The following is a 45,781-nucleotide window of genomic DNA, read 5'->3' as shown; positions in this document are numbered from 1 at the left end:
AATCCCGCACCCGAAGGCGCGGGCTCTATTTCCTTCATAGTCAGCCCTGTCTTTCCTCGCAAACGAACGTAGCTTTTCCTCTACTGTTCATCATTATTCCTCGAATTGACTGGGAAGCCCATTCTGCGGTCTTCCACTATTCCAATCTTTCTATTCTTCCCTAACGCTCATACTGTCAATAACCATTGAAAAACAGTTTTGAAACCGCACTATTTTTCACGCCCCTCATCAAGGGGGGTTCTTTAAGAGTACTCGATATATTCAATTTCCGTCAAGAGCCGAATGGCCTCATCGTTGTTGACTCGAAGTTCTCGTTGCCGAACGAGATGGGATATTACACCCAAAGATGGGTTTTGTCCAGCAGTTTTTGAAAAAATTTATCTCTAAAAGACTAACTATTGAATATAGAACAAGTTGTATTCTATAATTTTTCTGATTGAGAAATCAACAAAACAAGAGTATGGTACATAATGTAAGGAACAATACCCAATGCAGTACATACGACAAGCTCTCCCGCAAGACCTGCCCTACCTTTATTCCATCGCCTTGAAGACCGCTTTTGCCGGTCTTGACGGAACACCTTATTTTGATGATCCCTGGTGTGTCGGTCACTACTACGCTGCCCCTTACTTCTTCTTTGAGCCGGAGCTTTGTTTCATAGCCCTTGATGAGACCAATGTCCCCTCAGGATATATTGTAGGAACCAGCAACACCCATGCATTCAACGCCTGGATGCAGGAACATTGGTTGCCCATTCTGCAAACACAATACGCCGGTGTACAAAAATTCAAGAGCGAAGCGGAACAATCGGTCATCAAGACCCTGCTCAAAGGTCCGGGTGAAGGGGTATGGGCCAATCTTGGGTATCCAGCCCATCTGCATATTGATTTATTAATGCATCTGCAAGGCAAGGGAATCGGGAAAAGCTTGATGCTCACTTTTTTCGAAGCCGTCAAACAGAAGGGTGTTGCAGGAATCCACCTTGGAGTGGACGGCCGCAACACCCATGCCTACGGGTTCTATGAACGGATGGGGTTCTCCATTCTGGAACAACAAAAATGGGGTTCCATTTTCGGAAAACTGCTTAGTTAGTCGGCATCAGGACCCCATTTTATCTTCAGGTACTCCAAATCACTGGCCAAGCGGTTGATTGCATTGGTCAGGCGCACCGCACGCTTCTCATCCAGATTCTTCTCCCGTCCAGCCTGCTCCATCCGCTCAACCACGGACCGCAGCGTCGCTTCCTGCTTCGAGAGTTCAGCCAGCGATTCTGCAAGCTGCCTGAGATAGGGGACCAACGCCGCTTCCACAGGAAGAGCCACCGGCAGCGATGCCTCATCCAGCAGATCAAAGCGTTCCATCAAAGCCGGTGCATAGGCTTTGATACCCAGTGTTCTGGAAACATAGGATGCGAACCAAGGAGCAACCTCCTTGTCCCCATGGACGATGAAGGCTCTTCGCGGTTCCTTCTTGAACGAGGTCAGCCATTTTACCAGTCCTTTCTGGTCTGCGTGTCCGCTGATGCCATGCAACTCCGCAACCTCGCAACGGACATCGATCTGCTCGCCGAAGATGGTTACATGACGCGCTCCATCAAGAATGGACCTTCCCAGCGTGCCTCCTGCCTGGTAACCGCTGAACAATACCGTGCATTCACTGCGCCAGAGATTATGCTTTAGATGGTGCTTGATGCGTCCAGCTTCACACATGCCGCTGCTGCTGATGATGACGCAACTCTCCTTGCGTTGGTTGAGCGCTATGGAATCCTGTACATCAGTGATGGTAACCAAAGAAGGGAACAAGATCGGATTGATGCCCTTGTTCACCAATTCCATGGTTTCTGCATCCATGTATCCGAACAGGTTACCGGCAAACACATGGGTGGCTTTCACCGAAAGCGGACTATCAACGAATACGGGAATATCCCGGATGGTCGGACAGAGTTTCTGTTCGATGATCAGACGAAGCAGATACAGAATTTCCTGTGTCCTGCCGACAGCAAAGGAAGGAATTATGACATTGCCCTTTCTTGCGAACGTCCTCTCGATGATCTCGGCAAGCTCCTGGGCCCTTGCCAAGGAGGTAATATGCTGGCCTTTCGCTTCTTCAGGCCGATCATGGAGGCGGTTGCCGTATGTTGATTCCATGACTACGAAATCAGCTTCGTCAATGTAATCGGGATCCTTGATCAGAGGTTGGTCGAAATTCCCGATATCCCCGCTGAATACAATCTTTCTCTGTTCGCCACTCTCCTCGAGCCACATTTCAATGGAGGAAGACCCAAGCAAGTGACCGGCATCATCAAAGCGGACTTTGATGTGTTCATCGATCGAACATATCTGCTTGTATTCGCATCCATGAAAATACTGCATCGATTTTTGCGCATCCTCAACGGTATACAAGGGTTCCTCTCCCTTCTTTCCTGCACGTTTGGCCTTTCGGCTTTTCCATTCCGCTTCCATTTCCTGGATGTGACCGCTGTCGGCGAGCATTATCTCGCACAAGTCGATCGTAGCCGAAGTGGCGAAGATTTTGCCCTTGAACCCATTGCGGACCATCAACGGTATTCTTCCGCTGTGGTCAATATGGGCATGGGTGAGAAACAGGTAGTCGATGGCCGCTGCATCGAATGGTAGATCAATCCCCGATTCCCGCTCATCATTGCCTTGCGGAAGGCCGCAATCGACGAGCAGGTACTTTCCGCTGCATTCTACCAATGTACAACTTCCGGTAACCTGCTGAGCTGCTCCAAAGAATGTTATATGCATAATCGAGCTCCTTCTTCTTGTAAGATACGATTGTTGTGGTTCGGATGCAATTGTTTTCGAAATCCGAGACATCCTTGCTAAGCGCGCGAGGATTGGGTATTCTTCCCTATAGAAGGGGGAAATCGTTATGGATGACCATCTACGAGCAATCAAACATCTCCAAGTGGAAAGAACAATACGATCCTTGGAGAAAAACAATATTGAGGCTCGGTTCGTCGAAACCGCCAAAGATGTGGTTCCTACCGTTGCTTCACTGTTGAAAAACGGCGACCGCGTCGCGGTTGGAGGGTCGATGACACTTTTCGAAACCGGTGTCATTGATCTGCTACGGAATGGGAATTACACATTCTACGACCGATATGACAAAAGCCTGGGAAAGGAAGGAGTGGATGAAGTCTTTCTGAAAAGCTTCACCGCAGATGCATATCTCGCAAGCGCAAATGCACTTACCGAACATGGTGAAGTCTATTGCGTCGATGGAAGGTCGAACCGTACGGCAGCTATGCTGTATGGACCGAAACAAGTGATCCTGATCGTTTCCTGGGACAAGATCGTCCCCGATCTGGTAAGCGCCATCCTTCGGGTCAAGGATATTGCAGCCCCGGCAAACGCCACCCGGTTGAAAACGGGAACCTATTGCACAGGAAAAGGCAAATGCATGCAAGCACAGTGCGATGACCGGCATCTCATGGCCCTGCCCGCAGGTGCCTGCGAACATACCATATGCTCGAACTATGTAGTTTTTTCACAGCAACAAGTCGAAGGAAGAATGAAGGTACTCATCGTCGGTGAGAGCCTCGGATATTAAGGGAGATAACCATGACCGCTGATTTCAATTATTACACACCTACCCGTGTCGTCTTCGGAAAGGATGCAGAATCCCAGGCAGGAGTCTTGATCAAGCAACAGGAATGCAAAAAAGTATTGGTGCATTATGGATCGGAAAGTGCCAAACGCTCCGGATTGCTTGACCGGGTCACAGAATCCCTGAAAGCGGAAGGCATCAACTATGTCTTGCTCGGCGGCGTCGTTCCCAATCCTCGCCTGAGCAAAGTGCATGAAGGGATTGCATTGTGCCAGCAAGAAGGAGTCGACTTCATCCTTGCAGTCGGCGGAGGGTCCGTCATCGACTCGGCAAAAGCAATCGGATACGGACTATTCAACGGGGGGGAAGTCTGGGACTTCTACAGCCAGAAGCGACAGGTGAAGGGATGCTACCCGATCGGGGCAATCCTGACCATTGCCGCAGCCGGCAGCGAGATGAGCGATTCCTCGGTCATCACCAATGAGGAGGGAAATCTCAAACGCGGAGTCAACCACGAATCATCGCGGTGCAAATTTGCCATCATGAATCCCGAGTTGACCTATACCCTCCCCCATTATCAGACGATGAGCGGAGCAGTGGATATTATGATGCACACCATGGAACGTTATTTCATCCAAGGATCGACCATGTACTTGACGGATGAACTGGCACAGTCCTTGCTGCGTACCATCGTCCATTATGCCCCCGTACTGAAAACAAACCCCCGTGATTACGATGGGAGAGCCAACCTCATGTGGGCAAGCAGCCTTTCCCACAATGGCTTGATGGGAATGGGAAACAGCGCTCGCGGGGACTGGGCCCCACACCAGCTTGAGCATGAGATGGGGGGAATGTTCGATGTGGCCCACGGCGCCGGGCTTGCCGCTGTTTGGGGCAGCTGGGCCAGTTTCGTCTACAAGGAAAGACCGGATCGTTTTGCTCAGCTTGGGTCTGAAGTCTTCGGCTTGGAACGTTCCGACGATGAGGACCTGGACGCTCTCAGAGCCATCGATGCGATGAAGGCTTTCTTTCACAGCATCGACATGCCTACCAATTTCGCCGAATTGGGCATCCACCCGAGTGAAGCGCAAGTGGAGGAGATGTCAGAGAAGGCAACCTTCTTTGGGAAACGAACTCTGGGAAGCATCAAAGTCCTTGGCAAGGAAGAGATCAAGGCAATCTATCATCTGGCGAACAACAACTAGGATTTTCTGCTCCATAAATGGAGCAGAAATTGCTGTTCCAAGGTACGGTGGGGACCCGGGCGATCGGATTCCCTTCGTACCCGCGCCAATGTATTGCGATGCAAAAACGAGCGGTACATACGAACCACGGAAAGCTGCTCCTCAACCGGTCCTTCCAACATTTGGTCTGAACGCAATGCCAACAAGGACCCTGCTTCCTCCCTGCTTATGGATTGGCGTGAGGTTTCAGCCATTCGTTCCCGCAGAAAACACAACTGTTCATAGCTTAAGGAAAACAGGAATTCCTCCAACGCCCATACAACAGGCTGTTCCCCGCCTTTCTGCATCAAAAAGTCATGCCAGGGCTCAGGAAGCAAGAATGAGAGCTTGAGCAATTCCACCGTACCGAGCAACGTCCCAAGCGTAGGGATCAAACGATGCCGGGCGCTCCAGAGCTGTTCCACCAAGACACCGAATCCTTCGGAATATCCGGCAGTCCGGTGTTCCCACAAGTGAATCAATTCCTCAGTGGCATGGGAGACCCATTGCTCGTTGCCGTCGCTCTCAGAGATGATGGAAATATACAAGTCCTCCGCCATCAGGGAGAACAGTATACGCTGGTACATCACCAGAAGTCGGGTGTATTGCGCTGACAGGCAGGAGACTTTCATCAGGAAACCGAACAAGTGCAATTTGGCAAGTACGAATGAACGCCCCAGGGAAGCTTTCACGGGAAGATTCACTACTTCCTGAATGCCCGATTGAATCAGCTTGGCAGAAAGCGAGGCTATTGTCCGGGGATGAGGGGACAAGGAAAGGTCGCTGACCACCGACGATGCTCTCGCTACGATGGAGGACAGGCTTTCTATATCCTGGATACGGGTTTCCAAAGTTTGGAAAAGTTGCAAGTCATTCGTGGAGAGAATTTGCTTGCATGTTGCCAGCAACGAATACTCTGCCTCGGAGAACGGAATGAATACGTGCATGACGCATGCCACCTGAATACCTATGATGAAGCTACCATAGGACGAAACCCAAGATTTGTCCAGCAAATACAGGACAGGCACCATACATGACGTACGGTGCCCTGCAAAGGAACGTCTGAACGACCTTATTCCATAAACAAGCGGACTACTTCCTCACTATCCCTGGACTGTTCGAGCATCCGCCGGAAAACCTGGCTGGTGCAGCTGCGGGCTATCGAGGCAAGCAGCTCCACATGGGCCGACGCTTCCTGAGGAGGTGCAAGAACCAAGAAGAAAATCCTGCTTTTTTGGCCATCCGGGGAATCGAAATCAACAGGAAATCTGCTGATGCCGACAACCAGGCACACATGATCCATGACCTCGGTTTTGGCGTGTGGAATGGCAATCCCATTCCCAATAGCCGTCGATCCCAGGCTTTCGCGGTCAAACACCGCTTCCAAAATGTCATCAAACTGCTGTGTTGAATACCCCTTCGCCTTGGCGACCACCTCGACAAGTTCAGTGATGATTCCTTTCTTGTCGGTATGCAGGAGTGGGACCTTGACCAGGTTCTTGTCCAATACATCCAGTATGTTCATGCAAAGCTCCTTACGCTTCAAACTCCAGCCAGATATCGTCATCGTCCCGCACTACCAACACAGGGCAGGGAGAAGTACGCATCATCCTATCGGTCTCACTGGTCAGCTCTTCTCTCCGGGATCGGATGTCGGTCAGACCTCCAAGCACCAGCAAATCAGCCCTCTGCGATTTGAGAAGGTCTTTCATCACCACATGCACGGTCCCCTCGAGCTTGACCGTATCAATAACCACTTTCTTCTGTTCAGCCAAACGGGAAGCGTGTCTCAGGTATCGATCGGCATCCAGTTGCAAATCCCGTTGGTATTCATCTCGTTCAACTGCAACAAATATACCCGCCTTCACCAGTTCGCTCAACGCCCTGGTGTTGACGACATACACCGCGGTAAGTTTCGCATCGTGTTCCTTTGCCAGCTTGATCCCATACATGATGGCGGTCATCGAACTCTCTGAACCATCGAGATACACGACGATCTGCTTAAATGGAACTCCCATGCAAGCCTCCCTGTACTATCGTATCATTATCCCGGGAAGAGGTCAAAGCCTGAGCCTGTTCCTTGGCCTGTTCCATCCGCTCCTTCACCGTCTTGAGCAGGATGAAATTCTCCCGTTCCTGTTCCTCGATTCTTCCCCGCATCCAGGCAATGGTTTCCTCATTTTCAGGAATGACGATCTTTTCCAAGGCATTGACTTTTCTGATCGTCTTCTTCACTTCTCGGGCAAGACGCATGATGGAAACCTTCAGCTCGGCAAGCCTTCCCATCAACTGGAGGGTTGTCCGATACCGGTCAATCGAAAGTTCACTGAGAATACTGGTTTCCTCACTGCTGAAATAGGGACTGTGATCCGTAAAAGTGGTATCCACCTTCGGCACCGATACTCCCATGACCCTACGCTTGCCCAGATTGATCGAATATTCAATGTTTACCGCACCGGCGAGATTCCCCACCCGTAGTCGCCCCATCTGCATGATGGCGTCAGACAGAGAATTCTGGGCTTCCGTAAGGGCCTTGAACACCCTACCCTCGTAATCAACCGCCTGATCGACCAAAGTCAATAGCTCCACGACAAGAATGGAACGCTTCTGGTCAAGCAGTTCATGCCCGAGTTGTGCGAATTTGAGGTCTTCCGTCAGTTTGAGCAGGTTGCTCCTCGTAGGAGCAAGCGTGGTATTCACCCTTCCTCCTACTTGCCGTAATGTTCGGCAATTTCTTCGTCGGTCAAGCGCTGCAATTCCTCACTCGGCAACTTGCTCAGGGCTTCCCAGCCCAAGTCGAGCGTTTGTTCAATACTCCGGTCCTCATCAAATCCTTGGGTGACAAATTGCTTCTCGAAGAAGTTTCCAAATTCAAGATATTGCTGGTCGAGCGTGGTCAGCTCTTCCTCGCCGATGACCGAGGCAAGGTTCTGCACGTCCTTCACATGACTGTAGGAAGCGAACAGCTGGTTGGCCAAATGCGGATGGTCTTCTCGGGTCATGCCTTCACCGATACCGTCCTTCATCAATCGGGAGAGAGAGGGAAGACAGTTGATCGGCGGGTAGATGCCTCTTGCCTGCATGCCTCGGTCGAATACGATCTGACCTTCGGTGATATACCCGGTAAGGTCGGGAACCGGATGGCTGATATCATCATTGGGCATGGAAAGAATCGGCAGCTGAGTGATGGAACCACTCTTGCCGGTTATCTTCCCCGAGCGTTCATAGATTTCCGCAAGGTTTGAGTACAGATACCCGGGATATCCTTTTCGGGAGGGAATCTCACCACGCATGGTCCCGATTTCACGTAATGATTCACAATAGTTGGTCATGTCGGTCATGATCACCAGTACCTGCTTGCCTTTGTCGAAGGCAAGGTATTCGGCCAGCGTCAACGCAGTCTTGGGAGTGATGATGCGTTCTATGGAAGGATCATCAGCCAAAGAGAGGAAAAGCGCCACATTGTCCAGGACCCCGGTCTGTTCAAAACTGTCGATGAAAAACCGTGCGACGTCATATTTGACACCCATGGCTGCAAAGACGATGCAGAAGTCCCCTGCATTTCCCCTGACTTTCGCCTGTCGGGCGATCTGGGCCGCCAATTGATTATGGTCTAGTCCATTCCCACTGAAAATCGGAAGCTTCTGCCCTTGGATCAAAGTGGTCAGTCCATCGATGACCGAGATCCCGGTTTGGATGAAATCCCTCGGATACTCACGGGCAGTCGGATTGATCGGCTCTCCGTTGACATCCCGTTCGGCAAATCCGTGGACCGAACCCGAACCGTCGCGACTTTTTCCCAATCCGTTCATAACCCGACCGAGCATCTGCTCGGAAACAGGAAGCGTCAACGGCTCTCCCATGAACCGCATGCCGGTTCCCGGCAACGAAAGTCCATCGGTACCTTCGAACACCTGTACCACAACCGCCTCGTCACTGGTATCGAGGACCTGCCCGGAACGATGTGATCCATCCGGGGCCAGTACCTCGACCAACTCACCGTATCCGATCGGATGCGTATTCCGCATATATACCAAGGGACCGTCAATCTTGGATGCCCCGCGGTATTCCCTACCACTGAGCAATCTCCGATCGGTTTGGGCCAACAGTGCTTCCTTCTTAGTTTTCATAGACACCTCCGATCTGGTCAATGGCCCGTTCGAGGCGCACTTGGATCTTGTCGATGACGTCAAGTTCATCTCCCTTGACGGTGAAGCGCATTCTCGCCATCTCCTGGACAGCCTTCAGACGGCGGATTTTTACCATGGGTACTCCCTTGGCGATTGCCTCGCTGCCTTTGTCATAATAAGCAAGGATGGCACTGAGCATCTTCACCTGTTTTTCCACCGAACAGAACCGGTCGATATCATCGAAGGCATTCTGCTGAAGGAATGCAGTCTTGAAGAGGTTGCAGACTTCCAGTATGAAGTTTTGGGTATCCGGCAATGCATCAGGTCCAACCAATTTCACGATCTGCTGCAATCGTACTTCCTTTTGCAGCAAATCCATGATCTTCTGCCGACTCTTGTACCAGGAACCTTCGCTGTGGTCGTTCCACCATTGCTTCACTTCATCAAGGTATTCACTATAGGATTCCAACCAACTGATGGCAGGATAGTGACGACTGGAAGCCAGCTGTCGGTCCAATCCCCAGAAACAGCGGACGAAGCGCTTGGTATGCTGGGTGACCGGTTCGGAGAAATCCCCTCCAGGAGGGCTTACGGCTCCAATGACCGAAACCGAACCATCGCTGCCACCGAGGGCGCGTACGTAACCGGCACGTTCATAGAACTGGGCGATACGGGTTGGCAGATATGCAGGGAATCCTTCCTCAGCAGGCATTTCCTCCATACGGCCACTCAACTCACGCAGTGCTTCCGCCCAGCGGCTGGTGGAGTCGGCCATGATGGCAACATGATAGCCTTGGTCACGATAGTACTCGGCCATCGTGATTCCTGTATAAATGGAAGCTTCACGCGCGCTTACCGGCATGTTGGAAGTATTTGCAATCAAGATCGTCCGTTCCATCAGGGATTGTCCGGTACGAGGATCGATGAGAAGGGGAAACTCCCGCAGTACGTCAGTCATCTCATTGCCCCGTTCCCCACAACCGATGTAGACGATCAAATCAGCATCGCACCATTGTGCAATGGAGTGTTGCGTCATGGTCTTGCCCGTACCAAAACCGCCAGGGATGGCAACCGTTCCGCCCTTTGCCAACGGAAACAAGGTATCGATGACTCTGAGACCGGTTATCAACGGCTGCTTCAGCGGTAAACGCTGGTCTACCGGACGAGGCACTCTGATGGGCCATTTCTGGAGCATGCAAATCTTTTCCTGTCGCCCGTCAGGCAATACAATGGTGGCTATCGGGTCCTCGATCGTATAATCGCCCTGTTTTGCAACCTCGGAAAGGGTTCCATTAGTATATTGGGGAGGTACCATCACCCGATGTTCTATCCTGCTGGATTCCTGTACGGTACCCAATACCATACCGGCATGCACCGCCCCCCCCTCTGCAGCAGTCGGGGTGAAGGTCCATTTCTTCTGGTGGTCGACGGCGTCAAAACGCAAGCCACGGGAAATGAAAACACCGCTTGCTTCCATCAAGCGTTCCAAAGGACGCTGGATCCCATCATAGATGGTACCGATCAACCCCGGGGCAAGTTCAACCGACAGACTCATGCCGGTTCCATACACGTTGTCCCCCGGGCACAAACCGGTGGCATCCTCATAAACTTGCACGGTCGCCAACCCGTCGTTGAGTTTGACCACCTCGCCTACGAGCCCCTGCTCCCCAATACGGACCATTTCCATCATCATGGCATCCTTGATATCCTTGACAATGAGAATCGGACCGTTTACTCGCTTGATTCGTCCAATTATTCTTTCTTTCATGCGTGTTCCTGAATCAATGACCTGATGTCGCGGTCGAACCGTCGAAGGCGGATCTCAACCTGATTGTTGAATGAAATGGTATCATCCATGGAGGAAACAATTACCCCGAGCCCCCTGATCGGCTTGGGATCAAGGTGCAGGGTGATCTCACTGCCGGTGGCTTTCCGTACCAAGGCGGTGGCTTTGGCCAAATGCTCCTCGGTTACCGGGCATTGATGACTGGAAGCAACCTTGACTTCCACAAGATCCAAGCCTATTGCAGCCTCGGCAATCCATTGGCTCAAATATGCAGAAACCGTCTTTGCGTCAAGTGCGGACAGTACCCTGCTCATTACCTGCTGGTAGCTCTCATCCACCTTCCTCAGGCTCGCCTTCCGCTTGGCAGTTCCCATATTGGCCTGGAGGCGCAACTGTATCTGCTGCAGTTTCTGTTCCACCGTACGCTGTTCTGCAGCAACTTCCTTGTCGGCGCGTTTCTGTGCCTGCGCAAGAATGTTCGCCACTTGATCCTGAGCATCTTCCTGTGTCTTCTTTGCACTCAACTCTGCCTGCTCAAGAATTCCTGACAGCAAACGGTTGTCGGTTGTATCCATACGAACGCTTCCTACAATGATACCCCGATGGCTTGGTTGACCAGGGTACGCAAATCGGTACGATCCTCCTTCGAATGCGGGGAGGGTATCTCAACCACAAGGGGGAATGATTCGCTGAACAGGTAGCGATCTACCGTTTGTCTGATCATCGCCGCTACTTCATCGGTAATGATGATGATCCCATTCTGCGGATCTTCCAACGCCTTGTCCCATGCTCGCCGAGCTTGTTCGGCATTTGTCGCCTGCATGCCGAAGACACCGACCAAGGAAAACCCAAGGACGGTATCTTCGTCGCCGATGACAAAATATTTCATCGATCAAGCCTTTCCAAGAATCATCAGACTGGTGATGAAACCGAAAACGACCAAGCCTTCTGCAAGAGCAATGAAAATCAAAGCTTGGCTGGCGATTTCCGGTCGTTCACTGATGGCACCCATGGCTGCGCTTCCAACCTTGCCGATGGCCATACCTGCTCCCAGTGCACCCAACCCGAAGGCAACGGCAGCGCTCATGCAGACCAAGCCCAACCCAAGGCTGTCGGTTGCACCGGATTGCGTGGTTGCAGCGTATGCGCCTGGTGCGAAGATAAAGGCGGATGCAAGCAACATGAACGCCGTTGCAACAAAGGTCATCGAAACGTTTCTTCTGAATGCGATATTGGTCATAGTGTGACCCTCCTAAAAAAATGCGCTATTTTGTATTGGTAAAAGTAGACGAGAGTCGTACCGGCTCATACGCCACACCTTTGCCTGTAAAATACCGTGAGAAGAACTCATAATAGTTCAACCTGAGTGCCTGAATACCGGAACTCAAACCTTCCAACACAATGACGATGACATTTCCCACCACAAAGATCGCTATCCCGCCGACACTGTGCAAACCTCCGGACAGTTCCAAGAACGTTGACATCAAGGAAGCATGGGCAATACCCAATCCCGCCACCCGCATGAAGGAGAGCGTATTGGAGAGATATCCGATGAAAATCTCCAACACATCGATGACCGCCTCCATAAGATGCTCGCCAAGACCTTTTGCAGATCGTTCACTGCTTGAAGAAAGGTAGTAATCCAACACACCGCGTAAAATCAGAAGCGCTATGCAGCTGATCAATACAGGGGCGATCCAAGGATCCGAGGGGAAACTGTGATAATTGCTGGCAACGAATCCGAATCCCATATAGATGCCGACACCAAACAACAGACCACCGACCAAACCGTTCTTGTCCAACGTCAATTTGAGGAACGATTTCTTTCGGATGAGGTTGATCCAGTTGAGGATCAAACCGGTATAGATGATGACAATCCCGAAACGGACCGTCAGACCAAGGATGCCGAATACATCATGGATCAATCCACCCTGCGCATGACCGGCGACCGCAGCTTCGTAGTTGAACCAGAGTGCGGGAAACAACGGAAGCCCGAAATAGGAACCGAACAATACACCGAATACGATCGAACAAAGGCCGAGGTAAATCAGCAACTCCATGACGGTCCGGCTGAGCATCCCATCGCTCTTGAGTGGATGCTTGGCGTAATCGCGCGTGCCGAGAATTCCGATCAGCAACAGCACGATCCCCTGCCCTACATCTGCAAACATCAGGCCGAACATAATCAGATAGGCAACCATCACAAAGATGGTCGGGTTGATCGTCCCATACTCCGGCGTGCTGAAGTTGTTTACGATCTTCTGGAAAGGACGGAGAATACGGGGGGATGTGATAGCCACGGGTACTTGTTCACGCGGCAAAGCCGAGGCGTTGGTCCATTCGATGACACATTGTTCCTCACTTGCCGTGACAATGGCCAGGCGGACGTTCTCGGCTTGATCGACCGGAACCCACCCCGAGAAGAGCGTAGTGTTCTTCGTATAGGCAAAATAGGAACGGATCTGATCACTCAACTCATTGAGACGGAGATTCGCCCAGATGGCAAACAGAGGTCCCTGCTGTTGGGCGACCATCTCATCTACTTGGTGTTCGATTTCCGAACGAACGGCAACAGCTTTCTGGTGTTCCGTTTCCAGACGGCTCTTGATCAACGCCAAGGCTTGCTTCTGGAGGTTGCTGTCACTCGATTCAACCCAACCAAACTTTTCCAACAGGGGATCGACCTGGGAAATATCCCTTCGCAAGGTCAGGGAAATATATTTCTCACCATCACTGATGGATTCGAGCAGGCCACCGAACGAAGCCAGTCGGTCTTTCAGATCGTCGGCATTCCCATGGCCTATCTCCCCGACCCTCAGGTCGAGGTATTCCTCTTTGTTTTCATTGAGATACCGTCGAATCTCTTCCAATCCCATGACAACCTGGTTGCTCTCTTTCTGCTGTTCCTTCAAGCCGAGCAGACTCGTCGTCAAATCGTCGATCGTCTTGCGATATTCATCCAGCTGGGGTTTCTCCAAGTTCTTGACATCCAGAATATCCGATGAAGGGAGACGGATATGGCCTTGCTTCAGCAGGGCCTCCACCCGATGGCGCATATCTTCCAGCATCATGCGGTTGACCGAACTCGGTCGACTGGACAGCTTTTGCATCTGTTGGGGGTCGAGCCGGTCAATATGGATGAAATCCATGACCCCAAGCTCAAGCAAGGCTTTCACCACTGCGTCGCTGGTCTGCTCCAATACCACGGCAGTCAGCAACTTCATAGGCCTCGTAAACAAGTTCATTCTATCACCCCCCTGATGTACTGTTCATCGTAGCCGTAGTATTTTCCATTCAGGATGGCTTTGATCATGTTCGTCTCATCCTTGAAGAGGAAAAAATAAGCCAGAGGCAGCCCAATGGAAAATGGGTCGGATGCAAGGGCACGCTGATAAAGATGTTGGCGTCGTTCAGCCAGATACCCTTCAATCTTCAGATTCTCCAAGACACTGCTTTCATCCTGATGGACGCTGCCTCTTCCCTGCAGAGCAGAGATGTCGGTTTTCTCCAGTCCAGGGAAATACCGGTTGATGATATCCAATGGATTACGGTCTTCCGGCCGTTTTTGTACATAGGTTTCCGTCTCGGGGCTTCTCGCAACCCTTCCAAACGGGATCAACTGTCGTTTCAGCTGATCGGAAGGCATTTCATGATACCATCCGTATCGGGTCAGAACCAAAAGATTCTTCAGATCGATTTCCTCAAGAAAGATGGTGGATGCCGCCTGACGGTCGTCCTCGGACAATTCCTTGGTGCTTTCCATCAGTTGAAGGTACCAAGATCGGTCAAGATCAGCCTCCAATTCGAATAACCCATCTTGTTGCAATGTGGTTTCCTCATAGGAATGCACCACAGCATAATACGGACTGTCCTTCAATGCATTGCCCAGAGCTTCCCAACTCGTAGCATTCACCAAAGCCGTCCAATCGATCGGATAGACCATACGTTGCTTGAACACGTATTCGCTCCGATACCTGATCGGGCGATGCCTGATGATGCTGCTGTACCAAAGTCTGATGCAGTTCTTCAGGTTGTCCATCTCGATCTTACTCAAGAGATGTCTGACAAATGCGGAACTCGTACCCTCGAGGAACCTGGCGACTTCCCGGTACATCTCGATTTCCATCTCCAGCAGGACCATTTCCATATGCTGAAGATCGCCGGTACGATCGTACGCCTCCGCTACACGTTGGTATCGACTGTCGCGCAAGGTGGACACCGCCTCAACCAGGGAAGAAGCCTTCAACAGGTCATCTACGATATGACTCTGCTTCATCAACCCTATCTTTGCTCTCAGTTTGGCATTAATAAAGCCGTAGGTGTCTACCGGATCTCTACTCATTGTGCTTCCAGAAGTGCGTCGAATTCCGTCTTGCAGACCCGCTCGACGATCGTTTGCGCTATCCGATCAAGATCATTTTCCTGCAGATTGGATGATACATCCAAACTCGCCTCAAATTCGGAAAGTTGTTTTGCTGCATCTGATTCCGCTTGAACCAGCACTGCATGACCGCGCTCGCGTTCCTTGCGAAGAGCGGAACGCACCAGTTCATTGGCCTGGGCTTGGGCGTCGCTTACAACTTCTCTCGCTGCACGTTCGGCGTCGTGTATGATTTTCTGTGCTCTATCCTCAACAGATAATACTTCGTTGATAATATCGCTTCGCACGGCAACACTTCCTTGTCTGGTTTTTCGTACTTGGGTCTATACTCTACCTTTTGCCTGCAAGTGTCAAGCAAGGTTTTAGGGGGCGGCGGTCACTACCTGAGTTGCATTGGGATCAGGCTCCGGATTCCCTACGAGCTGGTCGAAGGTCTTGCTGTCAAACTGGTAATCTGCCTGGGTGACAAATTGGTTGTCCAAGGAAGCGAAGTTGAAGTCGCTTTCGTTGAATGGTGGGAAAATGATGTTCCAGAACGTCTGTTCGTCGATACGATCAACCACGTCCAACGTTACCTCGGCATCATATCCTGTCGCCAATTGCGTGCCGAATACGTCCTCCTGGGATGCCAGCTGCGAACCGGTCAAAGCATCCTTTACGATGATTCGTTTCTGGAAGGCAGGGTCGGAGACCCAGAAATCCTCAAGCAAGAGTACGCGATCAAGGCCGAGGGTTTTCGCATCCACCTCAGGTACAGTGAACCGCACTGCATACCATAAGTCTTCCACCTGCAGATCGAACAAGTACGTCCCGCTCTTCACCTCGCTGAGTATGAATCTACCTTCCTGATCGGTGAAAAGGTACAACGAGTCATCACGTATCAGCTCTTCCTTCCCGTTGCTGTCAAGCGACACCTGATAGACGGGAGAAGAATACTGCACATAGGGTTGCCCATCGGTTTTCTTGAGCACACCGCTGACGGTGAAGGCAGGTTCCGTCTGCAATTTGGCGACGAATGACTGTCTGCTTCTCGGAGTAATCTCATATACGAACGAAGACCCTGTGGAATATTCGGTGGGACCGCTGGAGAACACCACTACGGTATTCTTGGTATTGGTGGAAATGCTGTTGTACAGTGCACTCCCCAAGGGTCTGGGAAGGTGGGAAGGTGCACTGTCCAAGCTTCGGGCGATGGATATCTCGCTCTTCTGCAGGTCTCCGACCGGCTTGACCAAAAGGAATGCTTCATTGACGGATTTTGCAATGCCGAATGCACCATCCGCATAGGCGAACGAGGTATTCGCCGTCAGGGTGGTGGACATATCCTGATACGAATTGGTGATCTGCTGACGCAAGGCAAAGGATGCCAGTTCCCCACTATGGGACCACGTACCAACCACCGAATGATCGAGCGGTGTGGAGAACTCAAAGGAGCTGACCGACAGATTCAGCGAATTATTGTTCGACGGTCGATAACTTACACCCAAGGAACTCGTTGAGGTGCCGTTGAAGAAAGGAGTTCCGCTTTGCAGGCTGGTCGAGGTATTGGCACTGAGTTTTGGACTGAAGGAATAACTTCCACTGATCTGCGCAGATACCGAAGGACTGAGCGGAGCAGCTGCCGTCCCGCTCGCCGTGAGGGAACCGGAGATGGAGAATCCCTTGAACGGAGAGAATCCTGTAGCAAACGAGAGATTCCAACTGGGAGATCCGATACTGGTGTCATACAGCAGGTTTCCCGAAAGGGTGTAACGCACCGTATCGGTCAGGCTTCCCGAATAGGACAAGGAAAGCGAGGACAGGGACGAGTAACTGCCGCCGACCGCCATCGCCGGGACCATATGGTTAAGCGTCGTGGAGAACGTACCGAACGAACTACCGGGCTTGCCGCTTACCCGATGACTCAGACTTACCCCGAAGGAAGGAGTCTTCATACTGTCATCCAAGCCCAGGGAGAGTTGCAGCTGGGTGGTTCCCACCAAGGTTGCCAGTACTCCGTTGAGCGTCCCGCTGAAGATTCCCGGAGTGAAGGCCAGTTCAGTCGTAAAGGTAAACGTGTCGGTCAAACCGGTCTGCTGGTAATAAGTCGCAGTGAACCTATCCGGATAATAGGCAAGATACTGATTCCCTACCCAAGGAATATTGATCGTACCACTCTTGGTAGCAGATACCTCCTTGGGGATGCTGAATCCGAACCCATAGAGGCTGTCACCTTTGCCGAGTAACCGGTAATCGTATCCCAGATCCACATACTCGATATGAATGTCATCAGGCCTGGCATCGGGAATTGTGGAAATCTTGATTTGGTTTGCACCTTGGGTAAATACAAAATCCTTGAGGCGGTAAGTGCCTGCCTGGAAATGTCGGTCAAATACTTTTTCCCCGTTCATCTCGATCTGGACCTGCGAAGGCTCCACCAAGACAATAGTATGCTCGAACTGGTTTCCTTTGGCCGAACCGGTACCATAGGCATAATTTTTCTCGAAGGTGAATCCCAGATTGGCCGATGTGGAAAGAGAACTGAGGTTCGTACCCACATTGCCGAAACTCAGCCGATGGTCAGAGTCGACGAAATCATAGAAGCCACTCCAGCTCCCCGGTGTAAAATAGGGTGCTCGGGAAGAGAGCGAGAAATAGAAATTCAAGCCGATGCCGAACATACTCACCCTGTTCGAGACGGAAAGGGATGCCAGATAACTGTTCAGGGAACTGAAGTCAGAAGGATAGTCGAAGACCGTATACAGGCTCAATGAACTGGCCAAAGCAAATTTTGCCGGCTTGAGGACAATGGCCCCACTCATGCCGTATTGCTCCCTTCTGTTGATGGAAGCAGCAGTGATGCTTACCGTACGCTCGGGCATATCTTCCAGGCTGAACGTCAGGTAAACGGCGAACTTGACCGAATCATACGTAGCCTTGACTCCCCTGCCCTGTAGATCCTCAAGTGAAAGATATTGCTTTCCATCCCCAAAAATACGGTTTGAGGCAGCTTTGGTGATATACTCCCCGACATAGGAAGACAGCTCCGAGGCGTTGACCAACCGTTGTTCTCCGAGGAACTGGACTTCAATATCACCGACCATTTCATCATTCACATACAGGCTGAGATAATAGAAACCATCATCATAGGCAACGGTCTTGTCCTGTCCGACCACAAAGAAGTCCGCCCAGAAATCATCATTCTTCGGCTGCGCTTCCTGCACCGGCGGATAGAACATATCATAGTCTTCCTCAGTCAGTACTTGCGGCTCAAAAATGTAGGGTGGTTGCGGTACCATCACCGCACTCTTCGCCGTTGCCTTGAAAACAGGTACGGCGGGAACAGCAACCTGCTTTTCTTTCGGTATATATGTCTTGGGTATGACGGGCAGGGAAATGAGATGCACAGGTAAAGGCATCTTCTTGATCGGCTTGACGTCCGGCTCCACATGCGCAACTGAGGTGAACGTGGGTTTTAGCGGCACCGAAGGTTTTTGTGTCAGCTTTGGAATGACGGCAGTCGGTTTGGATTCCTCCGGCACATGCGGAGATTGCACCTGCACAATCGGGGTGATTGGTTCAGGTTTTTGCTGTGGTTTCTGAAAACAGGTGAAGAGAAATGCAGAAAGAAAGAGGGCTAATACCACAAGAAGAAACAGCAAGAACAGTGCATGCGCTACTCCTCGTTTCTTCATGTGAAAGCCCTTTCCTAATATAAGAAGGAGAAAACCCCTCCTATTTCGAGTATTTGATCGTGGCCTGATATGTTACTCCCGCATCTCGGGAAAGCCCTTCGGGCCAGGGCACTTTCTTCGTAACGACTTTCTTTGCCAAGATGTTCATGCCATCAATGCCGGAAAGGGCGTCGGTACCTTGGAGAACAACCGTATTGCCTTTGCTGTCCTTGACTTCCAATACCGCAGAAATCAACAGTTGGTGCACCGTTCCCAGATTAGCCAAGGTAACGGCCAAAGCAGGTTTCCCGTCTTCAAGCGTATCCGGTGCAAGAGAACGTACTGCTACGTTCTCGACCACCTTGCTGGGGACGACATACAAACTGGTTGTGTAGATATAAAGAAAATTGAACATCCCCTTGTCAGTGCTGTTCTTGCCTTGCGAATAGGGAATCTGTTCCGCCTTGAGTCTGAATGAAAGCTCGTTGGTCACCGTCCGTGGACCGCGATACTGCACACGAACAACCCAACTGCTCTGGGGAGGAACCACCAATTTATTGGGGACGATGGAGAAATAGGCATCTGCAGGTGTATTCGCTTCATTTCCCTGCGCATCCTGGTCGCGGATGAGCGCGGAGATGCTGATGGCAATTGAATCATTGCTGTCATTGACAATGGTATATGTCTTCGTGCTTTCCGCTCCGGACGGTTGAAAAGTCTGCTCCAGCGGAGAGAATTGATAGGCATACATACTGGAAAGAAACACCCAGCAAAACAGCAATGCAAGCACAAGCCTCTTATGGTTCCTAGCCGAACTTTGTTTCATTTGTATCTCTCTTTTTATACCAACAACACCATTTTTTGACAGTGTACGCTATCAAAGTGGATTCATCAAGTCTGCAATCCAAGAGGCAATTGAGAAATCAATGAGCCAAAGCCATGCGCTTGAGTGTTGCATCGAAGGTACCTTTGAGCAACGGCATGAAATGTTCGACAATATCCTCAATCTGTCCGGGAAGCCCTTCCTGCACCCAATCCAACAAGGCTCCCACGAACGCATGTTTGTAAAAGCCGATCAAGAACTGCAGGTCCTCTTCGGTAGCACCATAGGAATGTGCTCTGGCCTGCAAGGTTTCCCGAAGCAATTTTTCCATCTCACGACACAAGTACCGGTCGAGCAGTTCCCGCCCGAGACTGTGGTAGATGTTCATGATTATCCTGCGGTTGTCCTGCAGATAGGAACACATATTGCGTACTGCCGACTGGCCGTCGTCATTGGTACTCATATTCGGGTATTTGCGGGCGAATTCCTGGCCTTCATTGATGAACATCCAATCCAAAAGATCATAAATATCCCTGAAATGATAATAGAAGGTCTGGCGGTTCACACCGCACCTGAGGACTATCTCTTTTACCGTAATCTTATCCAATGTCCGCTCGGCCATCAGCTGTTTCAAGGATTGGGCAAGCGCCAGTTTTGTCATCTGTGCCATGGGTGCTCCTTCGTGTCTCTATCCCTAGATACCACAAAATGAATATTTCCAGTCCAGCATAGGAAGTATCGTCGTTCTGTAGCAGTAATACTACTAGAAAACCGTTTCTTTGCCTACCGGTACGTGATTTATTGACACAAGTTCGCTTCTATGCTAAGGTCTGTTCCTGTTGGGTAACCGACATATTGTTCGGGTTGTAGCGCAGGGGTTTAGCGTACAAGTCTGGGGGACTTGGGGTCGGCGGTTCAAATCCGCCCAGCCCGACTTTATAGGGAATCACTACCAGGTGATTCCCTATTTTTATGTCCATCGCAGGATCACCCGTAATGCTCAGCAATCGTAGTGGTTAGTAAATATCTCTTTTTAGAAAAACATTTTGATACTCATTTCCTATACTTTGCCTCTTCCAATAAAACAAGGCGGCTGGTATGAACAACCAACCGCCCGCTAGTGGTGATCTGCAAAAATCCTTACTGATAGGTTCCTGTCAGACTGAAGGTTCCGTTAGGCAGAATGTACTCCAGTTCCATCGTTTCATAATTGAAGACAGCCCAAGTGAAGGTACCCGTAATCTTTCCGCGGGCGTTCAAACCAGCTAGAGAGGAGTCCTTCAAAACCCAGTTCATCGAAAGCTCTGCGCCAAGCAAGGATCCTTTGATCGTGCCGTTTGCCTCAAGAGTGGCTACTACCTGCATACCCTCATCCATGATCTTGATCACACTGTGATTCGAACCGGCTAATTCACCACTCAGACCGTCAAGATTGTAGTTGGTTATGTTGTCCATAATCACATACTTTCCGTTCAGCAGGTCCCAATCGGACACAATCGCCCCGCCGAAGGATCCATACGGTACACTATACAAGGTCTCTGCGACGGTTTTGTAATGGTCGCTTTCTCCTTTGTGCTCAGTAACCACACTTTTGTAATCCTGATACACATTCACCGACGCCGTGAACGCGGTTGGTTTCTTCTGCTGCTTCACCCCCTCGGGCGCGACCGCCGAATCCAGAGTGCCGATACCCCGGGAGACTGCACTTCCCTGCATGGACATGTCACATCCCGCCAGGAAAACCAACGCCAAAACCAGAACAGAAACGACAAGCAATCTGTTTTTCATACCCTGTATTCCGCCTTTATTGTTGCAATAATACCTGTATCATTGCTGCAAAACACCAAGACTTGTCAACAAAATCCTACAAAATAGTGACATATCATAGCAAAATCGGACCGCTTTTGTATCCAAACCAGCAAGATGGAGTGATCGAAAACCTGTTTTTTCAGCAAAACCTGACGGAAAAGCTTTGACAAACAAGTTTTTCACCGCATAATATATTTGATATATCATTTTCTGGAGGTTCCCATGTATATCCCAATGTCAGCATACATGCGGGTCGGCATCATTCATTTCATGGCCTACCCGGTCAGCAAAGGTGAAGGGCCGATCGCCCAAACCTTCCAACAGTTGGCAAGCGATCCCTTCTTCGAAGTCATCGAGGTGACCCAGATCAAGGAAGATGCAGTCCGCAAACAGGTGGCGAGCATGGCCGAAATCGCCCATGTTGAGCTGACCTATGGGGCTCAGCCGCGTCTTTTGACCAATAAGCTGAACATCAACGACCTTGATGAGACCAAAAGACAGGATGCACTCAAACAGTTGAAAGAAGGTATCGACGAAGCATATGCAATGCATGCAAAAGCCTATGCGTTCCTCAGCGGCCCGTATGAGGAAGCCACCAAGGAAGCATCATACCAAGCGCTGGTCGCCTCAACAAAAGAATTGTGCGCTTATGCAGAGGCGAAGGGTCCGATGCCCATCAGCCTGGAGGTCTTTGATTATGACGTGGACAAGAAGAGCCTCATTGGTCCCGCTCCCTTGGCTGCACGCTTTGCAAAGGAAATCAGAAAGGAATTCCCGTTTTTCGGATTGCTCGTCGACTTGAGCCATATCCCCCTCCTCCATGAAACCATCGAGGAGTCCCTCGAGCCGGTACGGCACTATATCACCCATGCCCATATGGGCAATTGTGTGGTAAAAAGCCCTTCCCTTCCCGGTTATGGCGATCTGCATCCGCGCTTCGGATTTCCTGGCGGAGAAAACGATACGGAGGAACTCGCACGGTATTTGTCCTCACTGCTTTCCATCGGATATCTGTCGACAGAGAGACGACCGGTGGTCAGTTTCGAGGTAAAGCCTTTTTCCGATGAGGATCCGGCTTTGGTGATTGCAAACGCCAAACGCACGTTGCTACGGGCCTGGGACCTTGTGTGTCAGAGAACCTTCTAGTACAAGGATCGGTTTACCCATACAATAGCAAAGACACACGCAGGAGAAAGGACGATGCAAAAAGTTTTGGAAAACAGCCCCATGTATCAGACTGCGGCTGAGAAGGCATACGAAGCCATCAGTAAAAAGATCATCCGCGGAGAATATGAGCCCGGAATGCGGCTGGTGCGTCGCCAATTGGCCCAAGAACTGGGGATGAGCCCCATCCCCATCCTTGAGGCGATGAAACGTCTGGAACAGGATGGTTTGATCGACTATCGCGCCCATTGGGGGTCTTTCGTCACCATCCCCACGCTGGACCGGGTGAAGGACATGTTTGCGCTCAGGGAGGCTTTGGAGTGTCAGATCGCCCGTATCCTCTCGCATACCACCACCAAGGAACAGGAAGAGAAGTTGCGTGAATTGGCTGAAAAACTCGATATTGTGCGGTATGAGGGAACCGATTCCGAGGCTATCAACGAGTTGCATCTGCAATTCCACAGCATGATGGCCGAATGTACCGGCTTTCCTTCCTTGATTTCCGGTTTGCAGAAAATCAACTTCAACTGGTTGCTGTTCAATGCAGCCAGAGCCAGGAGAACCCGGTCGGATATCCAGCGCTACTGGCATGTACGACTGCTGGACTCCATACTGGGGAAGGATCCTGATGCAGCGGAGCAGGCGATGCGGGAGCATATCAATGATTCCTATATCCCCTTCATAGAGGATTTGAAACTTACGCATCAGGACTGACAATTCTCCGTTCAGATAGTGTTTTATCTATTTATTAAAAAGAATTAAGCAGGGAATTTTTTATTTGACAGATTAAAATATAGATGATATATCATTTATATCTTCTATACAAAAAAATACAAAACAAAAGGAGCTTCTATGAACCACACATCGAAACGGTTGTTGTTCCCCTTACTCATGGCGGTGCTGATCAGTACCGGCCTCTTTGCCGCCGGGCAGGGCGAAAACGCCGCTGCGTCCACCCCCTACCCCGACAAGCCGATCCAGGTCATCGTACCGGTGGGAGCCGGTGGGGATACCGACCTCAATGCGAGACTCTTCTCGAAGTATCTGGAAAAAGAGCTTGGGCAGTCCCTTGCAATCGTGAACGTCTCCGGTGGCGGCGGCACCATCGGCATGCAGCGTGTGCTTGATGCAAATGCTGATGGGTATACCGTCCTCTTCTACCACGGGGAGGCCATGATTCCCAAGATTGCAGGCTTGGTGGACTATGGCATCGAAGCCTTCGATATGGCCGGCATCTGCATACTTGATGATACGACCGTACTGGCTACGCATCCTGGCATGCCGTTCAAAACCATGCAGGAATTTGTTGCATACGCCAAAGCCAATCCCGGGAAGGTTGAATTCGGCATGATGACCGGAGGATATCCTCATCTGGTGGGCATCGTACTGGAAAAGGAAGCAGGAATCGATCTGAATCTGGTGGATGTCGGCGGCAACGCAGCAAAGACGGTCGCTCTGAAGGGAAGAAAGACCCAGGTGATCAACACCCAGTATGGATTGACGTTGGATTATTTCAAATCAGGGGATTTCGTTGCCCTTGGCTTGACGAGCAAGGAACGCAATCCCCTTTTCCCGGATGTTCCCACCACCGCCGAGCAGGGATACCCCTTGGAATTCAACAAATTTTTCTTCTATGCAATGCCTAAGGGAACTCCGAAAAGCATCATTGATGCATTCTCTCAAGCAATGAAACGAGTCGTAGAGAATCCTGAGTACCAAGCGGAAGCCGCCAAATATTTCGTCACCCCGACGTATATGGATCCCGCCCGGGCAACAGAGCATGCCCAACAGGTGTATGAGTATTTCTCCCAATACCAAGACCTGTTCAGAGGAAGCTCCAAATAAGAAAACGTCTGAACGGTGCAAGGTCATGAAATACCGACCTTGCATCGCTCTGGTATAAGGATAATCTCATGAACAAAAAATTGATGGGCCTGGGAGTGTTCAGCTTCCTGTTCGGTCTTGTCCTGTTTCTCCTGACTTTTCAGATCAAAGATTTCGCGGCCATTGGAGTGGGGGCAAAATTCTTTCCACGTATCGCCGGTTTTGGATTCATCATCCTTTCGCTCGTATTCTTGTTGCAAGCCTTCGCCAAGAGCAACACGGAACAACCCAAAACAAAGCAGAACTGCAACACCCCTGCCGTTTTGCTTTCCATGTTCCTGCTTATTGTATATCTTGCGGCGATCAGCAGCCTCGGATACATCATTGCGTCGACGCTCTATATATTCTTGCAAATACGTTTGCTTCACAAAGGGCAGACCCAGCACTACCTGCAATACGCATTGCTCAGCGTCATCAGCGCAACAGTCACCTACCTTCTGTTCGTGAAGGTGTTCGGCGTCATGATCCCGGCAGGGTTGCTCGGATAAAGGAAAAACAGCATGATCATCGAAGGTATTCTTTCCGTTTTCAGTCTGCATACGATCCTCTTGATTTTCGGAGCAACCGTATTGGGCATCTTATTCGGCTCCATTCCCGGCATCACGGTAACCATGGGAGTTGCACTGTTTCTTCCCGTAACCTTCAGTATGGCACCGATAGACGGGCTCTCCTTGCTGATGGGCCTGTATATCGGGGGAACCAGTGGAGGATTGATCAGCGCAATCCTACTCAATATACCTGGGACCCCCGCTTCCATCTGCACCTGCTTCGACGGATGCCCCTTGGCTCAGAATGGACAAGCCGGCAAGGCTTTGGGAATAGGCATCGTCTTCTCATTCCTCGGTGGGATGTTCAGCCTCCTGGTGCTGTATTTCATTTCCCCCTTGGTTGCAGAAGTCGCCCTGAATTTCGGTTCCTATGAGTATTTTTCCATCGGAGTATTCAGTCTTACCTTGGTCTCCACCATGTCGGGGAAATCATTGGCAAAAGGAATTTTCAGTGCCTTGCTCGGTTTTACCTTCACGTTCGTCGGCATGGCACCGATTACAGCATTTCCCCGGTTCACCTTCGGCATACGTGCCCTGAACGGAGGCATCAGTCTGCTTCCGGCATTGATCGGATTGTTCGCAGTTTCCCAGCTGTTCGAGGCATCAGAAACGCCATATCAGCAGCTGGAACATCTCAAGGCACCCCGCATCAAGGGGTTTGGGTTCTCTCGTTCAGAGTTTTTCAGTCAAAAGCTGAATTTCCTGCGATCAGCTTTGATCGGGACGGGAATCGGTATACTTCCCGGCTTGGGGGGAGCAATCTGCAGCGTGGTTTCCTACGGAGTGGCCAAAAACCAATCCAAGACCCCTGAATTGTTTGGAAACGGTTCGATTGAAGGGTTGGCTGCCTCGGAAACGGCCAACAACGCATCCACCGGCGGAGCGTTGGTTCCCTTGATGACGTTGGGAATCCCGGGGGACAATACAACGGCAATCCTCCTTGCCGGGTTCATGATCCACGGCATTACCCCGGGTCCCCTGTTGTTTGAAAACAACGGAGTCTTGGTATACGGCATTTTTACCGCACTCTTGATTGCGAACCTGTTCATGCTGATCAGCGAGTTTGGGGGGATGCGTCTGTTCGTCAGAATTCTAGCCGTTCCCAAACACATCCTGCTGCCGATTGTCCTGACCCTGTGCGTCTTTGGATCGTACGGATTGAATAACCGCATGTTCGATGTCTGGACGATGCTTTTCTTCGGTATCCTCGGGTACATCCTGAAGAAATTCTCCGTTCCTTCCACCCCATTGCTTCTGGGCTTCATCCTCGGTCCCATCATCGAGACGGAACTGAGACGGGGTTTGATGCGCAGCCAAGGAAGCTTCCTCCCCTTCTTTACCGAACCGATCAGTGGTTTTATCCTGATACTTACCATCATCATTGTCCTGTACTCCACCATCCGAACGTTGCATAGGCAACACAGATCCGCTTGAAAAGGAGCCATCCATGAGAACTCTCACCGTCTTGGAACCAAAGGAACTCGCCTACTGGAACAAGATTGCCGATTTGGTCGACCAATTCATCGACATACCGCTCAACTATCGACAAAGCGGCCACCCGGGAGGGTCCCGCTCAAAAGTGCATATGCTCATCAGCCTCTTGCTGAGCAAGGCGATGCGTTGGGACATCAGGGACACGGACAAACGGTTTGCTGATAAGTTCATCCTGGGTTGCGGGCACACCATCCCGCTTGTCTACGCAACCTTGGCGGTCTTCAATGAAGCCCTCAGGCTTGCCTATGAAGCGAGTGGTGACAGCAAATATCTGGTCAAGGACGCCGAGCATCGTGCATTGACCTGGGAGGATCTTTTGGGATTCCGACATCGAGGAGGTTTGAGCGGTCACGCAGAAGCCCATGGGAAGACTTCGTTTCTCAAGGCGAATACCGGACCTTCAGGTCATGGCACTCCCGCCGCAGCCGGTTTGGCTTTCGCCCTCAAGCGTGCCGGTGCAAGCGAGGTGAAAGTTTTCCTCTTTGAAGGAGAAGGCGGCCTTACCCCGGGATCCACCCATGAGACCATGAATACCGCATGGGGTCTGGGATTGGACAACCTCTGTTTCCTCATCGATTGGAATGATTACGGAATTGACGGACACAGGACCAGTGATGTGGTTCCTGCTGATCCCCAATCTTGGTTCCTGAGCCGAAACTGGCGGGTGAAAGGAACGGAAAACGGTTCTGATTTTCCTTCGGTGACAGCTGTCCTCGCCGACCTGACGACCCACGAACCAGAGAATCAATCACCGTCGATGGGATGGTTCAAGACCCGCAAAGGCAGAGGTTACGGCAAATATGATGCAGCTTCGCATGGATCCCCCCATCCCAAGAACAGTGCTGCCTATTGGGAAGGTAGGAAACAATTTGCGTCCACCTATCAAGCCCGGTTCGTGAATGTCGACGGACCTGCACCGCTAGACAAGGAAGCTGAGCAAGTTGAGTTCAGAGCAAATCTGAAAGCGGTTGCCGATGTCCTAAGAAACGACAAGGAACTCTACCAGTATCTGGCGGATCGTCTCGTGGAGATCGGGGATTCAGTTCCAGAGGAAGTGGAGGGATATCGTCTGGAGAACGACGCAAGCCCATTTGCCGACCAACGGTTCTGGGATGCCCACACCTACCCCGATTCTCTGTGGGCGAAGCCCGGTGAAAAAAAGGCGAACCGTGCTGCTATGGGAGCATGGGGTTCCTACCTCAACTCGATGGGCCGTGCGTGGTACAACCGACCGTTGTTCCTTGCAGCCTCGGCCGACCTCAGCTCGTCCACCAACCTCTGGGGTTTTGCATCAGGATGGGAAGGCTCTGAAGGCTACGGCTGGTACCGTAGAGTCGGAACCGAGGAAGGGGTGATGGCACCGACTGAGATCACCGAATTCTCGAATGCGGCAATGATGTGTGCGGTATCCAGCCTGAATCTCAGCAAAACGCCAAAAACCGACTATGATGGATTCTACACGGCGGTCTCCACCTATGCCTCGTTCTCCTATTTGCTCTATGGACCGATGCGCCTATACAGCCAATACGCGCAGGATACCGATATCAGGACCGGAAAAATTCTTTGGGTGGGTGCACATTCCGGACCGGAGACGGCGGATGACAGTCGGACCCATTTCGGCATCTTCTCCGTCGGGGTCCATCAATTGTTTCCCAAAGGACAGGTCATCAACCTGCATCCATGGGATTACAATGAGGTGCCGGTTCTGCTTGCAGCTGCATTCAAGACCGAGGTTCCTATCATCAGCCTCCATGTGACGCGTCCCGAATATCCGATACCCGACCGCACCGCATTGCACATCCCCTCGTTCTTCGAAGCTGAAAAGGGAGCATACATCCTCAGATCTTGCGATCCAGAGCAAAGCAAAGGAACCTTCTATGTACAAGGCACCAGTGCCGTCCATAGTATACTTTCCTTGTTGCAGACCTTGGAACAGGAGCACTTGCACTGTAAGATCGTATGCGTCACCAGCACAGAATTGTTCTGGCGACAGAGCAAGGAATACCAACAGACCATCGTAGACGACCGGGACAGAATCGATTCCACCTTCATTACTACCCAGGCGAAGCGGTTGTTCTCCGATTGGAGTTTCAACACGCTTGCCCAGGAGTACTGCCTCAGCAGTGATTGGGATGACCGGTGGAGAACCGGCGGCACCTTGGACGAGGTTTTGGATGAGGCGCACCTAAGCCCGGAATGGGTGCTCTCGTGCATCAGACGATTCATCGATAAGCGGAAAGAACGGCTTTCACAACTACAAAATGAACGCAACGCGGTGTTGGGTTCAGAGAAGAAGGAAACGATATGACAGTAAAGGATTTACGAGAAGGAAACATTGCAGTTGGAACCATGATACGAATGATTCGGAACCCCGCAATCGTCCTGATCGCTGCAAATGCGGGATTGGATTTTGTCATGTTCGACATGGAGCATGGTGCTTTCAATTTCGAAACACTCAGTGATGCATCCTCCCTTGCCCGAAGCAAGGGAATCGAATGCTTCGTCAGAGTCCCCGAGCTCTCCAAAGGCAATGTGAGCAGAGCTCTGGATTGCGGGGTTACCGGAGTCATGGTTCCCATGATCCATAACGGAGAGGAAGCACAGAAGCTTGCCGATTGGGCGAAATATGCACCGTTGGGCAAACGAGGCTTCGGAGGAAGCGGAGCACACACGGCATATCTGGATGCGTCCAAGAATCCCGAGGCCTATATGGCCGAGGAAAACAAGAAGGTGCTTGCCATTGCCCAGATCGAGCTGAAGGAAGCAATCGACAACATCGAGGAAATCGCGAAGGTTCCCGGCATCGACGTACTTTTGATCGGACCGGCCGACTTGTCCAACTCCCTGGGAGTCAGCGGGCAGTTCAACCACCCGAGCATGGATGCTGCAATCGAGAAAGTCGCTGCAGCAGCACAGAAATACCATAAGATCTTTGCATTCCATGCCGGCAAGGAGTTGATCCGCAAATGGAGCGACCGCAATCTTACCTTCCGCATGAGTATGATGGACATCAATCTCCTGACCAAAGGCATGACCGAATTGACTGACCTTCGGAACTGATTTGCATACCATGCACCCAAACCGGCAGGCATTTCCTGCCGGTTTCTTCTTTTCCATGACTCGAACTCTTCTCGCCAAGCACTTTCAGTTGTATGCTGACGCAGGAGGAAAAACATACTATGTCACGGACTGCTACGGTTTTGCTCATCATTCTCGCCTTGCTCGTTATGCTTGTTGCACTGGCTGTTCTTGCCTTCAAACACATCCAACGCAACCTTGACCACTTGAAGGATCTGTCCTATGCGCCCATCGTAACCGCATCTCTACGCAACGGTACGTATGAAGGCACCTACCAAACCTTTCCGGTGAAAGCAAAGGTATCGCTTGCCATCAAGGATGGATCCATAGCCAACCTTGTGTTGCTCGAGCATCGCAACGGCCAAGGTTCGGCTGCCGAGACGATCATCGGTTCGGTACTGAAAGCGCAGAATCTGGACGTCGACGCCATAAGCGGAGCGACGTACAGCAGCAAGGTGATCCTCAAGGCAATCGAGGATGCACTCCACAAGGCAGGGAATCCGTGAATCGGCTGAGGCGAACAGGCATCGCATTGCATCTGTTTGTGGGCATCGGAGCGATGGCGGGTGGTTTCGCCTGCCTGACCAATCCCTATGCTCCTTTGGGTGCCCCGCTGGCCCTGCTCGAGCATTCCCCCTTTACGTCCTATTTTCTCCCGGGTTTGTTTCTCTTCGGCGTTCTGGGAATCGGAAACCTCTTCGCAGCGTTCTGCCTGTACAAGTTCGAGATATTCGGACTGGTGGTAAGCCTTCTGTGGGGACTTATTCTGACCTTTTGGATTGTCATTCAATGCATCATGATCCAAAGCATTGCAGCCCTGCATGTAATTTTTTTCTGTTATGGATTGGTCCAGACGTCCTTGGCGCTTGCCCGGCTCATCCAAAGCGGAGACGCACGGTATTTGCTCTCAGAGCTATAGGTTTTACTTGAGCGCTCACGATACGCTTTGGTATAATCGGACCATGCACGTAACAACAAAAACAATCATTCTGTTTTTCATCATGATCCTTGTGTATGTTGGGGCGGTGGTTTTCGGCCCGGTGAACTTCGATTCAACGCTTAAGCTGGTCATCGCGATCACCGTCGGTACAGCCTTCCTCAGTTTTTTCTTTTCCCTGGCAACCGACGATTATTCCTGGACGGATCGTCTCTGGAGTACCCTGCCGATAGTCTATGGCTGGTTGTATGCCCGTTGGGCAGGTTTCAGTGTCCCGCTGTTGACTGCTGCGCTGTTGATCACCCTGTGGGGTGCCAGACTTACCTTCAACTTTGCCAGAAGAGGCGGGTATTCAGGAGAGGAGGACTACCGATGGTCCATCCTGCATGCACGCATTTCCCACCCTGTGCTTTGGATGCTGTTCAATCTACTCTTCATTGCTTGTTATCAACAGTTTCTGTTCATCGCCTTCACCGGTCCGTTGAACCTGCTCATCCAGCCTTCCAGACCTGAATTCTCTTTTCTTTCGTATCTGGCGATCCTGCTCTTCTTTGTGTTCCTGGGCATTGAAACAATAGCCGACCAACAGCAGTATACGTTCCAACAGGCGAAGTATCATCTTCGGCCGAGACAGAGCGAGCGCGAAGCTGAGTATGCACAAGGATTCAGAAGTTCCGGGTTATTCAGATACAGTCGACATCCCAACTATTTCGGGGAATTGGGTGTCTGGTGGTCGATCTATCTGTACTGCAGCAGTTTCAGCCAAACCTTTCTTAATCCCTATCTTGTCGGCCCGTTGCTCCTTACCCTGCTCTTCCTTGGTTCCACTGCGTTCACCGAGGGGATCACACGGACCAAGTATCCAGCGTATCAGGACTACCAGAAGAAGGTCCCGGCGATACGCTTCAGAATTCGGTAGATTCATGCTACAGTGACGACATGACTCGATTCATTGTCATCGGACTCATTATACTCTGTATCATCGTGGTGTTCTTCATCACGACGGGCAGACAGAAACATTCATCAATGCAAGAGGTTCCTATGCAACCATCCAATACCCGGCGTTTCACATTCCAAGCCCTCGATCCTTCCCTTAGGAACAACCTGAACGAAGCGGAGCGGCGGATCATCATTTCCAAGGACACCGAACGACCGTTCACCGGTGCCTATACCGATTTCTCCGAACAGGGGACGTATTACTGCAAATGGTGCAATGCCCCATTGTACTATTCATCCAGCAAATTCCAGTCCGATTGCGGCTGGCCGTCCTTCGACGAAGAGTTGCCTTTTGCCGTAGAGCGGCAGGTTGATGCCGATGGGAGGAGGACGGAAATTCTCTGTGCCACCTGCTCTGCACACCTGGGGCATGTATTTACCGGAGAACACTTCACCGATACGAACACCAGACATTGCGTCAATTCCCTGTCCTTGGTTTTTCAAAACGGGGAACCGGTGTCCGAGGCGGTTTTTGCGGGAGGCTGTTTCTGGGGTGTCGAACACCTGTTCGCCAGGAAGGAAGGGGTATATTCGGCTGTATCCGGATATACCGGCGGGACCACCGAAAATCCAAGCTATGAAGCGGTAAAAAGCCACAGGACCGGGCACTTGGAGGCGGTTCGGGTGTTGTACAACCCCCTGGTGATCTCCTACGAGGAGCTGGCCAAATATTTCTTTGAAATCCACGACCCCACCCAAACCGACGGGCAGGGACCGGATATCGGAAACCAATACCTTTCGGCGGTATTCTACAGAAACCGGCATGAATTTGACGTTGCCGTCAAACTTATCGGAATTCTGGAGGCCAAAGGTCTGCAGATCGCCACCCAAATCCGACCTGCGGCGGTGTTCTATCCGGCTGAGGAATACCACCAGGATTATTACGAGAAAAAAGGCAGCCAGCCGTACTGCCATGCCTGGGTGAAACGGTTCTAGGCCAGTACGTCCGCACTGATCATACAGTTTGCCACCACGTAGGAGCCCTTCTTCAGCGGCTCCTTGAGTTGGGAGGAGGCGAAGACGATGTCAAGGTGGCCCATCTCGGTGGAAATGGTAGCCACCATGCATTTCGCATCGGCAAACCCATGGCTTCGTTCCGCGACTCCGAGTACCGGCCCGCAGAGCAGCATCATCATTTCCTGTTTTGCATAGTGGGAGCGTTGCTCCTCACTCAGACTCTCATCCCGTGCCATGATGTAATTGAAAGGCAAGAGCTTCTTATCCTCCAGCCTACCTTGTTGATCGGTTGCATTCTCATACGCTTGCCGGCTGTCAAAGACATCCATCGCTTGGGGAAATGCACATACCTGCAGCGTAAGGAGGGTATCCTCATCAATCTGCTCCAAGGTGGCGGCATGTACCAAGGTGGCAATGAATGCGCTTTTCTCCGAGGGATTGGTCAACAGCAAGGTAACAGAGAGTGCTTCACCCTGCCCTACTTTCGCCAGTGGTTTCGCCGACCAAAGGCATCTGCCGCTCATATGCATATCCAATCCCGCGATTTCCAGATCCTGTTCCTTGGAAACGGTACGGAAAATCAAGGTGAGGCCGCTGTCGAGCACCTTCGTATAGTAAGCCCCATTCGGGACCGGAATCTTCACCGCCTCTCCGAACCAATGCATCAATTTCTTTTGGTCGAGTGCACCATCCTTGAGCAAGACTTCCAATCCGGTGTTCGCAAGATACAAAGCCATACATCCCTCCATCAGATCTGCAGTGTATCACAGCAAACACCTTGCAGGAAAGGACCCAAACGGATACGCTAGCGACATGGAATCAGAGCAAACCGTACCATATACCTTCGCTAAAGGTTGCAAGGAAGGGTTTCCCATCTTTGTAGGGTATTTCCCGACAGCCATGGCCTTCGGCTTGGTGTGCAGGGATCTTGGGCTGCGCATTTGGGAAGCAGTCCTTTTTTCCATGACGAATTTTGCCGGAAGCGGACAATTCCTGGCCGCAAACCTCATGAAGGGGTCTGCCATCCTGGCAGAGATTTTCGTCAGTGTCCTCTTGATCAACCTACGGTATTCGTTCATGGGAGCCGAGCTGAGCCGCAAGTGGGAGAAGGGTATCCACGGGTGGCGTCGCATGTTGCTTGCCCATGGTACGACCGATGAGGTGTTCAGTGTGGCGGTGTTGAACCGCTCTCCCTTGAGCAAGCAGTATCTGGCCGGGCTCGAGTTGACCGCCTATCTTGGTTGGGTGAGCGGTACCGCAGTCGGTTTCCTGGTGGGGATGATCCTTCCCTCGGAGTTGCAGCTGGCGGTAGGCGTGACGCTGTACGCCATGTTCAGCGCCCTGCTCTCCCAGGAATTCCGGCAGAAGGGGTTCGCTGTCCTTGCCATCAGCGGCAGCTCTGCTGCCTTGAACAGTCTGTTCATCATTGTCTTCGATTGGGCAGTCGGTTGGTCGTTCGTCGTCTCCATGCTTTTGACATCCTTTCTGGGATCGCTGTTCATCAGTGAAGCTGAGGAGGTGGTATGAACCAGAATACTGCTCCGGTCATCACCATTTTGGTCAGCGCCTTGGCTACCTTTCTGGTTCGCGCCCTCCCCTATTACGTGACGTTTCTCGACCGGCTTCCCCGATTCCTTTCCAGAAGCCTGCGTCTGCTTCCCATTGCGGCTCTCGGTCCTTTGATTTTTCCCGGTGTCATCCTCGACTACGGGGACAAATGGTATGCAAGCCTTGCCGGCATCCTATGCGCAGCATGCATCGCCTACCGAAAGAACGGCATGATCATTCCCATCCTATCCAGCATCGTAGTCACCTATCTTTTGCTGCTCTAACTTGACCGTACAACGCTCTCTCCCGTACCATGGGGTATGTTTGACGCACATCGACATCTGCCTTCCTCGGCACCAATCCATACAAACGCCCTGTATGCCACCAGTACACAAGGCGAATGGCAGCATCTGCTTTCCCTACCGGTGCCGTGCCTCAAAGGGATCGGGGTGCTGGGAAAGGAGTTGCTGCCGGTGTTCCCCTTGCTGGAGGAACTTCTGGTTGAACATGCCGATGTACAGATAGCTGAGGTCGGCCTGGACAAACGGATGGGAAATCGGGAGGAACAGCAAACATTCCTGATCGAGGTACTTGCGTTGGCCTTTAAGCTGAAACGCAGTGTCAGCCTCCATTGCGTCCAGAGCGACGGAATGTTGCTTTCCCTGCTGGAATCAAGGCGGTCGCACCTGCCGCAATTGCTCTGGCATGGGTGTACACTCAGCTGGGAAAGTGCAAAGCGGGCAGCTGATCTGGGGATCATCCTCTCCTTCGGCCCCTCGCTCTTCGGTGCAGGGTTGGCTCGAAGAGGGAAAGAACTGTTGGCCCTCCCCTATGCATTGGAAACCGATTTTACCGGCGCCGATGAACATCAGTATACGGCGGTATTGACACAACAGTATAGGAATTTCGCCCTGCTCACTGGTGCCTCAGAGCAGGCTTTGATAAGGAACAATGATGAGATCAGAACAATTCTTGCGCATCACCCGCTTGCTCGGTGAGGATGCGGTCCAGAGTCTGCATACCAAGAAGGTCGTACTGGTCGGGTTGGGTGCCGTCGGCGGCATGTGCCTGGAATCACTCGTACGAAGTGGCATCGGAAACCTGAGAATCGTGGATTTTGATACCGTGGGGATCACCAACCTCAACCGGCAGATTCTCGCAACCTACGATACACTCGGAGCATTGAAGACCGAAGTCGCTCGCAAACGGGTGCTCTCAATCAATCCCGAATGCAATCTTGAGGTACTGTCCTTGTTTGTACAACAGGAAACACTGGATCAAATCCTGGAAGGTCCTGTCGACCTGGTCATCGATGCCATCGACTCGCTCAACCCAAAATGTGCTTTGCTGCAGGAAGCGTACAAACGGAACATACCGGTGATCAGCAGCATGGGCGCTGCGCTGCGCCGTGATCCTTTTCTTGTACGGAAAGCCGATCTGATGGATACCTACGGGTGCCCCTTGGCAAGACAGGTCAGATCCAATCTCAAAAAGCGCGGCGTCGGTAAGGGAATCGAGGTTGTCTTCAGTCCCGAGTTGGTTCGGTTCACCTACCGGAAACCGGAGGAAGAGGAACATGCGGACTTCAACGAACAAATCGTGGACCGGGGAAGAAGACGCAATGTACTGGGAAGCCTTCCCACCATCACGGCAATATTCGGCCAACAGTTGGCCCATCTGGCGTTGAGCCGTCTGTTGGACGATCAAATTCTCAGTGGCGAGGCAGCCTTCAACCCCAAGAAGCCCGACTAGGATTTTTCAGGGTAACCGCCGCGGCTCAGTTCCGCTACTTTGGGGATGAACCTATCTGAAAAGCCTATTGGAATCGGATCGGGACAAAATACGCCGGGCAGTGGAAGTCTGGCTTCAGCGTTCCGATCGGAGCTGCACTGAGATAATGGGGTTGCTTCAGTTTGTCCCCGCAACAATAGAAATTCCCGCGCAACGACACAGCGGGCAACTCCTCCGCCTCTTCGACCAATCCCAAGGCGACCAAATCAAGATCAACTTCGAGTCTCCAACGGCTTTGCTTGTTGGAATTTTCCAGAATTTCCACCCCTACCGGAATCGTGTCGATGAAGGAAGGGGGAAAGAGCTGCCGGCCCAAGCGGTTTTCCCCTTTGCCGACCAAGAGTCTGGTGCTGGCGCTGCATTCCACATTTACATAGGTATTTTGCCCTTCTCGCTGTAGAAACGCCTCGACACAACTGTCTTCCCATACATGGCCGTTGTGTTCGGTCACCATGCGCCGAAGTTGCGGTTCCTGTACGGTGAATCGGAGTTTGAGATGCCGAGCCTCCCATCGGAGGCGAAGCGATGCCTCCACATTCTCATATTCTCCCCATTGTGCTTGCAAGCTCAACGGAAGGGTATGTTCCAGATCCAGGGTATGCACGGTGATCATCTCTCAGGTTCTCCTTGCCCAAGAGTATAGACGAGCTGACTGTCCGAGCAAAGGGGGTTTTGAAGCAAACCGGTGCAGATTTTGTCTTATCCAGCATCTACAACATAGGAGTCGATATGAAATATCTACGTTTGTCCGTTGTCGTGCTTCTTCTGATGATGCTCTGTGCATCGTGTGACAGTGAGGCTTCCTCCTCAAGTTCCACACTGGTTCTCAACCTCGCTTCAAATCAATTCGTCCGGGCAAGAAGTCTGACGCTTTCTTCAAGTGAGTTGGCCATCGACCGGTATCATATCACCGGACAAGGACCGAACGACCAAAGCTTTGCCCTCGACAGCAGTGAAGAGACGATTTCAATCGGGAATCTGGGCATTGGAAGTTGGAATTTGCACGCAGAGGCATTCAATGCACAAGACATCTGTCTCGCCAGCGGCGACATGACCGCCTTCCTGTCGAAAGCGACCAGTTCGGCAACCCTGCATTTGACCGATTTGGTCGGAACCGGTTCTCTGAAGGCCACCATTACCTGGAACATCGAACAGGTCAGTACCGATGTAAGCATCGAAGCCACGCTGTTGGACCAAAGCGGCAATACAATCGTCCTGCCTTCTCCCGTTTTGGATACAGTGAACGGATCGACCATCGTACAAGCTGAGTTGGCATCGGGTTCCTATCTGTTGCAGCTCAAGCTTTACAGCCAGGGAATCCTGGTCAGTGGAGCCGCCCAGGCGGTACGCATCATCGATACGGCGACGAGCGACGGACTCATCGACTTGGTCATCGGTGATCTCTCGACCACTTTTTCCGTCCTGTTGATCAATGACACCATGCTGCCGATCGAGGGGACGATCGCATCTTCCCCGGAAAATCCCGGTGCCGGACAGAATGTGGAGCTGACCTATACACCCACCAATCTTCCCGCAGATCTTTCAGTCGAGGATCTGAAGATCGATTGGTATTGTGAAGGGGAATTGGTCGCCGAGGACTCGGCTGTCCTGTCATCAATCCCCGCTGCAGGAACACACCGGTACGATGTCATCGTTTCGCACGAACGATTGGGAAGCCTCGGCTCTTCCACCCTTTTGGTGACGATGCCTTACTGATGGGCATAGGTATCGAACGCAGGTACAAACCAATCGGGCATGGGCATCGGTCGATGCGTTTCTGTATTGACCGATGCCACCCGTACCAAAAGTACGCAAAGTGTCTGCTCGGACCGAATCACCGTCTGACGAAAGGTGATCGAAAACCGTTTGGCACTCTCGATCTCGGTACGAACCTCCAGAAGGTCGTCCAACAAGGCCGGTATCTGATAATCGACGGCTATGGATTTGACCACGAATGCAAGGTGCATCCGCTCGATCAAGGACGTTTGCGATCCATCCAAATCTTGGCTTTTTGCAATTTCGCGGAGCATCTCCGTACGGGCATGTTCGGCGAAATCGAGATACCGCCCATGATAGACGATCCCTCCGCAATCGGTATCACTGTAATAGACGCGAATCGGGAATGTGAACATCATACCTCCACCAGGGCTCCATCGAAGCGCAGGGTGGAAACATAATCATCATAGGTTTGTGCTCGTCTGATCATGACCACCGAGCCGTCACGCTTCAACAGATATTCGGCACTGCGCAGTTTGGCATTGTAGTTGAATCCCATGCTGTGGCCGTGGGCCCCTGCGTCATGAATTACCAGGAAGTCTCCCTTCTGTATCTCAGGCAATGCCCGGTCAATTGCAAATTTGTCATTGTTTTCGCACAACGACCCGGTTACATCATAGCGATGATCGGATTTGGAGGCATCCTTGCCCAGAACGGTGATATGGTGATAGGCACCGTACAGGGCGGGACGCATCAGGTTTGCCATCGAGGCATCCAAGCCGACGTAATCCTTGTATTTATGGCTGACATGCAGCACCTTGCTCACCAAATATCCGTGAGGTCCGGTGATCATGCGTCCACATTCGAATACAATCTTGAGGGGATCCAACGAGGCTGGAACGATAATCTGGTCATACAGGTCCTTCATCCGCCGACTTACCTCGGCCAAATCCATGCCCTCTTGTTCCGGTCGATAGGGAATTCCGATGCCTCCGCCCATATCGATGAATTCGATCCGTACACCTGCTTCCTTCTGGATACGGACACAAAGCTCGAACAACATACGGGCGGTTTCCACAATGTAGGAACCGTCAAGCTCGTTGGAAGCAACCATGGTATGCAATCCGAAATGCTTGACACCCTTTTCCTTCATGATCTTGTAGCAGTCAATGATCTGGGAGGAGGTCACCCCGTATTTTGCTTCCACCGGATTACCGATGATCGCATTGCCGGTCCGCTCCGGTCCGGGATTATACCGAAAGCAGATGGTCGAGGGGACGGCGGAGATGGCTTCTTCAAGGGTATCGATATGGGTGATGTCATCCAAATTGATGATTGCCCCCATCTCATAGGCAGCCTTGAATTCCTCGGCTGGGGTATCATTGCTGGTGAACATAATCTGTTCCCCGACGATTCCACTTGCTTTGCTCAGCAATAGCTCGGGCAGAGAGGAACAATCAGCTCCAAAGCCTTCCTGACCGAGCAATTTGAGAATCACCGGATTCGGGCAGGCTTTCACCGCATAATAATTCTTGAAACCCGGGGCCCAGGAAAACAATCGCTTGAATTGCCTGGCTCCTTCAACAATAGCCTTCTCATCGTATAAATAAAAAGGGGTTGCGAGTTCATAGGCCAACTCGAGCATTTCCCCATGCCCCAAGGGAAGATTCTTCTCACTCATAGTTTCAGGTTCTCCTCTATCTGTCTCATTGCCTGTACCACCTGCTCCCGATGACCGTAGGAAGAAACCCGGACGAATTGATTGCCGGCAGGGCCGAACCCGCTTCCCGGGGTTACCACCACATGACAGTTTTCAAGCAAGAGATCAAAGAAATCCCAACTGTTCATCCCATTCGGAGTCTTCGCCCAAATGTAGGGGCTGTTCACCCCTCCATAGACGGTCAGGCCTACGCGCTTCAAACCTTCCCTGATGATGCTTGCATTCTCCAGATAGTAGGCGACCAAGGCACGGCTTTGCGCATACCCCTCGCCGACGAGGGCTGCATAGCCACCCCGCTGGGCAATGTTGCTTGCCCCGTTGAAGAACGTGCACTGCCGACGATTCCACATTGCATTCAATACACCGGATTCGGCGTTCTCACAGGCAAGTTCCTTGGGAACGATGGTCCATCCCAACCGTACGCCGGTAAAGCCGGAGAACTTGGAAAAGCTGTTGATCTCAATAGCGCATCGCTTGGCCCCTTCCACCTCGTAGATACTGTGCGGATATCCTTCCTCGGTGATGTATTCACTGTAGGCACTGTCGAATATGATGACGCTTTTGTGTTCCAATGCATAATCGACGAACGCCTTGAGCTGGGCGTGGGTGGCAACCGAACCGGTAGGATTATTCGGGCTGCACAGGTAGATCAAGTCGACCTTCTCGCTCGGGGGGACGGGAATGAAGCCATTTTCCTCAGTACTGCTCAGGTATACGAACCCGTCGTAGCATCCCCGCTCGGGATTGAACAACCCCGTTCTTCCTCCGACCACGTTGCTGTCGACATACACAGGGTAGGCAGGATCCTGGATGGCGACGACATTATCGGATCCGAAAAGATCCTGGATGTTGGCTGCATCGCTCTTCGCCCCGTCACTGACGAAAAACTCCGTGCTTTCCAACTGAACGTTATAGCGTTGGTAATAGGCAACCAACGCTTCCCTAAGATAGGTGTCCCCCTGCTCGTCACCGTAGCCGGTATAGGTACTGCGATCGGAGAGCTCGTCAATCTTCTGCTTCATTGCAAGGCAGACCGCCGGGGGCAATGCCTCGGTCGTATTGCCGATCCCCAATCGCAGGACGGGAATGCCCGGATGGTTTTTCTGCCAGATACCGGTCCTGCGGGCGATTTCCGGGAACAAGTACCCGCTGGCCAGTTTTTGATAATTGGTATTGATCGTTGCCATGAACCTGTTATCTCCTTGTGATGGCGCCTACTGTTTCCAGTTTGTCAAGCTCGGCATAGAGCTTGGTTCGATTGTCTTCATTCTCCAAGGTGCACATGGGAAGCCTGAATGACTCCTCGCACCATCCATACCGAGCCATTGCCGTCTTGATCGGGATCGGATTGGTTTCCAAGAAGCAAGCCTTGAAGAATCCGCTGAGATTTGCTTCCATCGATTTGGCTTCTTCCATCCGTCCGGCAAGTGCATGATGAATCATGGTGGAAATGTAGGCCGGACACATGTTGGAAGCAACGGAAATGACGCCGTCCCCACCCAACTCGATCAGGGGAATCGAGAGGTTGTCATCCCCGCTGAGCACATGGAACTTTCCATGGGTCGCCTCGATGACAGAACGCATCTGGTCCAGACTTCCGCTGGCTTCCTTCACACCAACGATGTTCCTACAGGCTTCGGTCAGCGCCTTCACGGTCTCCGTCTCGATGTTCACCCCGGTCCTCCCTTTGATATTGTACAGGATGCAGGGAATATCGACACTATCGGCGATCGCCTTGAAATGCAGGAACAATCCTTTCTGGGTAGGTTTGTTGTAATACGGGTTGACCAACAAAACGGCATCGGAACCGACCTGTTGGGCATGCCTTGAAAGCCTGATGGCTTCTGTGGTGGCATTGGAACCGGTTCCTGCAATGACCGGGACCCGACCATTGGCGAATTTCACCGTCAGTGCGATGACCCGGTCATGCTCGTCGTGGCTGAGGGTAGGACTCTCTCCGGTGGTTCCACAGGGCACCAGCCCATCGACACCACTTTTGATCTGGGCCTCGATGATTTCCTCAAGACGCTCTTCATCCAGATTGTCCTTCTTGGTGAACGGGGTGATCAACGCGGTATGCACTCCCTTGAAACTGATTTCTCTCATCTTACTTCTCCACTGCCAAATATACATCGTTGAGCAGATCATCGAGGGTGAAAAACCCTTTCCGACCACTGGCAATCCAGGCCGCTGCCTGTACCGCCCCTACGGCAAACCCTTCGCGTGAACGAGCGCGATGGGTCAGTTCAATGGTATCCTGTGGACTATCGAAATACACAGTATGGGTGCCGGGAACCCAGCCTCCACGAACTGAAGCAAGATGAATGGCATCCTCTTCCCGCTTCTGATGCAGGGTCTCCTCGACGATGGTATGCTTGCCTTCGAATGCCTCGAGCACGGAAGTGGCAAGCATCAAGGCGGTCCCCGACGGGCTGTCGGCTTTCTGTGCGTGGTGGATTTCGGTCAAGAAAGGATCATACACGCCGCTTCTTGAAAAAAGTCGGGCCGCCTGTTTCACCACCTGCAGAAAGAGCGCAACTCCCAACGAATAGTTGCCGCTGTAAATAATTGCGCAGTCGGTGTCTGCAACCGCTTCTCCGACCTGCGCCAATCGGTCGTACCAACCGGTGGTTCCGATAACCGCCGGGATACCAAGGCGTGCATACAGCATGATATGGTCGACTACGACCGAGGGATGGGTGAAATCAATGGCGACGTCACATCCCTCGAGACTTTGTGCATCCACATTGGCGGCAGTGACTTCTGCATCAAGTGCGACAGGATCGATGACAGCCGATACGGTATGTCCTTTGACCAAGGCTTCCGAACGAATGAGTTTGCCCATCTTTCCATATCCAACAACGGCTATACGCATGCATGCCTCCTCTGTTGCCAGCAGAGTAGCAGAAAGTTACAAACATGTCCATAGTTTAACAGAATGTTTTTATTATAACAAACAATGAGAATTTTTATCGATGCTTCTTCTCTCTATCCCGTTTCTTCCGTTCTTCACTTGCTTTGAGGAAATCGGCGAAACTTCCCCCCGCAATAGGACTCTCATCCACCAAATGGTTTGCAGATACCGGGCTCTTCCACCCTCCTGTATCCTTGTGCTCCCGCGTTTCCTTCCTGAAGGAGAGCTTGCTCGGCCGTACCACCTCGATCACGGTTTCCCAGGTATAGGATGGCGCAGGTTCGTCATCAGGGAGGGAGAAGGAGGCCAAAGGCTCCTTCTTATCCACCTTTTTCTTCAATACCACCCGCTTTTTCGTACCATCGGCGGCTACCGGCTTTGCTTTGACCACCACTTTCTGCGGGGGCAGCGTCGCACTATTCGAACGCACGCGCTTTTTGATCTCCATTTCCTCATAGGAGCAGGAGAGTCTCTGACAGAGGTAATGGTTCTGCCCAATGTCATCGACGACTCGCATCATCGGACTTTTGCAGTAAGGACAGGTCTTCGCATCGGGAAAACGGGGAGAGAACGATTCGCCGCTCTTGATCACCTGATCGACCAAGCTCGATGCATTTTCCTTGATGTCCTTGATGAAACGCTCTCCGTCTTCCTTGCCTTCGGCAATATTACCCAACCGTTCTTCCCAAAGACCCGTCAATTCGGGAGATTGCAATTCCTGCGGGGCGAGCCGCACCAATTCTCTTCCCTTGGGAGTCGGTACCAATTCCTTCCCTTCTCGTTGTATGTAATGATTCTGCAGTAATTTCTCAATAATATCCGCACGGGTTGCAGGAGTACCCAAGCCTGAGGAGAGCCGTTTCTTCAGCTTGGCATCGTCGACGAAACGTCCGGCATGTTCCATGGCGGAGAGCAAGGTTGCTTCGGTATATCGGCTGGGTGCAACCGTAGCGAGTCTACGCACCTTCACCGATTCGATGTGTAGTGGATCGCCTTTGGCAAGAGCCAGCAGAACGGGACTTGTCTCCTCCTCATCACTCAGGCTGGTCTGTGCGCTGCGCTTGCCGACCAAGCGGGCGACATCACGCCAGCCTTGCTCGACAGGCAGCGTGAGTCGGGTTTTGAAACGTGAACCGGCAACCTCTGCTTTCAGCGTGGTGGTGCGATAGCGGTAATCCGGGCTGAGCACTTCCAGAAAACGAACCACGATCAACTCCCACAATGCCCGTTGTTCTGCGTTCAGCCGACTCAGATCCACCGCTTGTTCGGTAGGGATGATCGCATGGTGGTCGGTCACCTGTAGATCCTGCACGAATCGTTCTTCATCCACCCTAAAGCCGTCCTTGACATAGCGAAGCGCCAAGCTGGCAAACGGAGTGCCGAACAGGCTTTTCAACCGTTGGGGGAGCGTGGCAACGATATCAGTGGTTATATAGCGGCTGTCGGTCCGCGGGTAGGTGACGATCTTGTGCTGTTCATACAGGCTCTGCAACACATCCAGCGTTTGCTTTGCACTGAAATCCAGCAGATTGTTTGCATCCCGCTGCAATTCGGTAAGATCATATGCCAAAGGCGGCTGTTCGAATTTCTCTTCCGTCTCCAGACTCGCCACCACGCCTTGCGCACCTGCAAGCTCGGCTTCCAGACGCTTGGCCGTAGCCTCATCGGTGATTCTGATGGAATCCTCTTCAGGATAATAGGATGCGCTGAAGGAACCGAAATCTGCTTTCAAGGTCCAGTAGAACAGTCCGCTGAAGGCTTCAATCTCATCTTCCCGTCTTGTCATCAAGGCAAGCGTGGGGGTCTGCACCCTTCCCGCCGAAAGCTTGGCATCATAATGACAGGTAAGCGCCCTGGTGACATTCATGCCTACATACCAGTCGGCGGCGGCACGGCTTTCGGCAGCCTTATAGAGGTTGTCATACAAATGGGCATCCTTGAGATTGGCAAACCCTTCCTTGATGGCACCTTCGGTCTGGCTGCTGATCCAGAGTCGCTGGGCGTTTCCTTGGTATCCGGCAAGCTTGAGAATCCAACGGGCGACCAATTCCCCTTCCCGTCCTGCATCGGTCGCTATGATCACCGACTCAAGGTCGGTCCGTTCGAGCAATCCCTTGATGATTGCATACTGGTCCTTGCTCGACTCAATCACTTCCTGTTGCAGCACAGGAGGCAGCATGGGAAGATCCCGAAGCGACCATCGTCTGTATCGATCGCTGTAGGCAGCCGGTTCAGCCAATTCCACCAAATGTCCAAGCGCCCAGGTTACGATATAGTGATCCCCTTCCATAAAGCCGGTTTCACGACGAAAGCATTGCAATACCCGGGCAAGTTCCCTTCCTACACTTGGTTTCTCTGCCAGTACCAGTTTCTTCAAGACGTTGTCCTCCACTCTGCTAGACTATAGCGCCAAGCTTGGAGATGAAGCAAGGGTGAAAACGCTGTCGTTGTTTGCGCGTATTAATTGTTGCTAATAACAACCATTTGACAGAGCTTGGCTTTTTCGCTATGGTTCGCTCAACAAGGAGAATCATCCCATGGCTTTTGATTTCGCTTCACTCATTGGATTTCTGACCGGAAAGACAGATAATTCGGTACCGAAAACCTTGAAACTCTATACGAATCGTTGTCCCCAGAATCACCGCTGCCCATCGGTAAGTGCATGTCCGACCGGCGCTTTGAAACAGAAGGGATTCAAAGCTCCTACCGTTGACCGGAAAAAATGCATCAACTGCGGAAAGTGTACACGCTATTGCATGCCGGGAGTGCTGCGGATGGAACGGGTGGCACAATGAACCATGAACGAAGAGGGCTGCTGCCGGCGCTCTTCCTCCTTACCCTAGCCTATTTTGCGTTGGGTTTTGTCTCGATCCTGTTTGCAAACCTGGCGATTTTCTGCATCCTCATTCCGTTTTTGATGCTGGGTTTTACGAAGCAAAGGACCTGGTGTCATCGGTACTGTCCCCGAGCCAGTCTGGCAGAAGCCGTAGGGAAACCCCGTCCTTGGAGGAAAAGTCCCCATTTCATTGCATCCGGCCAAACAAAGCGGTATTTGCTTTGGTATTTTTCCCTGAACCTCCTGTTCATCGCCGGATCAACGACAAGGATCGCATTGCACCAGATGGAGGCAATGCCGTTCATCAGATTGTTCATCGTCATACCGCTCTTTTCTTTGCCGCAATTGCTTACGCTGGGGATGCCGGCATGGCTGCTTCATCTTTCCTACCGCTTCTATTCCATGATGCTCTCGACTACCATACTTTCTGTGGCCTTCGCCTTGCTCTATCGGCCCAGGCTTTGGTGCTCGGTTTGTCCAATGGGCAATCTCATGAACACCATGAAGCATTCCTTCAGATGAAAGAAAAACGCACCCCGCCAGGGAGTGCGTCCTCGTGGGACCGGGTACTCGAAGGGTTCTGAGACCCGACTCCTTCACCGGTACGCATCGAGTATAGTCTATCGGCAGTGCCCGTCACGATGGCAGCACAGCCTATGCATGCAGAAGTGTAGAGTAAGACCCTCTGCCAGAGAGGGTCCCAGGCTACTTGAAAGACGTACCAGCCTTCCAGTCTTCGCCGCGAATATTATGGTAGACCCAATAGGGTGTTTTCGCTAGGTCGATACACGTTGTGTACAATTGATTGAGCATCCATAAT

46 protein-coding genes and 1 tRNA gene are annotated in these 45,781 nt (G+C 51.7%); 22 read left to right on the top strand and 25 right to left on the bottom strand.

Annotated elements, in window-relative coordinates; translation table 11 throughout:
- Positions 1-489: 489 nt before the first annotated feature.
- On the top strand, positions 490-1,092 hold the full coding sequence (locus AB7C91_RS10725) for a GNAT family N-acetyltransferase (protein WP_332446831.1): 603 nt from the start codon (positions 490-492) through the stop codon (positions 1,090-1,092).
- Here the strand turns inward: AB7C91_RS10725 and AB7C91_RS10720 are convergent.
- Positions 1,089-2,768 carry an MBL fold metallo-hydrolase RNA specificity domain-containing protein gene (locus tag AB7C91_RS10720; RefSeq protein ID WP_428591289.1) on the bottom strand — a complete coding sequence of 560 codons (1,680 nt, stop codon included), beginning with the start codon at positions 2,766-2,768 and terminating at the stop codon, positions 1,089-1,091. The two genes, AB7C91_RS10725 and AB7C91_RS10720, sit on opposite strands and share 4 nt — an antisense overlap.
- A 127-nt stretch (positions 2,769-2,895) precedes the next feature.
- Here AB7C91_RS10720 and AB7C91_RS10715 point away from each other — a divergent pair, with 127 nt between their 5' ends.
- Both AB7C91_RS10715 and AB7C91_RS10710 read left to right on the top strand, forming a co-directional pair.
- Positions 2,896-3,576, top strand: a complete 681-nt coding sequence (locus AB7C91_RS10715) for a lactate utilization protein (RefSeq protein ID WP_428591286.1) — start codon at positions 2,896-2,898, stop codon at positions 3,574-3,576.
- An 11-nt stretch (positions 3,577-3,587) separates the two neighbouring features.
- The gene (locus AB7C91_RS10710) at positions 3,588-4,778 is read left to right on the top strand and encodes an iron-containing alcohol dehydrogenase (RefSeq protein ID WP_332446834.1); all 1,191 of its coding nucleotides are present in this window, start codon (positions 3,588-3,590) and stop codon (positions 4,776-4,778) included.
- Here the strand turns inward: AB7C91_RS10710 and AB7C91_RS10705 are convergent.
- The 15 genes from AB7C91_RS10705 to AB7C91_RS10635 form a co-directional block, all read right to left on the bottom strand.
- The gene (locus AB7C91_RS10705; protein WP_428591283.1) at positions 4,775-5,743 is read right to left on the bottom strand and encodes a hypothetical protein; all 969 of its coding nucleotides are present in this window, start codon (positions 5,741-5,743) and stop codon (positions 4,775-4,777) included. The genes AB7C91_RS10710 and AB7C91_RS10705 overlap by 4 nt on opposite strands.
- 125 nt (positions 5,744-5,868) lie before the next feature.
- A complete protein-coding gene (locus AB7C91_RS10700) occupies positions 5,869-6,321 on the bottom strand; it encodes a PTS sugar transporter subunit IIA (protein ID WP_332446164.1) in 453 nt (150 codons plus the stop codon).
- Between the two features lie 10 nt (positions 6,322-6,331).
- Complete coding sequence (locus AB7C91_RS10695) at positions 6,332-6,814, bottom strand: universal stress protein (RefSeq protein ID WP_332446165.1); 483 nt, start codon at positions 6,812-6,814, stop codon at positions 6,332-6,334.
- Entirely contained in the window at positions 6,798-7,496 is a 699-nt protein-coding gene (locus tag AB7C91_RS10690) for a V-type ATP synthase subunit D (protein WP_332446166.1), read from the bottom strand. Before AB7C91_RS10690 ends, AB7C91_RS10695 begins: the two co-directional genes overlap by 17 nt.
- An 8-nt stretch (positions 7,497-7,504) precedes the next feature.
- Positions 7,505-8,926, bottom strand: a complete 1,422-nt coding sequence (locus AB7C91_RS10685; protein WP_332446167.1) for a V-type ATP synthase subunit B — start codon at positions 8,924-8,926, stop codon at positions 7,505-7,507.
- Positions 8,916-10,694 carry a V-type ATP synthase subunit A gene (locus AB7C91_RS10680; RefSeq protein WP_332446168.1) on the bottom strand — a complete coding sequence of 593 codons (1,779 nt, stop codon included), beginning with the start codon at positions 10,692-10,694 and terminating at the stop codon, positions 8,916-8,918. The genes AB7C91_RS10685 and AB7C91_RS10680 overlap by 11 nt, the downstream gene beginning before the upstream one ends.
- Positions 10,691-11,287 carry a V-type ATP synthase subunit E gene (locus AB7C91_RS10675; protein WP_332446169.1) on the bottom strand — a complete coding sequence of 199 codons (597 nt, stop codon included), beginning with the start codon at positions 11,285-11,287 and terminating at the stop codon, positions 10,691-10,693. Before AB7C91_RS10675 ends, AB7C91_RS10680 begins: the two co-directional genes overlap by 4 nt.
- Before the next feature lie 11 nt (positions 11,288-11,298).
- Complete coding sequence (locus AB7C91_RS10670) at positions 11,299-11,601, bottom strand: V-type ATP synthase subunit F (protein WP_332446170.1); 303 nt, start codon at positions 11,599-11,601, stop codon at positions 11,299-11,301.
- A 3-nt stretch (positions 11,602-11,604) separates the two neighbouring features.
- Complete coding sequence (locus AB7C91_RS10665; protein WP_332446171.1) at positions 11,605-11,952, bottom strand: ATP synthase subunit C; 348 nt, start codon at positions 11,950-11,952, stop codon at positions 11,605-11,607.
- A gap of 25 nt (positions 11,953-11,977) precedes the next feature.
- Positions 11,978-13,957: a V-type ATP synthase subunit I gene (locus AB7C91_RS10660; RefSeq protein WP_332446172.1), complete on the bottom strand. Its 1,980-nt coding sequence runs from the start codon at positions 13,955-13,957 to the stop codon at positions 11,978-11,980.
- On the bottom strand, positions 13,954-15,054 hold the full coding sequence (locus AB7C91_RS10655) for a V0D/AC39 family V-type ATPase subunit (RefSeq protein ID WP_428591274.1): 1,101 nt from the start codon (positions 15,052-15,054) through the stop codon (positions 13,954-13,956). The genes AB7C91_RS10660 and AB7C91_RS10655 overlap by 4 nt, the downstream gene beginning before the upstream one ends.
- Positions 15,051-15,380 carry a hypothetical protein gene (locus AB7C91_RS10650; RefSeq protein WP_332446174.1) on the bottom strand — a complete coding sequence of 110 codons (330 nt, stop codon included), beginning with the start codon at positions 15,378-15,380 and terminating at the stop codon, positions 15,051-15,053. Before AB7C91_RS10650 ends, AB7C91_RS10655 begins: the two co-directional genes overlap by 4 nt.
- Before the next feature lie 75 nt (positions 15,381-15,455).
- Entirely contained in the window at positions 15,456-18,767 is a 3,312-nt protein-coding gene (locus AB7C91_RS10645; RefSeq protein ID WP_332446175.1) for a hypothetical protein, read from the bottom strand.
- A 40-nt stretch (positions 18,768-18,807) separates the two neighbouring features.
- Positions 18,808-19,572, bottom strand: coding sequence for a fimbria/pilus periplasmic chaperone (locus AB7C91_RS10640; RefSeq protein ID WP_332446176.1), 765 nt, complete (start codon positions 19,570-19,572; stop codon positions 18,808-18,810).
- Positions 19,573-19,669: 97 nt separating this feature from the next.
- Positions 19,670-20,239, bottom strand: a complete 570-nt coding sequence (locus AB7C91_RS10635; protein ID WP_332446177.1) for a TetR/AcrR family transcriptional regulator C-terminal domain-containing protein — start codon at positions 20,237-20,239, stop codon at positions 19,670-19,672.
- Between the two features lie 190 nt (positions 20,240-20,429).
- Between AB7C91_RS10635 and AB7C91_RS10630 the strand changes: the two genes are divergently transcribed.
- A tRNA-Pro gene (locus AB7C91_RS10630) sits at positions 20,430-20,503 on the top strand.
- 206 nt (positions 20,504-20,709) lie between these two features.
- Here the strand turns inward: AB7C91_RS10630 and AB7C91_RS10625 are convergent.
- The gene (locus AB7C91_RS10625; protein ID WP_332446178.1) at positions 20,710-21,357 is read right to left on the bottom strand and encodes a hypothetical protein; all 648 of its coding nucleotides are present in this window, start codon (positions 21,355-21,357) and stop codon (positions 20,710-20,712) included.
- Between the two features lie 243 nt (positions 21,358-21,600).
- On the opposite strand from AB7C91_RS10625, the gene AB7C91_RS10620 reads away from it, so the two are divergent.
- The 11 genes from AB7C91_RS10620 to AB7C91_RS10570 all read left to right on the top strand — a co-directional run bounded on the left by AB7C91_RS10620 (position 21,601) and on the right by AB7C91_RS10570 (position 32,415).
- Positions 21,601-22,524 carry a sugar phosphate isomerase/epimerase family protein gene (locus AB7C91_RS10620; protein WP_428591269.1) on the top strand — a complete coding sequence of 308 codons (924 nt, stop codon included), beginning with the start codon at positions 21,601-21,603 and terminating at the stop codon, positions 22,522-22,524.
- 54 nt (positions 22,525-22,578) lie between these two features.
- A complete protein-coding gene (locus tag AB7C91_RS10615) occupies positions 22,579-23,256 on the top strand; it encodes a GntR family transcriptional regulator (RefSeq protein WP_332446180.1) in 678 nt (225 codons plus the stop codon).
- A gap of 138 nt (positions 23,257-23,394) precedes the next feature.
- The gene (locus AB7C91_RS10610; RefSeq protein ID WP_332446181.1) at positions 23,395-24,387 is read left to right on the top strand and encodes a tripartite tricarboxylate transporter substrate binding protein; all 993 of its coding nucleotides are present in this window, start codon (positions 23,395-23,397) and stop codon (positions 24,385-24,387) included.
- Positions 24,388-24,455: 68 nt separating this feature from the next.
- Positions 24,456-24,914, top strand: coding sequence for a tripartite tricarboxylate transporter TctB family protein (locus tag AB7C91_RS10605; protein WP_428591265.1), 459 nt, complete (start codon positions 24,456-24,458; stop codon positions 24,912-24,914).
- 12 nt (positions 24,915-24,926) lie between these two features.
- Positions 24,927-26,408 (top strand): tripartite tricarboxylate transporter permease, encoded by a 1,482-nt coding sequence (locus AB7C91_RS10600; RefSeq protein ID WP_428591262.1) that lies wholly within the window; start codon positions 24,927-24,929, stop codon positions 26,406-26,408.
- 13 nt (positions 26,409-26,421) lie between these two features.
- On the top strand, positions 26,422-28,776 hold the full coding sequence (locus tag AB7C91_RS10595; protein WP_332446184.1) for a transketolase-like TK C-terminal-containing protein: 2,355 nt from the start codon (positions 26,422-26,424) through the stop codon (positions 28,774-28,776).
- A 41-nt stretch (positions 28,777-28,817) separates the two neighbouring features.
- Entirely contained in the window at positions 28,818-29,528 is a 711-nt protein-coding gene (locus tag AB7C91_RS10590) for an HpcH/HpaI aldolase family protein (RefSeq protein WP_332446185.1), read from the top strand.
- 119 nt (positions 29,529-29,647) lie between these two features.
- On the top strand, positions 29,648-30,052 hold the full coding sequence (locus tag AB7C91_RS10585) for an FMN-binding protein (RefSeq protein ID WP_332446186.1): 405 nt from the start codon (positions 29,648-29,650) through the stop codon (positions 30,050-30,052).
- Positions 30,049-30,465, top strand: coding sequence for a hypothetical protein (locus AB7C91_RS10580; RefSeq protein ID WP_332446187.1), 417 nt, complete (start codon positions 30,049-30,051; stop codon positions 30,463-30,465). The genes AB7C91_RS10585 and AB7C91_RS10580 overlap by 4 nt, the downstream gene beginning before the upstream one ends.
- Positions 30,466-30,508: 43 nt before the next feature.
- Positions 30,509-31,402 carry a DUF1295 domain-containing protein gene (locus AB7C91_RS10575; RefSeq protein WP_332446188.1) on the top strand — a complete coding sequence of 298 codons (894 nt, stop codon included), beginning with the start codon at positions 30,509-30,511 and terminating at the stop codon, positions 31,400-31,402.
- A gap of 20 nt (positions 31,403-31,422) precedes the next feature.
- Positions 31,423-32,415, top strand: a complete 993-nt coding sequence (locus tag AB7C91_RS10570; protein ID WP_428591255.1) for a bifunctional methionine sulfoxide reductase B/A protein — start codon at positions 31,423-31,425, stop codon at positions 32,413-32,415.
- Here AB7C91_RS10570 and AB7C91_RS10565 read toward each other — a convergent pair.
- The gene (locus tag AB7C91_RS10565; RefSeq protein ID WP_332446190.1) at positions 32,412-33,173 is read right to left on the bottom strand and encodes a hypothetical protein; all 762 of its coding nucleotides are present in this window, start codon (positions 33,171-33,173) and stop codon (positions 32,412-32,414) included. The genes AB7C91_RS10570 and AB7C91_RS10565 overlap by 4 nt on opposite strands.
- Positions 33,174-33,249: 76 nt before the next feature.
- Between AB7C91_RS10565 and AB7C91_RS10560 the strand changes: the two genes are divergently transcribed.
- From AB7C91_RS10560 to AB7C91_RS10545, 4 genes are read left to right on the top strand one after another with little or no spacing between them, the layout of a single operon-like run.
- The gene (locus AB7C91_RS10560; protein WP_428591252.1) at positions 33,250-33,963 is read left to right on the top strand and encodes an AzlC family ABC transporter permease; all 714 of its coding nucleotides are present in this window, start codon (positions 33,250-33,252) and stop codon (positions 33,961-33,963) included.
- Complete coding sequence (locus tag AB7C91_RS10555; RefSeq protein ID WP_332446192.1) at positions 33,960-34,268, top strand: AzlD domain-containing protein; 309 nt, start codon at positions 33,960-33,962, stop codon at positions 34,266-34,268. Before AB7C91_RS10560 ends, AB7C91_RS10555 begins: the two co-directional genes overlap by 4 nt.
- 36 nt (positions 34,269-34,304) lie before the next feature.
- Positions 34,305-34,982, top strand: a complete 678-nt coding sequence (locus AB7C91_RS10550) for a TatD family hydrolase (protein WP_332446193.1) — start codon at positions 34,305-34,307, stop codon at positions 34,980-34,982.
- The gene (locus AB7C91_RS10545; RefSeq protein WP_428591247.1) at positions 34,939-35,736 is read left to right on the top strand and encodes a tRNA threonylcarbamoyladenosine dehydratase; all 798 of its coding nucleotides are present in this window, start codon (positions 34,939-34,941) and stop codon (positions 35,734-35,736) included. The genes AB7C91_RS10550 and AB7C91_RS10545 overlap by 44 nt, the downstream gene beginning before the upstream one ends.
- 64 nt (positions 35,737-35,800) lie before the next feature.
- Here AB7C91_RS10545 and AB7C91_RS10540 read toward each other — a convergent pair whose 3' ends face one another.
- Positions 35,801-36,388, bottom strand: a complete 588-nt coding sequence (locus AB7C91_RS10540; protein ID WP_332446195.1) for a carbohydrate-binding family 9-like protein — start codon at positions 36,386-36,388, stop codon at positions 35,801-35,803.
- Positions 36,389-36,504: 116 nt separating this feature from the next.
- Here AB7C91_RS10540 and AB7C91_RS10535 point away from each other — a divergent pair, with 116 nt between their 5' ends.
- Complete coding sequence (locus tag AB7C91_RS10535; protein ID WP_428591244.1) at positions 36,505-37,491, top strand: hypothetical protein; 987 nt, start codon at positions 36,505-36,507, stop codon at positions 37,489-37,491.
- On the opposite strand, the gene AB7C91_RS10530 is transcribed toward AB7C91_RS10535, so the two are convergent.
- The 6 genes from AB7C91_RS10530 to AB7C91_RS10505 all read right to left on the bottom strand — a co-directional run bounded on the left by AB7C91_RS10530 (position 37,485) and on the right by AB7C91_RS10505 (position 44,502).
- Positions 37,485-37,910, bottom strand: coding sequence for a YbgC/FadM family acyl-CoA thioesterase (locus tag AB7C91_RS10530; protein WP_332446197.1), 426 nt, complete (start codon positions 37,908-37,910; stop codon positions 37,485-37,487). The two genes, AB7C91_RS10535 and AB7C91_RS10530, sit on opposite strands and share 7 nt — an antisense overlap.
- Positions 37,907-39,172, bottom strand: a complete 1,266-nt coding sequence (locus AB7C91_RS10525) for a diaminopimelate decarboxylase family protein (RefSeq protein WP_428591241.1) — start codon at positions 39,170-39,172, stop codon at positions 37,907-37,909. Before AB7C91_RS10525 ends, AB7C91_RS10530 begins: the two co-directional genes overlap by 4 nt.
- Positions 39,169-40,398: an LL-diaminopimelate aminotransferase gene (locus AB7C91_RS10520; RefSeq protein WP_332446199.1), complete on the bottom strand. Its 1,230-nt coding sequence runs from the start codon at positions 40,396-40,398 to the stop codon at positions 39,169-39,171. The genes AB7C91_RS10525 and AB7C91_RS10520 overlap by 4 nt, the downstream gene beginning before the upstream one ends.
- Positions 40,399-40,405: 7 nt before the next feature.
- Positions 40,406-41,317 carry a 4-hydroxy-tetrahydrodipicolinate synthase gene (gene dapA, locus AB7C91_RS10515; protein WP_332446200.1) on the bottom strand — a complete coding sequence of 304 codons (912 nt, stop codon included), beginning with the start codon at positions 41,315-41,317 and terminating at the stop codon, positions 40,406-40,408.
- Position 41,318: 1 nt separating this feature from the next.
- Positions 41,319-42,086 carry a 4-hydroxy-tetrahydrodipicolinate reductase gene (gene dapB / locus AB7C91_RS10510; RefSeq protein WP_428591236.1) on the bottom strand — a complete coding sequence of 256 codons (768 nt, stop codon included), beginning with the start codon at positions 42,084-42,086 and terminating at the stop codon, positions 41,319-41,321.
- Positions 42,087-42,180: 94 nt separating this feature from the next.
- On the bottom strand, positions 42,181-44,502 hold the full coding sequence (locus AB7C91_RS10505; protein ID WP_332446202.1) for a DNA topoisomerase 3: 2,322 nt from the start codon (positions 44,500-44,502) through the stop codon (positions 42,181-42,183).
- Between the two features lie 160 nt (positions 44,503-44,662).
- Here AB7C91_RS10505 and AB7C91_RS10500 point away from each other — a divergent pair, with 160 nt between their 5' ends.
- Together AB7C91_RS10500 and AB7C91_RS10495 are read left to right on the top strand one after the other, a co-directional pair.
- Positions 44,663-44,920 (top strand): 4Fe-4S ferredoxin, encoded by a 258-nt coding sequence (locus tag AB7C91_RS10500; protein ID WP_332446203.1) that lies wholly within the window; start codon positions 44,663-44,665, stop codon positions 44,918-44,920.
- Entirely contained in the window at positions 44,917-45,483 is a 567-nt protein-coding gene (locus tag AB7C91_RS10495) for a 4Fe-4S binding protein (protein ID WP_332446204.1), read from the top strand. The genes AB7C91_RS10500 and AB7C91_RS10495 overlap by 4 nt, the downstream gene beginning before the upstream one ends.
- Positions 45,484-45,781 lie beyond the last annotated feature (298 nt).

The sequence above is a fragment of the Sphaerochaeta sp. genome (genome assembly GCF_050256055.1).
In the GTDB taxonomy this organism is placed as follows: Bacteria; Spirochaetota; Spirochaetia; order Sphaerochaetales; family Sphaerochaetaceae; genus Sphaerochaeta.
The sequence above is the reverse complement of the archived record's forward strand: the minus strand, read 5'-3'. Positions and strand labels throughout refer to the sequence as shown.

Excerpts from the sequence above, each read along its gene's own strand:
- AB7C91_RS10670 (WP_332446170.1), bottom strand. The coding sequence starts at position 11,601 with ATGAAATATTTTGTCATCGGCGACGAAGATACCGTCCTTGGGTTTTCC.
- AB7C91_RS10640 (WP_332446176.1), bottom strand. The coding sequence starts at position 19,572 with ATGAAACAAAGTTCGGCTAGGAACCATAAGAGGCTTGTGCTTGCATTG.
- AB7C91_RS10530 (WP_332446197.1), bottom strand. The coding sequence starts at position 37,910 with ATGATGTTCACATTCCCGATTCGCGTCTATTACAGTGATACCGATTGC.
- AB7C91_RS10680 (WP_332446168.1), bottom strand. The coding sequence starts at position 10,694 with ATGAAAGAAAGAATAATTGGACGAATCAAGCGAGTAAACGGTCCGATT.
- AB7C91_RS10550 (WP_332446193.1), top strand. The coding sequence starts at position 34,305 with ATGTTTGACGCACATCGACATCTGCCTTCCTCGGCACCAATCCATACA.
- AB7C91_RS10570 (WP_428591255.1), top strand. The coding sequence starts at position 31,423 with ATGACTCGATTCATTGTCATCGGACTCATTATACTCTGTATCATCGTG.
- AB7C91_RS10540 (WP_332446195.1), bottom strand. The coding sequence starts at position 36,388 with ATGATCACCGTGCATACCCTGGATCTGGAACATACCCTTCCGTTGAGC.
- AB7C91_RS10725 (WP_332446831.1), top strand. The coding sequence starts at position 490 with ATGCAGTACATACGACAAGCTCTCCCGCAAGACCTGCCCTACCTTTAT.
- AB7C91_RS10660 (WP_332446172.1), bottom strand. The coding sequence starts at position 13,957 with ATGAACTTGTTTACGAGGCCTATGAAGTTGCTGACTGCCGTGGTATTG.
- AB7C91_RS10500 (WP_332446203.1), top strand. The coding sequence starts at position 44,663 with ATGGCTTTTGATTTCGCTTCACTCATTGGATTTCTGACCGGAAAGACA.
- AB7C91_RS10590 (WP_332446185.1), top strand. The coding sequence starts at position 28,818 with ATGATACGAATGATTCGGAACCCCGCAATCGTCCTGATCGCTGCAAAT.
- AB7C91_RS10705 (WP_428591283.1), bottom strand. The coding sequence starts at position 5,743 with ATGCACGTATTCATTCCGTTCTCCGAGGCAGAGTATTCGTTGCTGGCA.
- AB7C91_RS10615 (WP_332446180.1), top strand. The coding sequence starts at position 22,579 with ATGCAAAAAGTTTTGGAAAACAGCCCCATGTATCAGACTGCGGCTGAG.
- AB7C91_RS10710 (WP_332446834.1), top strand. The coding sequence starts at position 3,588 with ATGACCGCTGATTTCAATTATTACACACCTACCCGTGTCGTCTTCGGA.
- AB7C91_RS10600 (WP_428591262.1), top strand. The coding sequence starts at position 24,927 with ATGATCATCGAAGGTATTCTTTCCGTTTTCAGTCTGCATACGATCCTC.
- AB7C91_RS10605 (WP_428591265.1), top strand. The coding sequence starts at position 24,456 with ATGAACAAAAAATTGATGGGCCTGGGAGTGTTCAGCTTCCTGTTCGGT.
- AB7C91_RS10700 (WP_332446164.1), bottom strand. The coding sequence starts at position 6,321 with ATGAACATACTGGATGTATTGGACAAGAACCTGGTCAAGGTCCCACTC.
- AB7C91_RS10655 (WP_428591274.1), bottom strand. The coding sequence starts at position 15,054 with ATGAGTAGAGATCCGGTAGACACCTACGGCTTTATTAATGCCAAACTG.
- AB7C91_RS10585 (WP_332446186.1), top strand. The coding sequence starts at position 29,648 with ATGTCACGGACTGCTACGGTTTTGCTCATCATTCTCGCCTTGCTCGTT.
- AB7C91_RS10560 (WP_428591252.1), top strand. The coding sequence starts at position 33,250 with ATGGAATCAGAGCAAACCGTACCATATACCTTCGCTAAAGGTTGCAAG.
- AB7C91_RS10625 (WP_332446178.1), bottom strand. The coding sequence starts at position 21,357 with ATGAAAAACAGATTGCTTGTCGTTTCTGTTCTGGTTTTGGCGTTGGTT.
- AB7C91_RS10665 (WP_332446171.1), bottom strand. The coding sequence starts at position 11,952 with ATGACCAATATCGCATTCAGAAGAAACGTTTCGATGACCTTTGTTGCA.
- dapA (WP_332446200.1), bottom strand. The coding sequence starts at position 41,317 with ATGAGAGAAATCAGTTTCAAGGGAGTGCATACCGCGTTGATCACCCCG.
- AB7C91_RS10645 (WP_332446175.1), bottom strand. The coding sequence starts at position 18,767 with ATGAAGAAACGAGGAGTAGCGCATGCACTGTTCTTGCTGTTTCTTCTT.
- AB7C91_RS10525 (WP_428591241.1), bottom strand. The coding sequence starts at position 39,172 with ATGAGTGAGAAGAATCTTCCCTTGGGGCATGGGGAAATGCTCGAGTTG.
- AB7C91_RS10575 (WP_332446188.1), top strand. The coding sequence starts at position 30,509 with ATGCACGTAACAACAAAAACAATCATTCTGTTTTTCATCATGATCCTT.
- AB7C91_RS10555 (WP_332446192.1), top strand. The coding sequence starts at position 33,960 with ATGAACCAGAATACTGCTCCGGTCATCACCATTTTGGTCAGCGCCTTG.
- AB7C91_RS10635 (WP_332446177.1), bottom strand. The coding sequence starts at position 20,239 with ATGGCACAGATGACAAAACTGGCGCTTGCCCAATCCTTGAAACAGCTG.
- AB7C91_RS10675 (WP_332446169.1), bottom strand. The coding sequence starts at position 11,287 with ATGGATACAACCGACAACCGTTTGCTGTCAGGAATTCTTGAGCAGGCA.
- AB7C91_RS10620 (WP_428591269.1), top strand. The coding sequence starts at position 21,601 with ATGTATATCCCAATGTCAGCATACATGCGGGTCGGCATCATTCATTTC.
- AB7C91_RS10495 (WP_332446204.1), top strand. The coding sequence starts at position 44,917 with ATGAACCATGAACGAAGAGGGCTGCTGCCGGCGCTCTTCCTCCTTACC.
- dapB (WP_428591236.1), bottom strand. The coding sequence starts at position 42,086 with ATGCGTATAGCCGTTGTTGGATATGGAAAGATGGGCAAACTCATTCGT.
- AB7C91_RS10695 (WP_332446165.1), bottom strand. The coding sequence starts at position 6,814 with ATGGGAGTTCCATTTAAGCAGATCGTCGTGTATCTCGATGGTTCAGAG.
- AB7C91_RS10565 (WP_332446190.1), bottom strand. The coding sequence starts at position 33,173 with ATGGCTTTGTATCTTGCGAACACCGGATTGGAAGTCTTGCTCAAGGAT.
- AB7C91_RS10715 (WP_428591286.1), top strand. The coding sequence starts at position 2,896 with ATGGATGACCATCTACGAGCAATCAAACATCTCCAAGTGGAAAGAACA.
- AB7C91_RS10685 (WP_332446167.1), bottom strand. The coding sequence starts at position 8,926 with ATGAAAACTAAGAAGGAAGCACTGTTGGCCCAAACCGATCGGAGATTG.
- AB7C91_RS10595 (WP_332446184.1), top strand. The coding sequence starts at position 26,422 with ATGAGAACTCTCACCGTCTTGGAACCAAAGGAACTCGCCTACTGGAAC.
- AB7C91_RS10720 (WP_428591289.1), bottom strand. The coding sequence starts at position 2,768 with ATGCATATAACATTCTTTGGAGCAGCTCAGCAGGTTACCGGAAGTTGT.
- AB7C91_RS10535 (WP_428591244.1), top strand. The coding sequence starts at position 36,505 with ATGAAATATCTACGTTTGTCCGTTGTCGTGCTTCTTCTGATGATGCTC.
- AB7C91_RS10545 (WP_428591247.1), top strand. The coding sequence starts at position 34,939 with ATGAGATCAGAACAATTCTTGCGCATCACCCGCTTGCTCGGTGAGGAT.
- AB7C91_RS10610 (WP_332446181.1), top strand. The coding sequence starts at position 23,395 with ATGAACCACACATCGAAACGGTTGTTGTTCCCCTTACTCATGGCGGTG.
- AB7C91_RS10520 (WP_332446199.1), bottom strand. The coding sequence starts at position 40,398 with ATGGCAACGATCAATACCAATTATCAAAAACTGGCCAGCGGGTACTTG.